A 53,233-nucleotide genomic window follows, 5' to 3' on the forward strand; every position below is an offset into this window, starting at 1 on the left:
CTGGCGGTTCGCGACCTGACTATGTGTTATGCGAACGGTCATACCGCGCTGCGCAGCCTGAACCTGTCAGTCAATGCCGGCGAGATGGTGGTGGTGCTCGGCAGTAACGGCAGCGGCAAGTCGACCTTCATGAAATGCGTGGTCGGATTGAACCGGCCGACCGGGGGCTCAGTGAAAGTCGGCGGTCGTGACCTGGCCGCGCTCTCAGGCGAAGCACTGCGGGAAGCGCGTTTGCCGCTCGCGCTTATTTCGCAGAACGCCAACCTCGTCAAACGGCGCAGCGTACTGGCGAACGTCTGCTGCGGCGCACTGGGCCGGCACCGCACGCTGATGAGCGCGTTCGGGCGCCTGCCGCGCGACGAAATTGAACCGGCAATGAGTTATCTGGACGAAGTCGGCTTGCTGCACCTCGCGCGCCAGCGGGCCGGCACGCTCTCGGGCGGACAGGCACAGCGCGTGGCGGTTGCGCGTGCGCTGGCGCAGCGTCCCGACGTCCTGCTTGCGGACGAGCCGGTTGCCAGCCTGGATCCCGAAGCCGCTGACGAGGTCATGCGATTGCTGCGCCGCCTCGCCACCGAGGACGGTCTCGCGGTGGTATGCGTGCTGCACCAGCCAGAGCTTGCCGCGCGTTATGCGGACCGGTTGGTCGGACTACGCAGCGGTCTGCTGGAATTCGACCGGCCTGCATCCGACGTTTCCAGTCAGCAGATCGCGGGTCTTTATCTCGCCGAGGCGTCATGAGCAAGGTTATGGAAATGCGTACCCCATCGGGTGCGCCGGGCGCACGCACGGTCTGGTACGTGCTTGGCGCCGTTGTCGTACTCGCGTTGTTTGTACAGGCATGGATCGTTGTTCAGGCAAGGCCGCAGGACCTGATTACCGGCGCGCATGGCATGGCTGACATCATGTCGCGCGCCATGCCGCCCGCGTTCGATCAGTTCGTCCCGAACCTGTGGCCGGTGCTGGAGACAATAGATCTCGCGATCTTCGGTACGGTGTTTGGTGTGTTGCTCGCGTTCCCGCTCTCGATTCTGGCCGCCTCGAACCTCACGCCGGCGCTGCCGCTTTACTACGCAGCGCGAGCAGTGATTGGCGTCACGCGGGCGGTGCCGGACCTGGTGTGGGCGTTGCTGTTCGTTACCGCGGTGGGACTTGGGCCGTTTCCGGGCGCACTCGCGCTGGCGGTCCATTCGGTCGGCATGCTTGGACGGCTGTTTGCAGAGGTGATCGAAGACATGGACATGGGTCCTGTCGAAGCGCTGACGCTGACCGGCGCCGGCCGCGTGCAGGTGCTGGCTCACGCGGTGGTGCCGGGCGTGTTGCCGTCGCTGCTGGGCATTGGTCTTTTCCGCTTCGACGAAAACCTGCGATCGTCCCTCGTGCTCGGTTTCGTGGGTGCTGGCGGGATCGGCTTCCAGTTGTTGACCGCGATGAACCTGTTCCAGTACCAGACCGTGTCGTTCCTGTTGATCGCCACCTTCGTGCTGGTCACCTGTGCCGAACGCGGGTCCGCTTATCTGCGCAAGCTTTTCCTGTGAGCGTGGGCTGATCACGGGCGTGGCCGTCCTCCCCGGGGGCTGCGCCAGCACTTCATTATTGAACTCCGGGATTTCGTCTTATGTTGATTAATCATGGGGTCGGCGTCGATCCCTGGACGCTTGGCCAGACCTTGTCGATAGAGCCCGAGATTCATCCGACAGCGCTGGTTCGCGCCAGCGACTTCGGCCGCTACACCTATCTCGGCCCGCGCAGCTACGTTGCCGCATCGGTGATCGGTGACTACGGCTACGCGATGGGCGACAACCAGATCGCCCATGCACACATCGGCAAGTTCGTGAACATCGCCACTGGCGTGCGTATCAATCCGCCTAACCACCCTTCGTGGCGCGCGACGCATCACCACTTTACCTATCGCTCACGCTCGTACGGTCTCTCGCTCGACGACGACACCGAGATATTCCAATGGCGCGCGCAGGACAGGGTAGAGATGGGTCACGATGTGTGGCTCGGCCATGACGCGATCGTTATGCCCGGCGTGAAGATCGGCACCGGTGCGGCTGTCGGCTCGGGAGCGGTCGTGACCAAGGACGTGCCGCCCTTTGCGATTGTTGTCGGCGTGCCCGCACGCGTGCTGCGCTTTCGCGTCGAGCCCCACATAGCGGAACGCCTGCAGCAGATCGCGTGGTGGGATTGGGATGCCGCGCAGATCGACGCGGCGTTAGCCGATTTCCGCTCGCTCAGCGCGGTGGAGTTCGCAGAGAAGTACGGCGGCTAGTGTTTGCAGGGTTCGTCAGGCGGGCGATCAACGCTACAGCACAATGAATCTGATGCGTCGTGTCCAATTGGACTCCGACGCGCAGCCTGCTAAGAGTGATCCATCGGGGGCACTTCGGCGCCCTTGATGTTGTGCCGTGCAAGCGACCCCGCGACAAAGCCTGAAGCCTTCATGCATTCGACAAAGCTCGTCAGATACGCCGCGGCGGCGTTACCGCGGTTTTTTGGAACCCCCATTGCCTGGCGAATCACCATGAAGCGCTGATCCAGAATCCGCAGCCCGCTGCTTTGACGCGCGTTCTCTTCGAGTTGTTGTTTGACGCCTGCGGCAACGGTCAGATTCTGGTCCAGAAATGCCCGTACCACGGCCGGCGAAGTGTTAATGCGAACGATCTTCGCATGATGCAGTTCACGCGTCAGGAACAGATCGTAGGCGCTGCCCTTACCGACGGCGACCGTATTGCCCTCCTGATCCACTTGCTCGTTCGACCTGATCGGCGAGCCGTCGCGAACCAGATAAAAACCTTCGATTTGAACATAGGGCTTGGTGAAGGCAATCTCCTCACCGCGTTTCGGATCGACTGCGAAAAAGCCGATATCGGCTTGATCATTGTCCACGTTGATCACCGACTGTCCGGCCGACTTGACGACGACCAACTCCAGCGGCACGCCTAGCTGGCGCGCAAATTCGTTCGCAAGGTCCACCGACACGCCAACGGCTTTTCCTGTGGACGGATCCAGGCTGGCCAGGACCGGATTGCCCAGATTGATAGAGGCGCGCAATGTTCCCGTCGGTGCAAACAGGGCGGCCATCGCCTTGTTCGCTTGCTGGTCTTTTGCCCCCGCGTCCGATGCTCCGGCCGCGCATGACAACGGAGTGTGAGCGGGCGTGTCCAGCGTCGCCGATGCTTGAGGGTATGCCGGTGCGGCGCGCAAAGCGAGGAGCGTCAGCAAGCACGCCGGCCAGACGAACTTCGCGAAAGTCCGGTGTGTCCGTGTCATCTGTCTGTTCCCTTTATGGTGAGGCTGATCGGACTTCAAGCCTACCATCGGAACGTTTTCGCGAGTTTCGCCAAGTTGACAAGGCCGGCGAAACCACTAGGCGGCGTAGTCACCGTCAGTGGCGACCGAACGCGGGCGCCAGCGGTCGAGTTCGCCTTGCATACCAGCGAGTTTCGCCTCTGCGGCATTCACGGCAACCGATCCTGCGATAAAACGCATTGGCGGTTCAGCGTCGTTCGCCAGTTCAACCATCGCTAGTGCAAGTTTCTCGGGGTCGCCCGGTTGCTGGCCATTACGTTGTTCGAAGGACGAGCGCAGCTGCTCGCGGCGGTCGTCGTAGTCGGCCACCACGTTGCCGCCAAAGCGAAGCGACTCGGGGGTGAGGAAGTCGGTGCGGAAAGGACCGGGCTCGACAATCGTCACGAAGAGGCCGAACGGAGCAATTTCCTTAGCCAGCGACTCCGAGAACCCTTCGAGCGCAAACTTGCTGGCGCAGTAAAGCGAGCACACTTCGAAGCCAAGGATGCCGGCAAGCGAGGAGATGTTGAAGATGCGTCCGCGGCGAGCGGAGCGCATGACCGGCAGCGCTGCCCACGTCACGTTGAAAACGCCGAACAGATTGGTGGCGAACTGGGCTTGCACGTCCTGGATCGTGTTCTCTTCGAAGAATCCAAGGTGGCCGTATCCCGCGTTGTTCACCAGCACATCGATCCCGCCGAAACGCGATACCGCGGCTCGAACAGCGGCGTTCGCCTGTGCTGCGTCGCTTACATCCAGTGCAACGCCAAGCAGTTGGTCGTTGTCCTGTCCCAGGCTCCTGACGATATCTTCGCGCTGGCGCCCGGTGGCGACAACCCGGTCACCGGCCTGAATCGCGGCCTTTGCGATAAGCGCACCAAGGCCGCGGCTTGCACCCGTAATAAACCATGTCTTCTGCATCATTGGCTCCTTTGTCGATTGAGCCTTTATGGAACCACGATGCACTGCCCGCACAATAGACCGATCCTCGCGCGTTCTTGCCTGAACGTGCAAAGCATAGGTCGGGGATGGATCAGGCTTCTTGCAGATGACGGAGATAAACCGTGCTCTTGATAAGCGCTATGGCCTTAGTCGTCGAGCTCGCTTGTGCAACCGATCAGCCTGGAAGGATTAGCGAGGAAGTCTTCAATGGTTCCCTCGTCCTCGAACAGCATCTTGAGGACGCATGCTTCGTCATCGGTCAGACCTGCTTCTGCTGACTCGCCGTCACGCCCGATGGTGTCGCAGTCCTCAAGGGTCAACTCCGCAATGACGGCAGAGGACAGTTTGACGGGCCATTTTTCACTGAAGGCGACAGTGACCACTTTCCGCGCTTCATCGTAGGCTCTGATCTCGACGCTGATGTAGGACATGGTGTCGATTTCTCCAGTGAACGTACCCAGGATGGCTCGCGCTGCAACCTGCCACGAAACCAAGTTTAGCAACACAGTTCCGGTTATGGCTAATGTCTTTAAACGATTTTGCGCGCGTTTCGCCGGCGATTGAACGTGCTTTTAAAATGCCGCTTTTAACCCTGCGTTTGCTTTGGCTTTTGTTCCTTCAAGTTGGAACGCTTGATGCATATCAAAACGGCTAGCCTTTTCATTCGACAGTTTTGCTGCCTGATTTGCTACTTAATCTGTTGCTAACGGAGCGCGCCCATGTCATCCGAAACGTTCGAACTTGCCACTCGCTTTTCGCATATCCGGCCACAAGACACCCCTTATGAGGATCAGGGGTTGCGCGATTTTTTTCTTTATCGTGATTTAGGCATTGCAGAGGCGACCGGCGGCAAGGTGATCGCTCAACTCGTCAAGGCGAACAATGCACCAGAGCAAGGCACGGGTTGGCACCGTCATGAGGCCGAATTCCACATTGTGATCATGCTCAAGGGCTGGGCGCGCTTCATGTATGGCGACAAGGAGACGCTCGTCGCCACCGGAGACTGCGTCCATCAGGCGCCGGGCATTGTGCATTACCTCTTCGACTACTCCGAGGACATGGAGTATCTGGAGGTAGTTGGTCCTGCCAACTTCACCACCCTCGAGGCAAAGGGGCCTTGCGACGTGCCCGCGTGCACTCCCTGGAAGAGCCAGCAACCCGCGTAAGGCTTCCGCGTAAGGCTTATTACGGCGCTTCGGGCTGCGCATTCACGTCAATGCGCACGTCCATGCGCGGTTTGACGGGGCGCGCGAGCGGCGCCAATGATTGCAAAGGCTGGGCGCGTGCGTTGATGACAATAGGGCTGGGTTCGTTGTCGTGGATCATCGCGCGCACGCGTGGATAGATGTGACGCTCCCAGCGTTTGCCGTTGAACACGCCATAGTGCCCCACGCCCGTTTGCACGTGATGGGTCTTCATGTAGGGGCGCAACTTGTTGCACAGTTCCTGCGCGGCCAGCGTCTGGCCGACCGCGCAGATATCGTCGCGCTCGCCTTCAACGGTGAGCAGGGCGGTTCGCCGGATCATCGACGGATCAATCCTGCGGCCACGCACTTCCAGCTCATGCAGCGGCAATGCGTGCCGTTGAAAGACGGTGTCGATAGTCTCGAGATAGAAATCGGCCGTCAAATCCATGGTCGCAAAGTATTCTTCATAGAATACGCGGATCGCCTCGGCCTTCGCCGGGTCGCCCTTCGCTCGCTGATACACCATGTCTTCGAATGCATCGAAATGACGCGCCGGGTTCATCGCCATGAACGCCATCAGTTGCGTGTGGCCCGGATAAACGCGCCGGCCCGCGCCCGCAAAACCCCACGGCACGGCGCTGATCAGGTTCCGCTCGAACCATTCAATCGGCTTGCTCTTCGCGAGCGCATTCACCGAAGTCGGGTTGATGCGCGTGTCGATAGGACCGGCCATCAGCGTCATGCTGGCGGGTTGCAGCGGATGATCGTCTGCTGCCATGAGCGAAACCGCCGCGAGGGCCGCCACGGTTGGCTGGCAGACAGCCAGCAAGTGTGTGTTGGGTCCCAGCGCCACGATAAAGTCGATGACATGCTGGACGTATTCATCAAAACCGAAGCGGCCCTGCATCAGCGGGACATCGCGAGGGTTGATCCAGTCCGTGATGTAGACGTCGTGGTCAGGCAGCAGGGTGCGCACCGTGCCGCGCAGGAGCGTGGCGAAGTGGCCGGACATGGGTGCGATCATCAGCACGCGCGGTTGTTTTGGCGCGCCTTCCTTCGCAAAATGCAGCAGCGAACAGAACGGCGTGGCGAGCGTGATCTCCTCGACGACGGGCACGCCTTTCCCTTCCAGCTCCACCGAGTCGATAGCGAACGGACGCCGGCTATGCGTAAGCGCCGAGAGTGCGAGCAGATCGCACGTGGCTCGCAGTGACCGGCCTCGAGGGGTATCGGCGAGAAACGGCCACGCATCGAGCGCGTGATTGATGAGTGCCGCGCCGTGGCGTACCGGCAGCGTGAGGTCCGCCATCGCCTGATAGCCGGAGTATGCGAATGGGTTCATCGCCTTTCGCTTGAGCGCGTAGTGTCGAGTCCGGCAAAATAACGCAATACATATGCCAAGCGCAGGTCAGCGCCGGCATCGGCATGAGGATGGTCGAAGTGATACATGAAGCGATACATGAGACTGGTGAATGAAAGTGGCACATCCCTTGCAGCATTCCTGAACACGCCCTGAACGTGCCGTCTTTTGGTGCGTGTGTGCACTGCGCCGTGCCGCGCACCCGGGCGAGCGTGTCTCGCCTGAACCGCCGAGGACCTTCAAATGACGAACGCCACGCTTACGATCAGCAGCAAGAACTATTCGTCGTGGTCGCTACGAGGCTGGCTGCTCACCAAATTCAGCGGGCTGCCGTTCGAAGAGTTCGTGATGCCGGTGGACGATCCCGGCGCGCGGGCAGAACTGTTGCTGCTGTCGCCGTCCATTCTCGTTCCGTGCCTGGTCCACGACGGCATCAAGGTATGGGACACGCTTGCGATTGCAGAGTACCTGAACGAGGTGCGCCCGAAAGCAGGGTTGTTGCCTGCCGACCGGCGCATGCGCGCGCACTGTCGTTCCATTTGCGGAGAAATGCATTCGGGTTTCGCTTCGTTGCGCTCGGCGTTGCCGATGAATATAAAGGCGCACTTCCCGAACTTCACGATCTGGGCACGCGCCCAGACGGATATCGAGCGCATTACGGCAATCTGGCTTGAATGCCTCAAGCAATACGACGGCCCTTATCTGTTCGGAGCGCTTAGTGCGGCCGACGCAATGTTCGCACCGGTCGTCACGCGCTTTGTCACCTACGACGTCAAGCTCGAGCCGGAGATTGTCGCCTATTCGCAGCGCATTCTCGCGTTGCCGGAGATGCAGCGATGGATAGCGGATGCGCAGCAGGAGGTCGAGGAGATCGACGAGCTTGACGCCGAGTTTTAGGGCTCCCTCAACTGGCCAGCTTCCTGAAGGTTTCCAGCACGGCTTCCCCTTTGAACGGCTTGACGATCCAGCCCTTGACGCCGGCGGCCTTGCCGCGCTCTTTCATGGCGGGGCTGCTTTCCGTGGTCAGCATGATGATGTTGACCGTGGTGTTCACGAGTTCGCCGCGGATTTTTTCGACCATGGTCAGGCCGTCCATGTTGGGCATGTTGACGTCGCTGATCACCAGCTTGATCCCGGGACTCGACTTCATCTTCGACAGGCCGTCTTTTCCATCGACGGCGGTATCCACATCCAGCCCGTTCTTTCTCAAGAAACCGGCGACCTCGTCGCGTACCGTGCTGGAGTCATCGACAACAAGAATTTTCGACATGATTTTTCCTCTAAGGAATCAGAACAGATCCAGTTCGCCCGCTTCAACCACGGCGCCGATATCTTTCGCGACTTCGCTGAAGTCCTCGGGCGACCAGCTCAGGTTGAAGATGAAGCGTTGATGGAGTTTTACCGTATGGCCCGACAGTTCGTCGGTCAGGTGATACATGAAACACAACTGCGGGTTCGCGGTGCCGAACGAGATGTACTTCTGCTTGTGATTGACCACCAGCGGCACTTGTACCTGACTGCGCGCGAGCGCGTCGGCGTCGCCCATGTAGCGGTTCTTGAATGAGCCCCAGATCAGGTTGGTGATCTCGCCCAGCAGGCTGTTGAGGTCGCGGAAGCCGGCGGGACCGTCGCACATCTCGTGCCGTTCAAGCAGGTCGAGGACAGGCTGCTCTTCGGCCTGCATCATCATGTAACCGCGGTACCAGGTGCTCTCGAGCGGAATCAGGCTGAACACTTCACCGAAGATGATCCGGTCCCGCACGATGCACGGCGTGTCCCAGGTGATGGTGACGTTCTTGAACAGGCTGCTCAGCATTGACTCCGTGATCTCCAGTATCCCGCGCACCAGCGCGTTCGGATAAGCCAGGCTGAAGATGTATTCGTCAATGACCTTGCGCAATGGCGCCATGTCCTCGGCCAGGTAGGCGGCGCACAAGACGCGGCGCAGGCCGTCCGGCAATCCGTCGAACGTCGGACTCGAATCGCGGCGGATGATGATGGGCAGTTCGGGCCGCACGGTGTTGATCTTGATCGCGATCTCGGCGCTCTCTTCCAGCGAGCCGCCGTAGCTTTCGGAGAAGAGGATGGCGCCCAGGTCTATGTTCGATCGCAGCACGGACAGCAAGCGATTCTTGCGTACCTTCAGGCCGACCAGATTGTGTTCGTCGCAGAAGCGCTTGATCGCATTCGCATGCACCGGGGAATCATCGAGGACCAGCACTTTGCTGACTGGCTTGTTCTCGTTCAAATCGCTTGTCATCATGGTGTTTGCGCCAAATTAGAACAACTCGAGCTCGCCGCTGGTTTCTTCGACGGCCGTCATGTCGGCCACGAAATCGATGGGCGCATGCGCGCACACACAGACTGTCGCGGCAAGCCGGACGGCTCCGTTGATGGTGATCGCGTACGACGAAAGATAGTCAGGCTCCAGGCCTTCAAGGTGGGGCAGGCAGCGGGCGCTGAGCACATATGGTGTCGACATGCCCAGATCCTGGAAATACCGCAGCAGGTCCTGATTCACCGCTCCGCAGCAAAGATTGCAGACTTCCAGAAGCACGTCCTGAAGTGACACGTCGCCGGTTTGCCTGGCGAAGTAATCGCGCGTGCTGGTGTCGTCGTCGAAATGAAAAACCAGCAGCAGCCGGAACAGGATGGACGAGATAGTCAGGATGATGACGTTGGCGTCGGGCCGCGTGCTGTCAGAGGCGTGCGTCAGCGGGACGATCTCGCACGTATCGTCCGGTTGTTGCGGGAGTCTCGAGCGCGCCGCTTTGAAGAGGATGCTTTCGATACCGGCTTGTGCGTTGCTACTGATCATTTCGATGCCTGGTGGAGCCTTGCCTGGAATTGATCGGCAAGCACCTCGACGCTGCCAAGCGACGCGGTGATCATCTTCCCGCCAGCCTGGATGTCCTGGAACGTCGCGGTTGTTGTCAGGTCATTGCGGTGCAGGCTGTCCCGGTAGCTCCTCGACAGTTCTTCCGAACGCGCCGCGAGTGCTCGCACTTCGCTGGCCACCACGGCAAATCCACGTCCCGCGTTGCCCGCACGTGCGGCTTCAATGGACGCGTTCAACGAAACAATCACCACATGCTTGACGATGGAAGACAGCTCGTGATTTTTCGCATGCATGTCCTGGTTCTGCGTCATCAGCGAAATCATCTGCTCGTGCCACCGTTCGAATGTAGCCGCGAGACTCTTGAGCCGCGATGCTTCGCCGGCAATCCGTTTCGCCTGGTCGAGCAGTTGCTCCTTGTCTTCAAGGGCCGCTGCCAGCGCCGCACGATCCTCGCCCGCACTCTTCGATTGCCGGGCAAGATCCTCGCTCAGCCGGGCAATTGAAGATTCCAGCTGCCGGGTCTTTTGCTCCGCCTCATTGATCGAGGCGCTTTGCCGCGCGTTGGTTTGCGTTAGCGTCCTGATCTTGCCGTGCGCTTCGGATTGCAGCCGGTCCAGGGTTCGTGCGTTATCCCACTTGTGCAAGAGCACGGCCAGGATGGCCGTCGCCACGGCCCCTGCCATTGCTGCCAACAGATACTGTTCCATCACAATCAATCCTTCCGGGGTTCAACCGATGCGCTTCTGCTTGGGTTCGTGGCGAGTGCTAGGCTGAAACTTCGTCGGCCTCGCGTTGTGCCCGCGCTCCGCTGCCGTCTACGGCGACGTTGTCCGGCAAGCAAACAACCGTTTCGAAGCGGCGGAATTCCGCACCCGCACGATCATCGGCAAAGCGCAGCTTGATGCTGCCGTCTTTGCGCTTGAGAAAGTCGCGGACCGCGTCCATGCCCACGCCACGGCCCGACACTTCCGTGACCTGCTCAGCCGTCGAGAAGCCCGGGCGGAAGATGAGGTCGGCAATCTCTTCGTCGCTGGTCTTGTCGTCGCTGCCAATCCAGCCGCGCTCGATTGCGATGGTGCGGATCCGCCCCAGGGCGAGGCCGCGGCCGTCGTCTTTCAGCGCAATGCGGACCGTGTCTTCCTCGAGACTCATGTCGATATCGATCGTGCCGACCGCTGTCTTTCCTTGCGCCACGCGTGCCCCGGCCGTCTCGATGCCGTGGTCCATCGAATTGCGCAGCAGATGCATGAACACGGTTTTCAACACACCGCTGGCGTGACTATGCAACCGGGTGTCGTTGTCGTGAATACGCACCACGGGCGCTTCCTTGCCCAGTTCCTTTGCGAGCGAGGGGAGCGAGTCGAGGACACCGGAGAGCACTTGACCAAGACTCTCGGTCCCGAGCAGGCGCAAGGTCTGATGCAACGCATCGCGCATCTCGATCAGGTCGCCGGGAGTGCCCACATTCATGGCTTCGAGCTGACGCAGGCTTTCCTGAATATGCTCGATATCGATTGTCAGGTACCGTTGTGCGTCACTGCCCTGGCCAGGTCCCTTGCGTCCCAGGCTGACCTCGTTGATCTCGGCGTAACTCTCGACCACTTGCCGTACGCGAGCCAGTTCCTGTGCAAGGCTTTCCTGATCCCAGGTCCGCTGTGCGTCGGGCTTGCGCAGTTCGTCGTAGCTTTGCTCGGTCTCGTGAACGATATCGGTCAGGTACTGGAGGCTGTAGGTGCGCGCGTTGCCCTTGATCGTGTGCATGTTGCGGAACAGTTCGGCAATGGCCGCGCCGTTCGCCTGGCGGTGCTCGCGAATGATCCGTTCGTTCTCGCTGATAAAGGTGGTTGAACTCTCGATGAAGTGGTGGAACTTCTCCTGGTTGATCGCGAGGATTTCACCGATCATTTCCAGCCTGCGTTTCTGCTCGGTCGTTTCCGCGGCCAGTGCGCGCAACTCGGTGACGTCGCGCACGCACAGCATCAGGCGCACGATAGTGCCGGTTTCGTCGGTGATGGCGGACCAGCTCAGGTCAAGAATTTTCACGCGGCCGTCGGGCATGCGCTTCGCGGTTTCATGCACCAGCAGGTGCTGATTGAACTCGAAGTTGATGCTGTCTTCGCCCAGGCATGCATGGCTGGCTGCATCTACTTGCGAGAGCACGTCGGCACCAAGATCGGTGTCCGAGAACACCAGGTCCATGAGGCTGCGGCCGGCAATGTCCTTCGTTTCGAAGATTGCTTCAAGATGCGCCGAGTACTCGGCATGGACAACGGCCCCGGACACGACCGTCAGGATGCCCTGCTGCATGTTTTGCAGCATGGCCTGGATGTCCGCGGTCTTCTGCTTCAGCAACGCCGAGTTCTCCTGGATCTTTTCGATCATTCCGTTGAACGCGACAATAGAGTGGCCGATCTCGTCCATCCGTCCCACCGGCACCCGGCGCGTGAAGTCCTGGCTGGAAGCAATCTCGCTCATCATGGCCTGCATGCGGCTAAGCGGTTGCGTGATCTGGCGATAGAGCAGGGAACCGATCAGGCTCAGCAGCACGATGGCGATACCCGTGACAATGGCGATAGCGGTCGTGGTTGTCGCGAGCGTGTGGTTCAACGCTGTGATTGCATCGTCCTTCTCGCGGTTCTTCTCAATGCGAAGCGTCTCGACAATGCCTTCCAGTTCGTCACGATACTGGGCTACGTTGGCAAACAAAAACGCTTGCGCGAGTTCGTTCTTGCCCGCAGCTTTCATCTTTGCCGTGTCATTGATAGCCGAGAAGTAATTCTCGAGGCTGTCGTTAGCCTGGCTTACCAATCCGGCTTGCGCGTGGCTGTGTGCGTTACTTGCCTGGAAGGCGAGTGCCTGCTGCAAGGACGCCTTCTTCGCTTTCAATGCATCCTGTGCCTGGGCGACGACGTTGCCGTCCGGCGCATACACAAGCGTCATGGTGGCAAGTTGCACGTCCTTGACCTGCGAAACCAGGTCGGCGGAAGCCAGCGCGCTGGGCACCACGCCTTCGGTGACTTGCTTGACCTCCGATGCGCTATGCCGCGTCTGGTAGACGGCGTAACCGCCTATCGCGGATAAAGCGACGAACATCAGGATGACCAATAGCGTAATGCGATGACGGATAGTCATTCGAGAAACCCCCGGGCGAAACTGGCGTGTCAAGGCCTGGCCAGGAACAGGCCGGTCTTGTGGAATTAGTGCTTCTTTAAGAGACTCGAATAGTGTTGATTTAATGTTACTAATACGTGACTGCTGAGGAAAAATAACGTTGTTTACCCTACCGGGTCTTACTGGGATTGGGGATTGGGTTATGCTTAATTCTGAAAAATAATTAATACAAAAATAGCTCTAAAGCTTTATAAAATATTGCCGTTAATAGAGGGTTCGCTCGCACTATTTGGCGGGGTCGGATTTAGTTGCGACAGATAAATCCTGGGCCGGCGCTTTGCCGGATACGCCAACGTGGATGCAATTTAAACCGCACATGAAATAGGCTCCGCGCTTGCGGCATCCCCGTGGAGCTATAAGTAAAAGGAATCGCCGCATCAGATATTTTCACTAGACGGGTATCGCTGGATTGAACAGACTTTGTCTCCAATCGCTTCGGCCAGTACACGAAGCCTGAGTACCTCACACAAGAAGCGTCTGAAGGCGCAACACTGGAGGAGACAATGTTCCATCGACCCAAGGTCAGCCGGTCAATCCTCGCGCTCATGTGCGCGATGTCGTTCATCATGTATCTGGACCGGGTGAATCTGTCGGCCGCTGCCGGCGTGATTCGCGATGACCTGCACCTGACCAACACCGACGTCGGCCTCGTCTTCGCCGCCTTTGCGTACACCTATGCGATCTGCCAGGTTATCGGCGGCTGGCTGAGCGATCGTTTCGGCGCGAAAACGACCCTGATCATCTGCGCGTCCATCTGGATCGTCGCCACCGTGGCCACTGGTTTTGCGGGCGGCGTGGTCACGTTGTTCTGTGCACGGATGTTGTTGGGCGTCGGCGAGGGCGCCGCGCTGCCGGCGCAGGCGCGTGCGTTGACGAACTGGTTCCCTGCCGGGAAGCGCGGGTTCGTGCAAGGGCTCACGCACTCGTTCTCGCGTCTCGGCAATGCGCTGACGCCGCCGTTGATCGCGTTGCTGGTGGCGTTCGCATCATGGCGTGCGTCGTTCATCCTGGTCGGCGTGCTGACCGCAATCTGGGTATGCGCCTACGCATGGTATTTCACGGATAACCCGCGCAAACACCGGCACATGACGGCCGAAGAAGCAGTTGGTTTGCCGCCCGAAGGCAAGGTCGTGGTTGAAAAAACTCACGCGCCGGTTCCGTGGCGGCGCTTGCTCAAGCGCATTGGCCCAACCATGATTGTCTACTTCTGCTACGGCTGGACCGGCTGGCTGTTCTTCACGTGGCTGCCAACGTTTTTCATGCATGGCCGTGGGCTCGACCTGAAGAGCTCCGCGCTGTTTTCAGCAGGCGTGTTCCTCTCGGGCGTGGTCGGCAATACGGCGGGCGGCGTGCTGAGCGACCGCATCCTGAAGCGCACGGGCAACGTGGTGGCGGCACGGCGTAACGTGATCATCGGCGCGTTTCTTGGCGCGCTCGTGTTCCTTGCGCCTGCGCTGTTCGTTAAGTCGCTGCCGGTCATGGCGGCGAGCATGAGCCTGTCGTTCTTCTTCCTCGAGATGACTATCGGACCCATCTGGGCCGTGCCGATGGACATTACGCCCAAGCACGTCGGCATTGCGAGCGGCCTGGTGAATGCGGGCTCCGCGGTAGCGGGTATCTTCTCGCCGATCGTATTTGGTTACGTCGTGGATCACACCGGAAGCTGGACGTTGCCGTTCGCCGGCTCGGTCGGCCTGCTCGCTATCGGCATTGTGATGACGTTCTTCATGCGCCCGGACATAGCGCTGGATAACAGCGCCGATCACGATGATGAAACCCGCCACGGACTCAAGCTGGCGGACCGCCTTGGTCACTGAGCGGCCGCGCCGCCGCTCCGGATCACATCGATCACGAGTTGGGTCGCCGGCCTGATCCGGCGGTTCTTTCGAAGAATCAGCCCGTACGGTGCGAGCCTTCCGCGCAATGGCGTTGGCAGCGAGGTCATGGTCTTCAGCGCGACGTAGTACTGCGCGACCGAACTGGGCAGCACCGCCAGCATGTCCGAGTCGCGCAACAACGAGAGCGTGGTGAGGATCGACGAGGTTTCTACCGTGCTGACAGGCGGCGCCACGCGCGACTCGCGAAAGGTCTGGTCAATGATCTGGCGCATCGGGCTGGGATGCGGCTGCACGATCCAAGGATACTGCGCCAGCTCCGCAAGCTTGGGCCGCGCGGTGGCGTTCGCGGCAGGATGACCGGGCCGCACGACAATCGATAGAGCCTCTTCCGACAAGGTCTCGAAACTCAGGTCGAGTGCAGGAAAACCATCGGGAATCCGCCCGATCATGATATCGAGCTGATCTTGCTGCAATGCCTGCACGAGCACATCGCTGGTATCGATCTGCACGGAAATCTGCAGGCGCGGATGCGCCTCTTTCAGCGTCACAATGGCGTGAGTCAGCAGTTCAGGCGCGGGCGCCATCACCGCGCCAATACGCACCTTGCCAATATCGCCGGCCTCGATCGCGGCCAGTTCGTCGCGCAATTCATCGAGGTCTTCAAACACCACGCGCGCATATCGCATCACCGCTTCGCCGAAGATGGTCGGCTCCATGCCGCGCGCGTGCCGTACGAACAGCGACACGCCCACGGTGTCCTCCAGCTCCTGCAGCGCCTTGGTTGCGGCGGGCTGGGTCATCGCGAGTTCGTCGGCGGCGCGCCGGAGCGATTCGGTTTCCGAGAGCGCCACCATGAGTTGCAGGTGGCGCAGACGCAAGCGTTTGCGGATGGTGGATGCGGGCGCGATCATGCGAGCGATAACTCCAGGGAATAGAGCGATGCGATTAATTCAATAGTCAGTTATCGCGTAGTTTCGCACACTAGCGCTATTCAACGACACGCACAAAAACCCTCGATTTAGCGGGCCGAATGAGCCGAATGAGCCGAGACCGAGCCGCGTGCCATAAAACTCAGGAGACGAATCAATGATCGCGACCCGCGATACGGCGCTCGACAGCGCCATTGGCCGAGCACGTTCGAGGCCGCTGTCATTCCGGGTTCTGATGTATGTCCTGGCCTTCATCGACCGTGCCAACCTCGGGTTCGTGAAGAGCGTCCTGCGGGCCGGCACGGGCCTGAGCGAGCCATTAAGTCATTAACTTGTTCAAGGAGAGTCAGACCATGAAAATCAAGCATATCCGTACGCGCGTCTTTGAATGGAAAGGCAAGGTCGTGCCGCCGCAGGCGCATTTCTGCACCAACGCCGTGGACATTCTCTACGAGCGCGGCGACGCGATGGGTTCGTTCCGCTTCCACGGCTGGCTCGTGGTGGAAGTGGAGTGTGACGACGGCACTATCGGCATTGGCAACTGTGCGCTCGCGCCACGCATTGCGAAGCAGATCGTCGATGAATATCTCGCCCCGATCGCCATTGGCGAAGACCCGTTCGACAACGAATACATCTGGCAGAAGATGTACCGCCGCACCCACGCGTGGGGCCGCAAGGGGATTGGCATGGCCGCGATCTCGGCGGTGGACATTGCACTGTGGGACATCATGGGCAAGGCCGTGAACAAGCCGGTATTCAAGCTGCTGGGCGGGCGCACGAAAGAGAAGATCTGGTGTTATGCATCAAAGCTCTATAACAACGACGACCACGATGTGTTCCTGGCCGAAGCACAGGGTTATCTCGACCAGGGTTTCACCGCGATGAAGATGCGCTTCGGCTACGGTCCGAAGGACGGACCCAAGGGCATGGCGAAGAATCTGGAGCAGGTACGGCTGCTGCGCGAACTGGCCGGTGACGACATTGACATCATGGTCGAATGCTACATGGGCTGGACGCTCGAATACGCGCGCCGTATGTTGCCGCGCCTGGTGGAATTCAATCCGCGCTGGATCGAGGAGCCGGTGATTGGCGACGACATGGAGGGATATCAGGAACTGAAGAAGATGAACATCATTCCTGTGTCCGGCGGCGAACATGAGTTCACGAGCTATGGCTTCAAGGACCTGCTGGAACGCCGCGCGGTGGACGTGATCCAGTACGACACCAATCGCGTGGGCGGCATCACTGCAGCGCGCAAGATCAATGCAATGGCGGAAGCGTGGTCGGTGCCGGTGATTCCGCACGCTGGCCAGATGCATAACTATCACCTGACCATGTCGAGCACGGCGAGCCCCATGTCCGAGTTTTTCCCGGTGTTCGACGTTGAAGTGGGCAACGAATTGTTCTACTACATCTTCGAAGGCGAGCCGCAACCGGAGAACGGTTTCCTGCAACTCTCGGACGAGACGCCAGGACTCGGCATTACCCTGAGCGACAAGTATCTCGACGACTTCAACATCATCGAGTGAAGCCATAATTACCATAAGACCCGGAGACAGCCATGCAAAGCCGTATCGAAGCGCGGGATCCACCGCGGGGAATGGCGCAGGCAGAGCGCGCAACCAGTGTGCGCTGGCGCATCTTCGGCGTGGTGTTCCTCATCACGCTGATCAACCTGGTGGACCGGATCTCGCTGTCCATCGCGATGCCGACCATAGCGAAGGAATTCGCGCTGTCGCCGGCCATGCAGGGGCTGATCCTCTCCAGCTTCTTCTGGTCGTATGCGCTGCTGCAGATTCCCGGCGGCTGGCTTATCGACCGCTTCGGGCCGCGTCGCGTGGTGGCAGCCGCCACCTTGTTATGGGGTGCGTTCCAGACCCTGCTAGGGGTGGCGTCAGGCGGCCTCTCGATGCTGTTGTTGCGGGTCGGCCTCGGCGCGGCTGAAGCGCCGCTCTTCCCGGCCGGCGGCAAGCTCAACGCGCTGTGGTTGTCGCGTCATGAACGGGCGCGCGGCGCGGTACTGATGGATGCAGGATCGCCGCTTGGCGCAGCCATTGGCGGCCTTGCGATCTCGAACTTGATCCTCGTATTCGGGTCGTGGCGCATGGCGTTCATCGTGGCGGGGCTGGTGACCGTCGGCTGCGGCTGGCTCGCGTGGCACTATCTCCGCGATGATCCGGCGAAGCATCCCGGCGTGAACGCCACCGAACTCGAGCACATCAGCGGCGGTGCCGTTCCACTTGCGAAGGTCGCGTTCGGCGCCGCCGATGAACTGCCGTTTCCGGCACGCTCGGCAGTGGCCATGTGCGTCGGACGCCTGAGCTGGGCGATGATCTTCTTCGGGCTTCTCACGTGGGGACCGAGCTATCTCGCGCAGGCGCGCGGGCTGAGTCTTCAGCAGATCGGCACGTCGACGTTCTTCATCTTCCTGTCGGGCGCACTGGGCTCGCTCTCGGGAGGTTTTCTCTGCGACGCGCTGGCACCCGCGGCCTGGCGCGTGGCAAAGTAGTGAAGGGCATGATCGCGTTGTCGGGCTTGACGACGCTCGGCGTGCTGGCCGCGTTGCCTTCGATCTCATCGGCACCGGAGGCAGTCGTGGTGCTATGCGTGGCCGCATTTTTCCTGATGTGGGGGAGCCTCTACTGGAGCTTGCTGTCGCTGCTCGCCAGTCCCCGGCGGGTGGGTTTGCTGGGCGCGTTGATGAATTGCGCGGGCAGTGCAGGCGGTATTTCGATTCCGCTGATCACCGGCTTCATCCTGCAGCGCACGGGTTCGTTCGACATTGTCCTGCAGTTCTACAGCGCCTGTGCGCTGGTTTATATCATCGGCTCGATCGCTATCGATCTGCGCCGCACTCATTGAACATACGGTGAAACGCATGACACCTCGTATTGCAGTATTGCTTGGCGACCCTGCCGGAATTGGCCCCGAACTTATCGCGCGCTTGCTCGCCAAACCCGAGAACCGGGCGCGGGCCGACCTGCTCATCATTGGCGACCGGCGTGAGTTCGAGACCGGCATGGAGATAGCGGGGCAGCGTTTCGACTACACCGTCGTGGACAACGAACAGGCCGCCGCGACAGGGACAGGCAAACCCTCGCTGATCGACTTTCGCTTGCCCGGCGACGCTCCGTACGAGCGTGCCGTCTCGACGGAGCGGGGTGGGCGTTACAGCCTCGAAGCATTCAAGCAGGCGCTGGTGCTGACAAAAGCGAACCGTACGCAGGGCATGCTGTTCGCGCCGGTCAACAAGACCTCGCTGCATATGGCCGGCATGCAGACCGGCGACGAGATGGAGTGGTTCGCGCAGCAGCTTGGCTACACCGGCGCGTTCTGCGAGTTCAACGTGCTCGACGAACTGTGGACCTCGCGCGTGACCTCGCATATCGCGCTCAAGGACGTGAGCGCGAAGCTTTCGGCCGAGCGGATCATCGGCGCGGTGCGGCTGATTCACGACGGCCTCAAGCGTGCGGGCAACCCGGCGCCGCGTATTGCGGTGTGCGGTTTCAATCCGCATAACGGCGACAACGGCGCGTTCGGCCGCGAGGAGATCGACGTGATCGCGCCGGCCGTGGACGAAGCGCGCAAGCTCGGGTATGACGCTCAGGGACCGTTCCCGGCCGACACCATCTTCGTGCGTGCACGGGACCAGAAAGCGTTCGATGGCGTGGTCACCATGTATCACGACCAAGGCCAGATCGCGATGAAGCTGATGGGCTTCTGGCGCGGCGTCACGGTGCATGGCGGCCTGCCGGTGCCGATCGCGACCCCGGCGCACGGCACGGCTTTCGATATCCACGGCAAGGGCCGCGCGGACGCAGGCGCAACGCAGAAGGCGTTCGATATCGTCACGCAAATGGCGCTCGCCCGCATGGGTGACGAAAATGTCCACGGCCATTGATTTGATGGGCGAGCGCTTCCTGCAAAGCGGCGACAACGCCGACTTGCCGATTGTCGATGCGCATCATCACTTCTGGGACCTCCAGCGCAACTATCATCCGTGGCTGCGTGATCTCCCGCGCATTCCGTTTCGCTATGGCGACTACGAAGCGATCTGCCGCGACTTCCTGCCGGAGGATTATTTCGCGCTGGACGCGCCGCATCACGTAGTGAAGACCGTCATGATGGAAGGCGAGTGGGACCCGCGTGATCCGGTTGGCGAAGCACACTGGGCAACTACGCTGAACGCACGCTGCGGTTTTCCGAATGCGATGGCCGGGCAGGTCTGGCTCGACCGCGACGACGTGGCAGACGTGCTCCACGAATACAAGTCGATGCCGCTGGTGCGCAGCGTGCGGCACAAGCCCGTGGCGGTGCCGCGCAGCGAGCATACGGCGACGTTCGCCGCGCCCGGGTCCATGCGTTGCGACCGATGGCGCGCAGGGTATGCGCTACTCGCGGCCAGCGGGCTCATGTTCGAACTGCAGACGCCATGGTGGCACTTCACAGAAGCCGTGGAACTCGCGCGGGATTTCCCCGGCGTGACGATCATCGTGAACCATACGGGGTTGCCCGCGGACCGGAGCGTTGAAGGCTTGCGAGCGTGGCGGACCGCGCTTGCAGAGCTTGCCGGGTGCGCAAACGTCAGGCTCAAGATATCCGGAATCGGCGAGCGAGGCGTGCGTTGGAGTGTCGAACGGAATGGTCCTGTGGTGTGGGACGCGATCGAAATCTTCGGCGTTGAACGATGTATGTTCGCGAGCAATTTCCCTGTGGACAGCGTAGTGGTGAAACTGGATACACTGTTCGCCGGTTTCAAGTCGATGGTCGCAGACTTGAAGCCGCTCCAGCGCCTGGCTCTGTTTCACGACAACGCCACCACGTTGTACGGGCTATGAAGTTCTCGATATCGCTAGCCGAGGAGATTGCTAGCGGATAACAAGCGCTGTCACTGTGCTCAGGCAGCGCTTGCAGTCAAACGATTCATACAGAGGAAGCGTTGACGTCGGCATGCACGTTCATTTCCAAGAAGCTGACGAGGAAGCACTACGGCACTACCTACGCTCGAAGAGCGCGTGGCCGCTTGGGTGTATTCGTTGTGCTCTCTGTGGAATCCGGCATCTGGACACGATGAGGACCGTCCGACGTGCGAACGATCAGTTCCGGCGCCCAGATCTCTTGGAGGTCCCGGGGTGACTTGCCCGCAAGACGCGCGAGCAGCATTTCCGCCATCCGCTTGCCGGCGCGGTGCGTCTCAGCAGAAAAGGTTGTCAACGCAGGCTGTACGTAACGCCCGATTGGATGATTGTCTCCTCCAATCACACCCACATCACGCCCCGCCATTTTTCCCGTCTCCGCAATACCGCGCATCACGCCCAATGCGATCAAGTCGTGACCACATACAACGGCTGTAGGAGGGTCCGGGAGTTGCAGCAGCAGACGAGCGGCTTCTGCTCCGCCTTCCTCGGATATCGCGGCTTCGACACAGAGGGTCTTGTCGAATTTAATGCCTGCGGCGCGCAATGCTTCCGCATAGCCCAAGTGTTCGAGGTGGCTGAACATCAGGTATTCGGGGGCATGGACGAGGGCAATTCGACGATGACCCAGTGCGATAAATCGTGCACACCCCGAGCGGCCCACGACCTGATGATCGATATCGACATAGGAGTATTCGTCAGACGTCTCGCTTCTGCCGAACGCGACAAACGGAATGTCGTTCTCCAGAAGGTAAGCGATGCGCTCGTCTTGCCGCCGTGTGCGGCCGAAGAGCAGTGCATCAACGCGCTGGCGTTCTATGAGGCGCTTGAATACGTCAATCTCGGTTTCCACGCTTCGCGCGGAAGCGACGATAACCTGTAAGCCGCTGTTATCCATCGCATCATTCACACCCATCAACATGTCCAGGAAGAATGGGTGAGCGAATGAGGTTTGCGGGGCCGATACGACGAACGCGATGGTGTCGGCCGATTGCCGGCGCAAGCGGCGCGCGGAGGGATCCGGAGAGAAACCGTGCAGCTCGGCTGCTTCCAGCACGCGCTTGCGCGTAGCCGGGCTGACGTCTTCCCGGCCGTTCAGCGCCTTCGACACAGTGCTGATGGAGAGATTGAGCGTGGCCGCAAATTCCTGAATATTCATTCCGTTTCTTCTTTAAGTCCGCGGTGATCGAGGCATCGAAAACGATTTTCGTCATTCTACGCGATAGGTCATTGGCATCAAGAACCCTGGGCCCGATCCGGCAAATAACGATTTCGGTCACCGCGTCTCCATTGTTCACACGAACTCCTTGGGTCGGTGTTTACCCCTGTGCGACTCCGACGAAATTGTCGCCGCCGTAGATCCTTTCTGGGCCGAAAGCTTGAGGGAGGCGGCTGTCAGGTAGAAGGGAATTGAAATATCCGACAAAAAACGATTTCGGAAATATTTTTGACGTTGCTTGAATTTGCGAAATTGGGCTGCTATCTTTCAATCGAAATCGTTTTCGGTAAAATCAACGAAGACTTCCGAATGCCAGGAAATGGGGTTGCCGCGAGGATGCACCGGGCGCAACAGGCTGACTCCGGTTTCGTGCAGTGGGTCAGGTTGTTTCTTCCGTGTGATCGCCTGAAAGCTTCCGGCGAACGCATGACGGGCACGATAAACGCCGTCCACGTTCATTTGGCGGTGGGCAAAGAGAGATTAATTAGTATATCTATTTAACGGTGAAAATTTTGATCGAATCTATCTTGACCCCGAAAGCACCTTTGCCACGTGGGCACTATGCCCAGGCAACCAAGGCAAATGGTTTTGTTTTCGTGTCGGGGCAGCTGCCCCTGACAACCGATGACAACGTCGTCCTTGCGCAAGGACTGGAAGCGCAGGTTTACCAGGCGCTTGCCAACGTGCGCGAGGTACTTCTGGCAGCGGGAACCGACGTAGGAAGTCTTGTGAGCGTACAGATATATGTTTCCGACATTGAGATCTGGCCGCGCGTGAACGAGCTTTACAAGCAGTTCATTGGGGATCCGGCACCGGCTAGAACCGTCGTGCAATGTGGGCAGTTGCACTACGGCGCGCAGGTGGAAATTAGTGCGGTTGCTCTTTGCGGCGACGCTCGCTAAAGCAGATTGAATCAAGAGCGAATGGCTGGTGCTGTCCCCAAGATGCCGCTGTTAGAAATGGCTCTGTGCATGAGGACTGTCTCATCCAGGGTATTCCAGAGAGGAGCTAAAAATGAAGGTGTTTGATTGGTATCGAGCAGCCGCCCCGGCAGAACGGCGGACGTTCTGGGGATGCTTTTCCGGCTGGACCCTGGATAGCTTTGACAATCAGGTGTTGGCGTTTCTTTTGCCCACCCTGATGGCGGCGTGGCATTTTTCCAGGACCGAGGCTGGTCTGATTGCAACTTCGTCTTTGCTCGCCGCCGCGATTGGCGGATGGGTCTCGGGCATCCTGAGCGATCGCCACGGGCGGGTACGCGTGCTAACCGGGTCCATCATCTGGTTTACGGCTTTCAGCATCTTTGCCGGTCTGGCAAACTCATATCACCAGTTGCTGGTCGTGCGAGCGCTGCAGGGTTTGGGGTTCGGCGCAGAGTGGGCGGTCGGGGCCGCCCTGATGGCGGAGGTGATCAACCCGGCGCATCGGGGCAAAGCGCTCGGTCTGGTCCAGAGCGGATTCTCTGTTGGCTGGGCGCTTGCCGCCGTCATTACCGGCGTGCTTGTGGCGTATCTTCCTTCATCGATTGCGTGGAGGTCGGCCTTCTGGGTCGGCGTTATTCCCGCGCTTGTCGTACTGCTGATCCGGCGATATATCCCGGAACCCGAGTTGTTCCGCGAGATGAAAAAGGCGACGGGCGGTGCGACGGTGGCGACCTGGCGCTCATCGCTTCGCAAAGACGTCCGGCGTTCGAGTCTTCTCGCCGCGCTCCTCGTGACAGGGCTGCAAGGCAGCAGCTACGCCATCATGATCTGGTTGCCTACAATGCTGGTTCAGGTTCGCCACTTGCCAGCGTCGTCTGTAGCGGTGATGGCGGCAATGATGAGCGTTGGCTCGTTCATCGGCCAGGTAAGCTTCGCTTACCTCAACGACTCGCTTGGGCGCCGGATCACCGCAATAGCGTTTTGTCTCTGCTCGGTGTTCCTCACCGGTCTTTATCTCCTCATCCCCATGGACGCGTGGCTGCTGGCAATCCTGGGACTCCCTGTTGGCATAAGCATCAATGGTTCATTTGCGGGAATTGGACCCATGTTGTCGGAGTTGTTCCCGACTCAGATACGAACGACCTGCATGGGGTTTTCGTACAACGTTGGCAAGTCGCTTGGCGCGCTGAGCGTTGCGCTGGTCGGCGCAGTGGCCGAGCATATAGGCCTGTTGGGGTCGATCGCGCTGTTCTGCTTCGTTGGCTATTTCTGTGCGCTGCTTGCGTTGGCGTTCTTGCCGGAGACGGGCGGTCGCGATCTCGCGAGTATCCCGTCCAGCGAGGATCCCTATGATCCAGAGGATTTTCTGAAGCAGGCTAGTCCTATCCGGAGATAGCGTCCTGAGTCGTTAGTCTCGTTCCAGGGACTGCATATATTGATTCGGGTAACTAATTACATGGAAAGCGGCTTTACCAGTTTATGCCGGTTTTACATTTGTGCACGTTGAAACATTGGAGGCACGCATGAGTAGTGAATCAGGGGGCGATGTACTGGATTGCGGCCCGGCTGTCGATTTTTACGATCCCTCTGAAGGTCACGGCCTGCCACACGATCCGTTCAAGGCGATTGTGGCGCCGCGCCTGATCGGCTGGATATCGACATGCTCGTCAAGCGGGCGGTTGAATCTCGCGCCTTACAGCTTCTTCGGCGCATTTGCGGCGTTCCCGCCGATCATCGGTTTTTGCAGCGAAGGCCGCAAGGACAGCCTTCGCAACATCGAGGAAACGCGCGAATTCGTCTGGAATCTTGCGACGCATCCGCTTGCCGAACAGATGAACCGTACGTCGGCGCCAGTTCCGCCGGATGTCGACGAGTTTCAACTGACGGGCCTTACGCCTGTGGCGGGGCGCAATGTATTGGTGCCGCGTGTTGGCGAGTCACCTGCGGCGCTTGAGTGCAAGCTGCTGCAGGTCGTGCATCTGCACGACCTGCACGGCAAGCCAACGGACAACTGGCTCGCGCTTGGTCAGGTAGTGGGCGTGCACATCCAGAAGGCGTATCTGAAGGACGGTCTCTTTGATACGCACGCCGCCCAGCCGATCATGCGTGCGGGCTATCGCGGCGACTACGCGGAGATAGGCGAGATATTTGAAATGATTCGCCCGGCATCCTGAACTTCGATTGACCAGGGTCCGCCAGGCCCGGATGAGCGCTTAAAGATTACTCGCCGATTCGATCAAATTCCCGATTGCTTGTAAAACACCGAAAACGTTTTAGTAAAGGTATCTTCCAACTTGACTTAGATATACGTTTACGCAAACATAGTTTAACGAAATCGTTTTCGATACAGTGAGAACACCATGACCCAAATCGATAGTGAAGTGTCCATGATCCGAGAAACCGCCCGTCGCTTCGTGCGCAATCGGCTCGGTCCTCTTGAGCAGCAAATCGAAACAGATGACGACGTAAGCACGGAGTTGCTTGCGCAACTGCGCTCGGAGGTAGCAGCACTGGGCTTATACGGGTTCAACCTTCCTGAAAGTATTGGTGGGCCCGGTCTCTCGGCCGCTGCGAAGGTGGCCATTCTCGAGGAGCTCACACATACGTCGGTACCGCTGAGCGAGGTATTCGGTCATCTGCCGCTTCAACTGGCCCAGACCAATGATCGCCAGCGAGCCGAGCTTTTGCCGGACATTTTGTCGGGTAAGAAGATTGTCACGTATGCGTTGACCGAGCCTAACGCGGGATCCGATCTCAGCGGACTTCGCGCGAGGGCGGAGAGAGTGGCGGGGGGATGGTTACTCAACGGAAGCAAGCACTTCATCTCGCACGCGGAGACGGCCGACTACATTATCGTGCTCGCTGTCACCGCCCCGTCGGCAGTGCTGAAGCACAAGCTCACTACGTTTATTGTTCGCCGTGGCAATCCGGGTGTCGTCAGCATGACCCGGTATCGGAAGATGGGGTGGCGTGGATATCACCTTAACGGGTTCACGCTTGAAGACTGCTTCGTCCCTGACGAAGACCTGCTTGGCGAGCCTGACGCGGGTTTTCTTGGAATGATGCAGTCGATCAATCAGGACCGGCTGCTGTCTGCCAGCCGCTCGCTCGGCCTCTCTGCGCGCGCCCAGTCAATGGCTTGCGAGTACGCGCTCGAGCGCAAGGCATTTGGAGCGAACCTTGCGCAACACCAGGGGATCCAGTTCATGATCGCCGACAACGATGTGGAAATCGAAGCAGCGCGAATGCTGATCCGCGTGGCGGCGGAGATGATTGAAGGCGGGGATCCGCAGGCGCACGTCGCGGCATGCCGTGCGAAGCTTTATGCGAGCGAGATGGGCTGCCGCGTAACGGATCGCGTGCTCCAGATATTCGGGGGAATGGGCTACATGACGGAACTCCCCATCGAACGATTTTATCGTGATGCAAGGGCATTCCGGATTGGTGAAGGCACGTCGGAAATGCAGCGTATTCAAATCGCACGCGCTGCCTTTGCTGTGACCGGAGGTCGTCATGGCCTTTGATTTGCTCGAATCGGGCGACCCTGATCTTGTCGCGGTGCATCATGGCGAAAGAACATTCACCCGCGGCGAATTGCGGATCGCGTCGCGACGGGCCGCTTCTTTTCTTCATGCGCTTGGCATCAGACGAGGCGACACCATCGCCGTATGGTTGCCGGACGGAGGCGTATGGCTGCAGCTTTTCTTCGCGGCGGCGCAGCTCGGCGTGTTGATGGTGCCGGTCAGTACGCGATTCAAGCTGCAGGAAGCCCGGCACGTTCTCGACACTGCGAAACCACGCGTACTTGTGGTGCCGCAAAGCTTTCTGGATTTCGACTACGCGGGCGCGGGCCTTGAGATCCAGGCGTCGAGCGATGCATTGCAGCACGTTATTGAGGTGTCGCAATTCGATGGTTTCGAGTGGGGTGAGTTCGAGCCTTATGTGCACTGGCACGGCCAGGACACCGATCTGTTGTGCACCTTTACGACGTCTGGAACAACCGGCCGTCCCAAGCTTGCTGTTCACACGGCAGACGGGATTGCACGGCATGCGCGCAACGTCGGGCGAATCAACGACATGCGCGTGGGCGACGTAGCGCTCTGCGCACTTCCCCTTTATGGTGTGCTTGGATTTGTTCAGGCAATCGCGGCGCTCGCCTCAGGGGCCGCTTGCGTGTTGTTGCCGGTCTTCAAGGCAGATGCCGCGGCCGCAGCCATCGAGCGGCATCGCGTGACGCACTTTTTTGGGTCGGACGCCATGATGGAGATGGTGCTCAATGCCGGAGACTACTCGTTGGCCACGTGGCGACGCGGCGCCTTCGCGGAATATGCAAATCTCGGCCAAAGCGTCATTTCCAAGGCGTGGGCAGCTTGGGGGGTACGCCTGACCGGCCTGTACGGCATGTCCGAATGTTTCGCGATGACCGCGATTCGCGACCCCGAGGGAGATGAACAGCAGAGGGGGTTGCCGGGAGGGTCCCCCGTTTCTTCCGAGATCTCGTTTCGCATTGTCGATCCCGCCAGCGGAGCCATATTGCCTGACGGGCAGCAGGGGGAATTGCAGTTGCGTGGCTATAACGTGATGGCAGGCTACCTGAACAATCCTTCAGCGACCGCAGAAGCCCTGACCGCGGAGGGCTGGTTCCGGACCGGGGACCTCGCCTATGCCGAGGGCGGCACGTTTTGCTACTCGGCCAGGATACGAGACAGCTTGCGTCTGCGAGGCTACCTGGTCGACCCGGTCGAGATAGAGACTTTCCTCGTGCAACATCCGGGTGTTCAGGCAGCGCAGGTGGTAGGGGTTCATCTCGACGGTGAAGGCGACGTGGCCGTTGCTTTTGTGTGCCGCTCAACAACGGCTGTTACGGAACACGAACTAATTGCCTACTGCAAGCAGGGCATCGCCGGCTTCAAGGTGCCGCGCCGCATCCTGCCGGTGGAATCATTTCCGCAGCAGGAAGGTCCGAACGGAGTCAAGATCCTGAAGAACGTGTTGCGGGACGTGGCCTCGCAGTGCCTTGGTCCTGTTCAAACCGTATCGGTAACCCGGGAGATTAATCATGAAGCAAGCTGAAATCCGCTCAGACATCGCTTGGGCCACACCAACAAAGGTGGTCGTTCACGGTCTGGACCTGTGCGAAGACATTGTGGGCAAGATCGACTTTGGTCAGATGGCGTTTCTGCAATTGTTCGCCCGACTGCCCGACGAGCGCGAATTGCGAATGTTCAACGCAATGATGGTCATTCTTGTCGAACACGGCATTACGCCCTCGTCGCTGGCAACGCGCATGACCTATGCCGGTGCACCCGAAGCGGTTCAGGCGGCGGTGGCGGCGGGCTTGTTGGGACTGGGATCGGTATTCGTCGGGTCGCTCGACAACGCAGCGCGGCTGTTGCAGGAGTCACTGCCCGACCCCGGGAACGTGCCGGACATCGACGCACTTGCCCGGGAGATCGTTGACGACTATCGCGCGCGCAAGGAGATTGTGCCGGGAATAGGGCATCCGTTTCACAAGCCGATCGATCCCCGTGCGCCTGCACTGTTCAAGGTCGCGCAAGAGACTGGATATGACGGACCCTACATTCGCCTGATGACGGCGATCGGAAATGAAGCCGAGCGGCAGCTCAAGCGTTCTTTGCCGGTGAACGTCACAGGGGCAATGGCCGCAGTCGCGTCCGAAATGGGTATTGGCTGGCAGATTTGCCGGGGACTGGCGGTCGCCGCACGTTCGGTTGGGCTGGTGGGGCACATCCTGGAGGAAATGCGTCAGCCAATTGCCACGAAGCTCTATTTGCGCACCGAACAAGAAGCCAGTGCGCATCTGATCCCAAAGGAGCATCAGGAGGGCCTATGAGCGCATCCGAGCCGGGCGGGATGCCGTCAACAGAACGCGTGATAGCGCCATGCGGTGACTATCGATTCTGGACTGAAGAGAAGTTGAGGAATGCCGATACCGATCAGTTCAGGCACATCAACAACGCCGTCATCGCGACGTTTTTCGAGGCGGCGCGCATGGAGATCCTTGCGCCGCCCTCAATTCGCAAGCTGATGGGCGGGGCGAACCTGGCGGTAGTCAAGCTGCTGATCGAGTTCAGTGCCGAGTTGCATTTTCCGGGACGCGTGCGGGTGGGAAGCACGATTGTCGAGGTAGGAAACACATCGTTCAGGGCACGGCAAGGTTTGTTTGCGGGAGTGGATAAGAACTTTTGTGCGAAGGCAGAAGCCGTGTGCGTCCTGGTTCATGCCGAGACTGGACGTCCGCATCCGATCACACCGGAATTGAGAGCGTATCTTTTGAACGATAACGGTAAGGATACCTTCACATGAATGAGAGTAAGGTTTTGTACGAGCGGCGGGGAAATCTCGCGCTCCTGACACTGAATGACCCGGGTCGCCGCAATGCGCTGTCACGGGAGATTGTCCGCGGACTGTCCGGCGCGTTGGACAAGGCGTCGAACGAAGGCGTACGCGCGGTCGTGATTGCCGGGTCCGGACCTGCATTTTGTGCCGGCGCCAATATCGACGATCTTCGGGACGGATGGATGGAAAGTCCGCATCCGGATGAAGATCCGGCGGTCATGTTCAAGCGTATCGCCGAGTTTGATCGACCTGTGGTGGCTGCGGTTCATGGCGCCGCGGTGGGCGGCGGGATGGAACTTACGCTTGCGTGCGATCTCGTCGTGGCAGCCGAATCGGCGTGGTTTTTCATGCCCGAGCTGGGTCACGGCGTGATTCCGAATACCGGCCTCGCGTTGCTCTCTCGCGTGGTTGGCCTTCGCCGGGCATCGGAATTGATATTGACCCGACGGCGCGTGTCCGCGGAGGAATCGCTGGACATCGGACTTGTTAACCGCGTTGTGCACGGGGACAAAGTGGTCGACGCGGCGCTATCCCTGGCTGAACAAATTGTGGAGTCCGTGCCGCCGGGGGCGCTGAAGGCCGCCAAGCTTAATCTGCACGCGCACGCGGCCATTGACTGGAACCGCGTGCTGAAGTCGCCACTGGATGTTCCAAAGCAAGAGTGGAAGGAGGGGCTCACCGCCTTCAATGAAAAGAGAGCGCCCGAGTACGGGCGCTTTTGGGAAGACACCAAACACCAGATCAAAGGAGCAAACCTTGATAGTTGACCTTCATGCTCACGCGCTCGATGAGCAGTTCATTCACGACCTCTCGAAGACACCTGTAGCCGGGCTTCGCGCTGAACACGGAGACGACGGCTATTGGGTGATTCGCCGGCAAGGCGATGACAGGAAGAGTTCGATCGATCCGAACCTGCACGACCTTCCCAAGCGGCTCGAGAGCCTGCGCAAACGCGATGTGGGGCTCCAGTTGTTTGCGCCCCCGCCGTTCATGCTGGCGTGGCCCGGCGGTGCTTCAGGCGTGGAACTGGTTCGTGCGTTGAACATCGCGAGTCATCGCATTGCGGCGCAATCCGGCGGCCGGATGGAGATGCTGGCCGTATTGGCCCTTGGGGAGCCCGAGGTTGCCGCGCAGGAACTGCAGCGCGCGGTGGATGAGCACGGAGTACGCGGCGTCATGATGCCGAGCTCCGCCGGAGGGAAGCCTCTCGATGATCCGGAGTTCGCGCCTTTGTTCACGCTGATCGAGAAACTCGGCCTTGTTATTTTCATGCATCCGACTTCCGCGGTTACATCGGAACGGTTTGGAATGTACGGGGTGCACGTGCTTATCGGCTGGCCGTTTGAAACCACGCTGGCCGTGACTCGCATGATTTTCGAAGGACAGCTTGAGCGTCATCCGACGCTCAAGCTGGTGCTTGCACACGGTGGCGGGAACCTGATGTTCTTGCGAGGCCGTCTGGACTCGGCCTATGAGGCGACTGGCTGGGAGGCCGATCCGTATTTTCGCAAGAACATTACCCGGCGGCCGAGCGAATACCTTGACCGTCTTTACTACGATACCTGCGCACTAAGCGAAGACAGTAACCGCTTCACGATCCAGGCAATGGGCGCGGAGCGGGTGGTGTTCGGTTCAGATTATCCGTTCGATATTGGCGATCCCGAGGGCCGGCGTACGGTACCCGTGGTCGATGCGCTGCCTGAGGCGCAACGGCAGATGATCTACAGCGGCAACGCGCTACGGTTGCTCGAAGGCGCAGGCCGCGGCTAAGTCAATGCGGCATTTGAAGGAGAGTAAACGTGAAGGTGCTGGTTGCAGTGAAACGATCGGTAGACGCCAACGTGAAGGTCAGTGTGAAGCGGGACAAAACGGGCGTCGACCTTGCGAATGTAAAGATGTCGATGAACCCGTTCGACGAGATCGCCATGGAGGAAGCCGTGCGCTTGCGGGAAGCGGGCGTCGCCACCGAGGTGATCGCCGTGTCGGCAGGTGTCGCGCAATGTCAGGAAACGCTGCGCACGGCGCTGGCTATTGGCGCGGACCGCGCAATCCTCATCGAGTCGAATGAGGACCTGCAGCCGCTGGCTGTAACGAAACTGCTCAAGGCGGTGGTCGACCGCGAACAGCCGCAGTTGATCATCCTGGGCAAGCAGGCGATTGATGACGACTCGAACCAGACGGGCCAGATGCTGGCGGCACTCGCAAGGGTGCCGCAGGCGACGTTTGCTTCAAGGCTCACGATTGCCGACAGCCGGGCAACGGTTACGCGCGAGGTGGACGGCGGCGCGGAGACGCTCGCGCTGACGCTACCGGCGGTGGTGACAACGGATCTTCGTCTGAACGAGCCGCGCTACGTGACGCTGCCCAACATCATGAAGGCCAGGAAAAAGCCATTGGAAACCCTGAAGCCCGAAGACCTGGGCGTTGATGTCACGCCGCGCCTGAAGACGCTGCAGGTCAGCGAGCCGCCCAGGCGATCCGCTGGCGTGAAGGTGGCGGACGTGAAGACGCTGGTCGAGAAGCTGAAAACCGAAGCGAAGGTGCTTTGATTAACGGATACGCGGAGACGAATGACATGCCGGTTCTGGTAATTGCTGAACATGACGGTGCATCGCTTAAGGCGGCAACCTTGAATACGATTGGGGCGGCCGCCGTCATAGCGACATTCACCAATCAACCGATTCACGTGCTTGTTGCTGGATACGGTGCGCTCGCTGCGGCAGAGGCGGCGGGGAGGGTTGCAGGTGTCGGAAAGGTGCTGCTCGCTGACGCCGCGCAATTGGCCGACGGTCTCGCGGAGAACGTCGAAGCGACCGTGCTGAACATTGCAATGGACTACTCGCATATCCTTTTACCCGCTACTGCCTACGGCAAGAACATCGCACCGCGCATTGCGGCGCGACTCGACGTGGCACAGATCAGCGACATCATCTCGGTCGTTGCGCCCGACACGTTCGAGCGGCCGATTTATGCGGGCAATGCCGTGGCGCGGGTGCAGTCAAACGACCCGGTGAAAGTGGTCACGGTTCGTGCGACGGGTTTTGATCTGGCCGCATCGGTTGGCGGCAGTGCGTCGGTGGAGGAAATTGAGGCAACCGTTGATGCGGGCCTCTCGCAATTCGTGAGCCGCGAAGTGACGAAGCTGGACCGTCCGGAATTGACGTCGGCGGCCGTTATTGTGTCGGGAGGCCGGGGTCTCGGCAGCGGCGAGAACTACAAGGCAGTGCTGGAACCGCTGGCGGACCGACTCGGCGCGGCAATGGGTGCGTCACGCGCCGCTGTCGACGCGGGCTATGCACCCAACGATTCCCAGGTCGGTCAGACGGGCAAGATCGTCGCGCCGGAGTTGTACGTAGCGGTAGGCATCTCCGGTGCGATCCAGCATTTGGCCGGTATGAAAGACTCCAAGGTCATTGTCGCGATCAACAAGGATGCAGAGGCGCCAATTTTCAGCGTCGCGGACTATGGTCTGGTTGGTGACCTGTTTGATTGCGTTCCTTCGCTAGTCCGCGAATTGAACGCATAGGTCAGGTTAGACGGCCCTGAAAAACGGTAATGAGCTATCAGGGCATGCACGCAACGGGTTCGACCGGTGCACAACTCACGGCCGCGATACAGCATGCATGCCGGACGGATCAGATGCAGTGCAGCGCGCTCAGCGTGGTCTTGACCGCCTCGTCCCAGGGCGTGTGCGGTTCCTCGCCAAGCGTAGTCACCAGCGAAGCATTCTCCATGCGTATGGGCTCCTTCCACAAATAGCGCATCTCCCGCATTTCGCGAAACATCTCGGAGAATGGCGACATGAGCGGAAGGATCCACCACGGGAACGCGCGCACCTTCACTGCGGGCTGGCCGACCGAGCGTTTGATTGCGCCGATCATCCGCGTGCCGTCTGCGTCCCAATGCCCCTGCATGTGAAACGCCGCGAACACGGGTAGTCTGTCTTCCTGCTCGATCAGGCGCACCATGGTTCGCGCTACGTCGGGCACATAGGCCCACTGATGTCCAACGCCGGACTTGCCCGGGTAGAACATGGCGCGAACGGGTTTGCCCGGTTTGACGAGGCCCGCTGAAAACCAGCTATTGCCGGTACTGCCAGGGCCGAAAAAATCACCTGCCCGGACAACGAGACTGCGTATGCCCTTCGAGCTTGCTGCCTGCAGGCGGCGCTCCAACTCGGCGCGGATTGCGCCCTTATGCGTGAGCGGTTCCTGAGGCGACGATTCGCGTAACACAGGGAATGCGTTCGGGCCATAGTTATAGACTGTGCCGGGCAGCACGATCCTCGCGCCTGATGCCTGCGCCGCGGTGATGGTGTTGTCGATCATGGGGAGCACGAGTTCGGCCCAGTTGCGATATCCCGGTGGATTGACCGCGTGGAGAATGAACTGCACGCCGTCCGCGGCTTCAATCACGTCCTGACGATTCATCGCGTCGCCCTTGATCCATTCGAATCGATCGTCGCGGTTAGTCAGCGCCATGGGGTTACGATGCAACGCGCGTACCTTCCAGCCACGCGCAGCAAGTTGCCGCGCCACTTCGCCACCTATGCCGCCGGTCGCTCCCAAAACCAATGCCGTGCGAATGTCTGTCATGTTTGCCTCCTGATGTCATGGCGATTATTCTTGCGCAGGCGGCAGTTAAATGAAATTATCGATACAAATGGAGCTGATATACATTTTTGTATGACTGACACTGAACCTGGCTGGGACCTCTACCGGACTTTCCTGGGCGTCGTGCGCGAGGGTTCGCTCTCGGGGGCGGCGCGTGCGCTGGGACTGACTCAGCCTACGGTAGGGCGTCATGTGGACGCGCTTGAGCAAATCATGGGTTATGCGCTTTTTATCCGTACGCAACAGGGCCTTAGCCCTACGCAGGAAGCACTGGCATTGAAGCCGTTTGCCGAAGCGCTGGAATCGAACAGTGCTGCGCTATTGCGGGCCGCATCGAGTCAGGGTGTGGGAGTCCGCGGCACCATCCGCATCACTGCCAGCGACGTCATTAGCGTGGAAGTGCTGCCGCCTATCATCACTGCGCTGCACGCCGCTTACCCTGAACTGGTCATTGAACTGATGCCGTCCAACCGCATTGAAGACCTGCTGCAGCGCGAAGCGGATATAGCGGTCCGGATGCAGCGGCCCAGCCAGGGCGTGTTGATTGCACGCCGGATAGGTGACGTCGAGCTTGGGCTCCACGCGCACAAGCGTTATCTGGAACGACGTGGCAAGCCGGAGAATATTGACGACCTTGCTAACCATGCGCTGATCGGTTTCGACAAGGAAACCGCGTTTATTCGCAGCATGAAACCCCAGCTACCGGAGATTCGCCGGGAAATGATGGCGTTACGCACGGACAGTGATCTGGCTTCGCTGGCAATGTTGCGGGCGGGTTTTGGTGTTGGCATGTGTCAGGTGGGGCTTGCACGCCGGGACCCTGATCTGATTCGTCTTTTCCCCAAGAAGATATCGCTTCGGCTGGATACCTGGCTTGCCATGCATGAAGACTTGCGCGACAACCCGAGTTGTAAGGCCGCGTTTGCCGCCCTGGCTAAGGGACTGGATGAATATGTTCACTCGGCCTAGGGAAAACGCATATTTCTTGACCAAGTCCCTAAGTCCCTAAGTCCCTAAGCCGCGAACTTTTTCCCAGCGGTCAGCCGACGGTTTCCAACTCGCGTTCGGCGGCGCTGGCGTCGAGAGAATGCGGCGCTTGCCGATATCCTCCCGTTGTCGCATCCCCATGCTGATTTTTCTTAAGGAAGTCGCCCGCTGTCGGACCTTAGCTGATGCCTTTCAACAGAAGCCTGGCTTCCAGGCCACCGTCGGGCCGGTTATGCAATGACAAGGCCGCGTCCATCGCCAAAGCGAGTTGCCGCGCAATCGCAAGGCCTAGCCCGGTGCCGCCGGTTCCCCGATTGCGCGATCCTTCCAGCCGATAGAACGGTTCGAACACCGCTTCCAGCGACTCAGCCGGAATACCCGGCCCGCGATCGAGCACTGAGACCGTCACGTGCCCATCCTGCGAGGCGGCGACCCTGATCTCGGCTGCGCCACCAAACTTCAACGCGTTATCCACCAGGTTGCCCACGATTCGGCGCAACGCCTGAGGGCGCGTCACCAGCGCAGTGTCAATTCGCCCTTGCAGCGAGACTTCCTTGCCGGCATCGACATAGTCGAACACGAGGCTGTCGAACAGCGCGTCCGGATCGATCCGGAGGGGCGCCTCACTGGCGCCGTGCATGGTGCGTGCGTACGTGACGCCTTCCTTGACCATCGTCTCCATCTCCTGCAGGTCCTGCTGCAGCTTTGCTCCCTCCGGGCTGTCGTCCATCACGTCGAGGCGCAGCCGCATGCGGGTAATCGGCGTTTGCAGGTCGTGCGAAATCGCCGCGAGGATCTGCAGGCGCTCGGTCATGTATAGCCTGATTCGATCCTGCATGGCGTTGAACGCCCGCGCCGCGCGCGCCACTTCGTCCGGTCCGTCTTCGGGCAGGCGCTCCGCCTTCAGGTCGGGGCCCAGGGTATCGGCCGCTCGCGCCAAGTGACTCAGTGGGCGTGTCGCCAGCCGTACCGCCAGCCAGCAGCAGGCGGCCAGCACTACCAGTTGCAGGATGAGCAGCCACGACAACCACGGCGACAGTGGCGCGCCCGGCATGGGGCGGTAGTCGATTGTCAGGGGTGTGCCGTCACTCAGCTGCAGATGGACTTGCAGGCGCTCGGGTTCACCCGGGACGGCATTGACCGTTAGCGGATAGCGCTTGCCAATGCCGTCTGCGATGGATTGAGCCACCCTCGCTGATAGCTGTGCGTTCGGGGCGGCACCGGGAATGCCCGGGCCGAGAATGAAGCTATAGGTGCGCCGTGCCAGCCTTGGCAGCCATTCAGCACGTTCGTTGGCCGGCAGATGATCAAGGAGCGCGACGGAGCTGGTGACCTCGCGTTCGATGTAACCCACCATCACGTTGGTCATGGTCTGGTCCCGTTCCGTCACGGTGAGCCAGACCGAAAGCGTTTGCACCAGCGCAAGGCTGACAAAGAGAATCAGGGCGAGCCGCGCGAACAGCGTGCGCGGCCAGCGCAGCAACGCATTCAGTTTCATGGGTTGCCTTCGATCATGACCACGGCCGCTGAAAATACGTAACCTTCGCTGCGCAGCGTCTTGATGTAGCGCGGCTCGCGCGCTGTGTCCTGCAGGCGCTGCCGCAAGCGGCTGACCAGCAGATCGATCGAGCGGTCGAACGGATCGGCCTGGCGTCCCTGGGTCAGGTTGAGCAATTGATCCCGGGTGAGCACGCGCTGGGGATGATCGAGGAAGACGCGCAGCAAGCGATACTCCGCGCCGCTCAGGGCCACCATGGTGCCCTCGGCATCGAGCAGATGGCGTGCTGTAGTGTCGAGCCGCCAGTCGCCGAAGCGGATCATCGGTGCGGTTTCCGTCACCTGCATGCCGGGCGGCAGCATACGGGTGCGGCGCAACACGGAGCGGATGCGCGCCAGCAGTTCGCGCACTGCAAACGGCTTGGCCAGGTAATCGTCGGCGCCCATTTCCAGCCCGACAATGCGATCCGCCTCCTCGCTGCGGGCTGTCAGCATCAATACCGGCACCGCGCAAAACTTGCCGGCACGCAATTCCCGGCACAGCACGAGGCCGTCTTCGCCGGGCATCATCAGGTCAAGCACGATCAGATCAGGCGCACCTTGCTCAAGGACTGCGCGCATCTGGCGGCCGTTGGCGGCCAGTGAAACGCGCATGCCGTTCTTCTCGAGATAGGTGGCAAGCAGTTCGCGGATACCGCGATCGTCGTCGACGATCAGCACATGGTCGGTGTTTTCCATCAATGGATCAATCCCTCCGACGGTTGATGCGCACCTGGTTCACGTTGACAAGCGAGCAGCGTACCGGGTGCACCAGCTCTGCTGCCAACCCGCCCGCCAGGAAGGCGAGAATTGCCATGAGTCGTCTCATGCCTCCTCCACCAAGGACAGGCTGGCGCCATTCGCGACGCCGGCTTCCAGCGTATACGGGTCGATACCGTCCAGGCAACCCACGTTGACACGCCACAGCCGCGGATCCGTACGCGTCTTGTGGAACGGGTAAATGCCGCAATGCTTGCAGAAGTAATGCTTCGCCGTGCGCGTATTGAACTGGTAGAGCGTTAGCGCTTCCTCACCCTGCAGGATCATCAGTTCGGCCGCGGCGAACGCCGGCGTCATCAGCGCGCCCTTGCGCCGGCACAGGCTGCAATTGCAACGCGCAGCAGGGACGACGGCAGTACGGACTTCAAATTTCACGGTCCCGCAATGACAGGATCCGCGCAGCAGTTCGGTATTCATGTGGCTCTCCGCAATAGGCATGGCTGCTTTATAGCCCCTGCTTTATAGCCCAATAAACGCGACGCTTTGTATCGCAATGTATCTGGACGGTCTCCTGACATACAACATTGCACCCAAGCCGCCTTGGCGACACAAACGGGATACATCCGCGCAGTCCAATACGCTCATGCCAAGCGTTATCGCCAATCGGAGATTTTATGTCGGACAACACCGTTCGCCAATCGTCGTCTCGCCGTCGTTTTGTCAGTGTCGCCGCGGCGACCGTTGCCGCCGGCTCATTGAGTCAGCTCGCCTTTGCAGAACCTGACCAGGCAGTCACCGAGGTTGCCCAATCGACGAGCGGCGACAAGACCGCCATTCGTCCACTTCGTGTCCACGTGCCGGAGTCGCAACTGATCGATTTGCGAAGACACATCAAAGCGACCAGGTGGCCTGAGAACTATCAGGCACCGCGGAGTTGGACGGAGCGGGCGTATCACAACCGTATCTATTACAACCGGGTGGATAAAGGCGGGCACTTCGCCGCATGGGAACAGCCGCAGTTATTTGCAGAGGAGGTTCGGGCGGGCTTGAGACCACTGCGCACATGACGAACCATATGCCCGTTGCCGGCCGACCGTTCACCTCAGCGTGATGGGCGCAACAATCTATCGGCCCCTGCCAAATGATTTGACCGATGCAGGAGGACGACGGGACAAACCGGCATCCGGTGCGTTGTAGGCAACGAACAACCGGCACACGGCCTGTGCGTCGGAACAAGCATGGAGCTGCTCCCGGAAGTGGTGGTCGCAGAAGCGCTGCGCTACATCGGCCAGCAGATGCAGATGCGTGCTGTTTGCCGATTCCGGGACCAATAGCACGACGAGCTCGCTGACCGGATTTCCGTCGGGCGCATCAAACGGAATCGGTGCCGCCGGACGGACATACAATGCCATGGCCCGACGCAGCCCCTTGATCTGGCCGTGCGGAACGGCGACCCCCTGACCCAGCGCGGTCGAGCCTAACGATTCGCGTGCCTCAAGGCCCGCAACCACGGTCGCCGCAGGCAACCCGAATTGTTGTTCACAGAAATGGCCAAGGTCCGCGAAAAGCGACTCGCGGCTAGTGGCCCCCAGACCGAGCAGGACATGATCCCGGGTGAGCAGTTGCGCGAGGGCGTTTCCAGGAGTCGTATCGTCTGATTGACCGGTCGGGCCGACACTCGGAGGAGACACGGGATGCATCAAATCCCGCCAGGCCACGGTGGGAGTTTGAGGGATCTCAAACAGTTGCCCCAGTTCGGCATCCGGCGCCAGATGCGCGACTCGCTGGATCGCTCCGCTCACAGCCTCCCTCGGGAGATAGAGCGACAGACGGACGCGGTCCGTTCCGTACAAAGGCACAAGGCGAATGGTCCACGGCTGCCCGGCGCAATCACGGATCAGAGCCTGACGCAGCGGTGTGGCGTGTTGCGCGTCAAGCGTGATGTGCATCATCACATTGCGGCCGGGTGCGCGAGGTGGCCGGTGCTGGACCGGAGCCTTGCCCGATGAGAGTAGCGCCCGCAGGGCCGCCAATGTGTGCGTCATACCGCCCCCGTTTTTCGTTGCCTGTTTCAAGGCTAGCAAAACCGGCGTTAAGGTTTCGTAAAAAATTCCGAAAAAAGTCGCTGTCTCAACAATCGAAATCAACCTTGCGGAAGGGGGCAGACCCTACAGGCCGACCAGAGCCGGATTCAGTTCTATGTAAAGAACCACGAGCCATCGTTTGGGACAGCTGGCCGCGATATGCGGTGCCCGGTTTGCAGCGTCGACGCGTGCTATGTAGCCTCTGTCGCGAGCGAAAAGATACGCTCGCCGGGCATCTGCCTGAAACCAGAAGCCCACCATTGCACACGTCGTGAAGCTGAATACGGTAGCCGTGACAGGCGGCAAGCCGGGATTGATCTGTTGCGCGACATACATGAACACGGAGTTCAGGAGTTCATTGATAGCGCCGGCGATCAGAATGACTTTGACCGCTCCCCTCATGCGCATGACCCACTTCGTGGGCACCATTGTTCTTTCGAACAGGCCCGACGGTCCTTGATTGTGCTGTTTTACGGTTGCGTCATGCCGTCCCTGGCCTTTAGTTGCTGTGCGCTGCTTGGACATGAAATCTCCGGCGTCGTCGGTCCATTGAAGTATAGGATTCCTTCTTTATAGCAGGAAAAAATCCGTCGCTACCCGACGTTTACGCCGAATGTACGCAAACCCCATCGGCTTTTACACCGTTTTTATTCGCGACGTCCCGCGCCTCGAAACGCGCTCGGAAACCCTGCGTTCTATACGCGCGAATTGTGTTTTTTAACAGGACATTTACGCCCGATCCTATAGGCTTCGTTTGATGCAATCGAATGGAACTCGAAGCAAATCATCATGACGTTAGAAGATGTCTCAACAATCATTCACGTCGGGCAAGCCGCGCGCCCGCCAGAGGTTTCAAACGCGGTGAACCCATTGACTACTTCGCGCGCAGCCGGTCGCCGCGCGCAGCGGAGTTGATCATGGTGTCCGGAATATGGTTGCCTGTTGTCACGCCGTTCAAGGATGGACAAGTCGACGTCGATGCGCTCCAGCGCCTTGCGGAGCGTTACCTGAGCCAGGAGATCAACGGGTTCGTCGCACTGGGAACGACCGGAGAAGCGGCGCTGCTCGATCACAGCGAACGGCATAAAGTCCTGCGCTCCCTGTTCGAGGTGATCGGGACGCGCCTGACGGTGGTGGTGGGTGTCGGCGGCATGAATACGCGCGACATGGTGCAGGAAATCCGCGAACTGGAACGCTGGGATATCGGCGGGTACCTGGTCTCTGCGCCAGCCTATATCTGCCCGGATCAAAACGGCATTCGCTGGCACTTCGACGAGGTGGCGAACGTCACCGAACGGCCCATCATTTTGTACGACGTGCCACATCGAACCGGCGTTTCGATCGAGACAAGCACGGTTGAGCGTCTTGTCGAACGTGCCAATATCGTCGCCATCAAGGCGTGCGTGCCGGCGACTTTCCAAAAACTTGGCCAACTGCCGATCAGCTTGCTGTGCGGCAACGACGACGCCTATCTCGACTGCCTGATCGCCGGCGGATCGGGCGGCATCCTGACGAGCGCCCATCTTTTCGCCGATGTTCTTGCCGAGATCCATGAACGGGTTCTATCGGAGAGAACCGACGATGCCGTTGCGTTTTTCGAAGCGCTCAAGCCGGTCATCAAGCTCCTGTTCAGTGCGCCCAATCCAGCCGGCGTGAAGGCGGCGCTGGCACTGGACGGCCTGATTGGAAGCGAGACTCGCCTGCCGATCATGGAAGCGTCAGTCACGCTCAAAGAGCAACTCCGGATCGCACTCGATGCCTGCACCCGGCAGCTTGCGGTCATGGCCTGAACGCGGCCTTTCTCCCTTTTAAATATCCGGTTTCTGTTTGCGCCCGGTCGAAGCTTCGACCGGGAGGCAAGCGGCTTTAAGCGCGCTCAGCGCCGCAATACATGGAGTTGTCAATATGAATAAATCCCTGAATACGTCTTTCCTGGCCGCTGCTTTATCCGCGGGTTGTGTGGTTTCAGCCCATGCACAAAGCAGTGTGACGCTGTATGGCGTAATCGATGCCGGCCTTATCTACACGAACAACCAGGGCGGCCACAGCGCCTGGCAGGAAACGAGTTCCGCAACTGAAAACACCGTCTTCGGACTTAAAGGCGCAGAAGACCTGGGCGGCGGCCTTCAGGCTGTATTCAAGCTCGAGAACGGTTTCAACCTGAACAACGGTACGCAGTTCAACAGCGGTGATGCCTTCGGTGAACAAGCGTACGTGGGCTTGCAAAGCAGTCAGTTCGGCACCGTGCTGCTCGGCCGTCAGTTCGATTCGGTGAATGACTATCTCGGCCCGTTATCGGCGGCAGGCAGCGGTTATGGCGGCAATCTTTCGGCGCATCCATTCAACAACGATAACCTCGCGGCGGACTCGCTGAGCCTGAACAACACAGTCAAGTACGTCAGTACGTCCTATGCGGGTGTCACGTTCGGCGGCGCGTATTCGTTCAGCAACAATGCAAACAGTTTCTCGAACAATCGTGCCTATGGTTTTGGTGCGACCTATGCGCATGGTCCGTTCAACGTGGCAGCAGCCTATCTGCAGATGAACAATGCGGGCGGCGGTGTGTTGGGCACGAATCCCAATGGCGCGGTGTCACTAGCCGATGGCAGCGCGGATTTCGTCGCAGCGCGTCAGCGGATCTGGGGCGTGGGCGGTAACTATGCCTTTGGCCCGGCGACTGTCGGTTTGCTGTGGACGCATTCGCAGATCGACAATATGGCTAGCGTATTTGCCGGTAGCGCGGGAAATGTGGCGCTGAACGGTGGCTTGCGCTTGAACAACTACGAGGTCAATGCGCGTTATGCGTTGACCCCTGCCTTGAGCCTGGCAGGCGCCTATACCTTCACTGACGGCGCATACAGCACGGGTGGCACGTCGTCATCGCCGAGGTGGCATGAGGTGACGCTGCAGACAGATTACTCGCTCAGCAAGCGTACCGACTTGTATGCGGAAGGCGTCTATCAGCACGTTAGTGGCGGTGCTGCCGGCTCGGTGCTTGACAGCGCCACCATCAACACGCTGTCGCCTTCGTCGACAAACAGTCAGGTCGCTGTCACTGTCGGCGTCAAGCACACGTTCTGAGACTGCGTGATGACGTTGAAGGACCGCTGTTCATCGGGGGAGTGCAACTCTCCCGATGAACAGCGCTTTTTTGCAGGTTCGCCGCTGCCGCTGGAACAGCACGTTTAGTCGCCGAGCAGTTTTACGACCCGGCCATTTGAACATTCCTATAGACGTTGTTTCAATACGCCCGGATATCCGGACGCCGGCGGATGGCGCACATCTTCAGTGTTGAGTTGCGTTGGCCGAAATGACATTTGCGGCCGAGTTGTCGAGGAGTTTGAACTTCGCCAGTACCTTTGCGTAGGTACCGTCCGTCACCGCATCACGAAGCGCCGCGGCAACCTGATCACGCAACTCGTCCGCTCCTTTCGGAAACCCGATTGCGATCCGGGAAGACGGCAGCGGCTGGCCGATCCGCACGTAGGTTCCCGGTTGAAGATCCATGGTGTACGGTACGGACTCGCTGCTCTGAACGATGGCGTCCACTCGCCCCTGTTGCAATTCCAGCCTCGCGGCCTGCGTGCCATCGGTCTCCTCCACCGCGACAGGAGGCCGGCTGGCGGCAACACAATGAGTGTCGCTCCAGCTTCGCATGATCTGTCCGAAACCGTTGCGCCGATTGGCGCCGAGCTTCTGACCGCACAGGTCAGTCAGTGTTTTGATCGGCTTATGGCCTGCAAGCGTATAAGCCTGAATGCCGGAAAGAAGATAGTCGACATAGTCGAGTTGACTCCGTGAGCCCGGCTCATCCAGCAAGCTAAACGCCAGATCGACTCGCCTGGTTACCAGTGCGGGAATAGCCTGCTCGTAAGACACGTCTTGCCATATAACCGGACGGTGCAGTTTTTTCGCGACGTAGTTTGCCAGGTCGACATCCACGCCGACGAGCTCCCCGGTTTCCGGAACGCGATACGCTATTGGCGGGAACGATGCGAACAGCGCTATCCGCAGAGGGGGTGCTGTCTGAGCCATGACCGCGACCGGCAGCAAGGTGAGGCAGATTGCCAGCGCGTGCTTCAGGGTTTTCCGCCAGATACCCTGAACTTTCATAAGACGATGCCGGGTTGCCATTGCCGTCGCTGTCGTCAACGCAGTATGCACACGCGTTCGTGCTTCTTCTAAAACAAACGTCATGCCCGATCCCTACAAAGCGAATGAATTGTCAGAAGGGCCAACGCGAGGCGGCCCCGGCCCCTCTCATGCATGAACCAAAAACGATTTCCGGCCGTTGAGTTCGCTCTACTGTACGCATCCAGTTTTTCTTCTTGTAGCGAGAATTAAATTCAGTTCAGGTGAAATTTCTCTCAGCATCTCTTTGCAACTCTTCAGAAACCGTCCATTTCCGCCACGTATCCGTGCGGAATTTTCTATCAGAAACACAATCCTATGATGAGAATTTTTCCGCGCTGCACACCTCTAAGGTGTTCCAAGCGGAATATGTAAATGGACTACGCATCGATACAACCTGCGTTGACCATCCTGTTGCGCAACCGCCCGCCCGGCACCACTGCCGACATCAACAACCGGACGGTTGCCTACTGGGACGGCCATGAGATCAGGGCCATTCACTTACGGCATGACAAAAGCGGCCGGCTGGACGAAGATTTCGACTTCGACGAGCGCACAATCAACCAACTGCATGCAGATCTGGTCGAGTGGATGGCCGCACCTCGTTATACGGTACGCCCTGAACTCGCGGACTGGCTAAAGGCCGCGCCTACGTTCAACGTGGGCGGCCCGGCAGCAACGGGCACCGGCTCGCGCAGCGCGTCCTCGTCTGCTCGCTGATACGCTTGGGGTCTGTGCATCGAGTTCATTGCGTTGCGGGAATCCGGCCTCGTGAGGTCGCAGATGGAACACCAGGTAGATACGCTTGTGATAGGCGCCGGGCCTGCGGGCCTTGCGGTTGCTGCGTGCCTGAAGAAGCGGGGAGCGTCCTGCATCATTGTGGATCGGGCGGCCGAGGTCGGTTCGAGCTGGCGCCATCACTATGACCGGCTGCACCTTCACTCCGACCGCGACCGTTCGACCCTGCCTTATCTTTCATTTCCGGCTGGCACCCCACGTTATCCGTCGCGCGAGCAGGTGATTGAGTATCTCGAACGGTATGCGCGGCATTTCGAGCTTGTACCGCATTTCAACGAAGAGGTCAGGACTGTACGGCCACACGACTCCGGGTGGATCACGACCACACCGGCCAGCGTCTACCATTCGCGGCGGGTGGTCGTGGCCACCGGCTATAACGCCGTTCCCTACCTGCCACGGTGGCGCGGGCAGGAGCGCTTCGATGGCCCCATGTTGCACAGCAGCGAATATCGCAACGGCGAATCATTCCGCGGCCAGAGCGTTCTGGTCGTCGGCTTCGGCAACAGTGGCGGAGAGATAGCGATCGATCTCCACGAACACGGGGCGCGAGTGGCAATAGCGGTGCGCGGGCCGGTGAACGTTGTCCCTCGCGAGATCTTCGGTATCCCCATACTCGCAATCTCCATCGTGTTGAGCCGCCTTCCCGCCCGGCTCGCCGACGCGCTGGCGGCCCCACTTGTGCGGCTCAGCATTGGAGACATCGCCCGGCTGGGTTTCCGCAAGCTCCCGATGGGTCCGTTTACGCAAATCAAGACCACGAGAAGAATCCCGCTCCTCGACATTGGTACAGTTAAACTGATCCGCGAGGGCCATATCGAGGTGTTCGGAGACATCCGGGAAATGGGGGAGACCCAGGTGACGTTTGATGACGGGCGTTCGCGGGACTTTGACGCAGTCGTTGCCGCGACCGGGTTTCACCCACGAAGCGATTATTTCCTGGCGCCGCAGGGCGATATCCTCGATGTTGAGCAAGCGCGGCAGCCAGGCAGCGGCGAGAAAAAATCCGGGCTGCATTACTGTGGGTTTATCGTCTCGGCGACCGGTATGCTGCGCGAAATCGGTATTGAGGCACAACGGGTTGCAGACGAAATAACACGTATCGAGCACCACTCAGGGGAGACGCGATGAGCAACGACATGTACGAAGAGGGATTGAATAAAACCGCTGCCAACTTCGCAGCCCTGACGCCCTTGAGCTTCATCGAACGCGCGGCCGCGGTTTATCCGAACATGCCGGCCATTTCGCACGGCGCGGTGCGACGTGACTGGGCGCAGACCTATGCACGCACACGGCGTCTGGCCTCCGCGTTGAGCACCAGGGGCATTGGCGTTGGCGATACGGTCGCTGCCATGCTGCCTAACATTCCCGAGATGGTCGAGGCTCATTTCGGTATCCCGATGATTGGCGCGGTCCTTAATACGCTCAACACACGACTCGATGCAACTACGCTCGCGTTCATGCTGAATCATGGCGAAGCAAAAGCGGTGCTGGTCGACCGCGAATTCTCCGCCGTGATGCGCGAGGCGATCGCGAATGTGGACCGGCCGATTCTGGTGATCGATGTCGACGATTCGGAATATGCCGGACCGGGCGAGCGGATTGGCGAACTCGACTACGAAGCGCTGCTGGCAAGCGGCGATCCTGAATTCGAATGGGCGCCGCCATCCGATGAGTGGAATGCGATCTGCCTGAACTACACATCCGGGACAACAGGATCTCCGAAGGGCGTCGTGTATCACCATCGCGGGGCCTACACCAACGCGGTCAGCAATATCCTTGAATGGGACATGCCGAAGCACGCGGTGTACCTGTGGACGCTGCCAATGTTCCATTGCAACGGCTGGTGTTTTCCGTGGACCGTGGCCGCGCGGGCGGGCGTCAACGTGTGCTTGCGCAAGGTCGATGCGAAAACGATCTTCGACCTGATTCGCCGCGAGCGGGTGACGCATTATTGCGGCGCACCGATCGTACATGGCCTGCTGGTCAATGCTTCCGATGAATTGAAAGCCGGGATCGGGCACCGTGTCCACGCCATGGTCGCCGGCGCGGCGCCGCCTGCGTCAATGATCGAAGGAATGGAGCGGCTCGGCTTCGATCTGACGCATGTGTACGGCTTGACCGAGGTTTATGGCCCGGCGACCGTGTGCGCGCAGCAAGCGCAATGGAGTACGCTCGACATAGGTGAACGCGCGCGCCTGAATGCGCGGCAGGGCGTGCGTTATCACTTGCAGGACGCCGTGACGGTCCGCGATCCTGACACACTGCAGGCAGTGCCGGCGGATGGGGAGACAATCGGCGAGATCATGTTTCGCGGCAACATCATGATGAAGGGTTACCTGAAGAACCCGGCCGCCACGCAGGAAGCGTTTCGCGGCGGCTGGTTTCATACCGGGGACCTGGCGGTCGCCAGTCGGGATGGCTACGTGCGGATCAAGGACCGCAGCAAGGACATCATCATTTCAGGCGGCGAGAATATTTCAAGCATCGAGATTGAAGATGTGCTGTATCGCCATCCAGCGGTACTCGCGGCCGCCGTCGTTGCCAAGCCGGACCCGCGTTGGGGTGAGACGCCTTGCGCTTTCGTCGAGTTGAAGGCGGGTGCAACGACAAGCGCCGCGGAATTGGTCGCGCATTGCAGAGCCCATCTCGCCAGTTTCAAAGTGCCGCGTTCGGTGGAGTTCTGCGAGTTGCCGAAGACATCGACCGGCAAGATACAGAAGTTCGAACTGCGCAAGCGCGCCGGGTCGGTCGCGGCCATCGACGTATGACGGAGGCGAAGATGAACGAAAGGGCAGGTCGGGAACCGCTGGTGGTCATCGAGCAGGATGTCTACGGCGTACCCGGTGCAGTGCGGATAACGCTGAACCGGCCCGACGCATTTAACGCGTTGTCCGAAGCATTGATCGACGCGCTGCAAAGCAGCCTGGACGAAGTGGCTGAATCGGATGCGTGCGTGGTTGTGCTTGCCGGCGCGGGCAGGGCATTTTGCGCGGGCCATGATCTGAAAGAGATGCGCGCCGAACCGTCGTTCGAGTATTACCAGGCCCTGTTTGCTCGCTGCTCGCAGATGATGTTGACCATCCAGCGCATGCCGCAGCCCGTGATCGCACGCGTGCATGGAGTCGCGACAGCGGCGGGCTGCCAACTGGTCGCAATGTGCGATCTGGCGGTGGCTGCAAGCGATGCCCGCTTCGCCGTGTCCGGGGTCAACCTGGGATTGTTCTGTTCGACCCCCAGTGTGCCGCTCTCGCGCAATCTGTCTCGCAAGGCTGCATTCGAAATGCTTGTGACCGGTGACTATATCGATGCACAAACCGCCTGTGAGCGCGGCCTTGTGAACCGCGTCGCCACGCCTGAACGGCTGGACGATGCGATTCGTGCATTTGTGGTGAGTATCAGTGAGAAGCCGCGTGTGGCGATCGCCGCCGGCAAGCGTCTCTTCTACCGGCAACTGGAGGCTGGCATCGACACAGCGTACCAACTGGCCGGAGACACCATGGCGCGCAACATGCTGGACGAAGCAGCGCTCGAGGGAACCGAGGCGTTCATTCAGAAACGCCCGCCGCGGTGGCGCGAGACGGGGTGACTTTGAAAACTTTCGCGGCCGCTCACCAGGGAACGACTCTTCCAAGATAGTCCAGGTAATGCAGTCCGGACCGCCCTTCGTAAGCCTCGATCGTGCTCACCAGGTTCGGAATACTTTCGTCGATACTCAAACGTGCGCCAGGACCGCCCATGTCTGTCTTGACCCATCCAGGCGCCATCAATAGCACGGTTTTCGCGTCGCTTTGGTGGCGTGCCGCAAAGCTGCGCATGAACATGTTGAGAGCAGCCTTGCTGCCCCGGTAGACCTCGTAATTGCCGTTCGTGTTGTTGGTGAGGCTACCTTGCCCGGATGACATGACACCGATTGTTCCAGCCGGCCGAACGAGGTGTTGAAACGCCTCGATGACTCTCATCGGACTCAGCGAGTTAGTCACCATGACGCGTACAAATTCCTCGGTCGAGACGTCGGCGATTGTTTGCCAGTCGTCGTTCTTGACGCCGGCATTCACGAAAAGTACGTCCAGTTGCCGATCCTTGAGGCGACCGTATAACGCGGTGACCTGATCGGGAATCGTGATATCGACTGCTTCAACTTCAAGCGAACCCCCGGTGCTTTGCGAGAGTTGGCTCAGCTTTTCCGTTGAGCCTTCTCTTCCGGTGGCGATCACTCGCCAGCCACGCTTGAGGTATTCCTCGACCATGGCAAACCCGAGGCCGCGGGATGCACCGATGAGGAGGATGGTTTTCTGCGGCGATGTGTCTTGCATGGATAGCTCCTTGTAAACGAGATCCTGTGGAACCTGGCTTTGAGGTGCCACGCGTCCGGTCATGAGTCAGTACATGGAATATATCGATGCGACAGGCATGGCGGAAGACGCAGCAGTTGCACTTATAACGTGCGTCAAACGCCATGTCTGAACAGTTGGTGCTACGATCAGGCATGCCCGAACCCGACCTGAATTTACTCATTGCGCTCGACGTATTGCTTGCGGACGGCAGCGTGGTTGGTGCTGCGCGTCGACTCGGATTGAGTGCTTCGGCAATGAGCCGAACCTTGACCCGGCTTCGCGAGGTGACCGGTGATCCGCTATTGGTTCGGGCGGGGCGCGGTATGGTATTGACGCCTCATGCGGAGGCACTGCGTCAACGCACTCGGAATGCGGTTCATGAGGCACGTGCGGTACTTCGTCCCTCAACCACGGAACCGGATTTTTCAACGTTGCAGCGGACCTTTACCATTCGCGCCAACGACGGTTTTGTGGACGCCCTCGGTGCTTCACTGATCGCGGCGGTGACCGCCGTTGCGCCACTCTTGCGGTTGCATTTTGCGCCCAAGCTTGAGAAGACGGCGGCGTACTTGCGAGACGGCTCCGCTGATCTAGAGATCGGTGTTCTAAGCGAAATGGGGCCGGAAGTGCGCGTGCAGGCATTATTCCGGGATCGCTTTCTCGGTGTGGTCCGGCAGGGCCATCCTCTCGCCATGGAGCGCGAGGTGACAGCCGGGCGGTACACCGCTTTCGGCCATGTCGTCGCTTCACGACACGGTCGCACAAGCGGACCAGTTGATGAAGCGCTGGCCGCTTTAGGGCTGGAACGAACGGTTGTTGCCGTCGTTCCGAGTTTTCCCGCTGCGCTCGCTGTGGCGCGAGGCTCGGACTTGATAGCGCTCGTGCCCGCGTCTCTTCTGAGCGCATCCCCATCCGCCACAGCCACCACTTACGCCTTCGAGCTGCCTGTAAAGACGGGGGAGATCACGGTGTCGCAGATGTGGCATCCTCGTTTAGAAGTCGATCCTGTTCATCGCTGGCTTCGGCAACTGATGCTAGCTGTATGTCGGGAACGGCTGCCCCTGTGAAACGGTAGTCATAGCGTTTGCCACTGTCGGCAGCAATGCATGGTGGAGACCGGCCATCCATGTCGTGCGCAACCCGGACAAGCTGAAGCATCTGCGCCGGGCCCCCTAGCCGACTCAACAGCGACACGCTCATCCCCCTCGGCGGACTAGTCAGCAGGCCAGGTCCAGCAGCACGTCAAGCACATGCTGCGTCGCGCGTTCCACGTGCCTGGAGTGTGCGATGCCGAGTCGTCGCCACAATGCCGGGCGTAGCGGCCGTACGGTCGTGCCCGCATCCTGTCCGGGAATCATGCTGTCCTCGTGAGGCAGCACCGCAGCTCCATAGCCCGCTGCGACCAGCCTTCTGATGGCGTCGTTGTAGTTGAGTTCGATTCGGGCGACCGGCTGTTGTCCGCCCGCTGCGAACCATTTAGTGGTCAGGTGTGAAAGCCGTGTAGTCGAGTCATTGAGAATGAGCGGCTTGCTGGCGAGCCACCTGGGTGTTACGCGGGCTGGGCATTGCCACTGGACCGGCATGAAGGCCATGACAGGATCCCGGCGCCATGGCTTGATCACAAGGCCGGCAATCGTGGGTTGCGGCAGCGCGACCAGCCCGACATCCAGCGACCCTTGCGCCAGGCGAGCAAGCGTGTCCTTCGACGTCAGCACCGTAATCTGCACGTCGATGGCAGGATGTTGCCGCCCCAGCACTTCGAGGGCCCGCGGCAGCAGGTGTGCGATTGCGCCGGTCGACGCGCCAAGCCGTACACGTCCCTCCAGTCCTTGTACCTGCCGGCGAGCATCGTCCAGCGCTTGCCCGGCATCGTCCAGAAGCTGCCGTGCCTTTGCCAGAAGCGTTTCCCCGATTGCTGTCGGCTGAACGTGTCCCCGCTTGCGGGACAACAGCGGAGCACCGATGCGCTCCTCCAGTTCCTGAATGTGAAGGCTGACGGTGGGCGCAGCCAGATGCAGGACACGTGCGGCCTCCGCAAAGGAACGATGGTCTGCGATCGTCACCAACGTGCGCAGGCGGTCCAGGCTAATCTCTCTCATACCAGCACCAGATTAAGAAAAACTGAACGTCGGTTTCAGGATATTCAACTTTTCATATTCTATCCCTGGAACGAAGATCGGAGTTCTCAGGCTTCGGGGGTAGAAGATGATTGATATAAGGGCAAGCGGCGAGGGCGCTGAAGCCAGGCAGTTACCGGGTGACGATGTGGAGGCGAAACGACGGGTCTCTGCACTGACGCTCACCGGATTGCCGATGATCATTCTGGCCATCGCCGGACTGTATGTCGCGATGACTCCACGTAACGTGGATCAGGCGTGTTTCCAGAAGAAGATGAACGACGAGCACACACTCATGGAAGCTTTTTTCCAGGCTCCGGCGGGGCAGGATGCAGTCGTCGAGGCAATGCGCGCCTGTTCGCACTGACGCAATGCAAGCGGGACCAGGCTGCGAAACGCCCGGGATCGGGGAAAGCCGGCATGGACCCATTCGAAGCCCGGAATAAAGGTCATTGTCGAGTGAGACGTCATTGGACATGAATTAGGCGCAGGTTCGAGGGTGTCATCGTCGTCAACACGACCTCGGCATGCTGCAAGATCGTTCAATACTTTTGGCCTGAATCTACCTAGCATTCTCTCCACCGCTTACTTTTCCGGAGAGAAGCCTTGTTATTACAAAACGAACCAGGCGGCACTAACGTCATTGAGGCTCCGCCCGAGCCGGAGCGTTGCGTCATCGTCGTGGACGAAGCACTCTCGCCCGGCAAAGCCTCGAACGCCGCTGCAGTGGTGGCGTTCACCCTCGGGCAGCGCCACAGCCATCTGGTCGGAGCACCCTTGCGAGAGCAGGACGGCACGGCGCACCCGGGTCTCATTCCCATTGGCATCCCGGTTCTCAAAGCCACGGCTGAGCAACTGGATGCGCTGCGGCAGAAATCGCTGGCGCACTGCGACGTGGTCGACTTTCCTGTTCAAGGACAGGCCACCGTGGACTACGACGCCTTTCTGCACGTGGTGCGTGTGATGCCGGGCGAGTCCCTACAGTACTTGGCGGTCGGACTGGTCGGCCCCAAGAAGAAGGTCGGCAAACTGGTCGGCGGTTTCGCCCTGTTCGCATGATGAGTGCAAACCTCGCCTTACTGTTCTCACGCTCAGCGAGTCGACACGCTCAAGCGTTGGGGCGGCTTCATCGTCTGCCTCAGCGAGCAGCCGCGCATGCCGATGCCGCGGCTGGAGGAATATGATGAGATATTCCAGCCACTTCCCGGGGCAGCCTTACCATGAACACCACTGGGCCGACGAAGTCGATCAAGCTCTGGCACGCACCAGACGTCATGGACGCCGTCATGCTCAAGGGCCAGTTCGTCGGCCACCGCTATCCGCCGCACGCGCACGACACGCATTGCCTTGCAGTGATTACGGGCGGGGCGCTGGCGGTCGAGGTTCAGGACCAGCGGCGCGTGTGCCGCCGGGGCGACGTGATTGTCATCGATGCCGACGTGGTGCACGCCGGTTCAGCCGCCGGCGATGGGCAATGGAAGATGCGCGTGGCCCATGTGCAACCCGCCGCGCTTGCCGCCTATTGCGAGGGGCTCGGCATTCCCCGACGCGAACGCTTCGACATGCCGGTTCCGTTCGTTGTCGACGCTGAACTATCACAGCAGCTCTACGGCGTGAACTGGTGCTCCGAGGTCGACGAGGACTCCTTCAAGCGCAGTGAAACGCTGGCTCGCGCTGTCATCGGCTTGCATGCCCGGCACGCGGGGCGGGGTGTCGCCATGCCCCTGGTGCGCAGCGAGCCGGCGCTGATGCGCGCGGTTAAGTCCCGCCTGCGCGACGACCTTCACACACACCTGACCTTGTCGACGCTTGCATGCGAGTTTGGCTTGACGCCTTTCGTGCTGTTGCGTGCCTTTGTACGCGACGCGGGATTGAGCCCGCATGCCTTCCAGCAGCAGGAGCGCATACGCGGTGCGATGCCGTTGCTGCGAGCCGGCAAGCCCATTGCGGAGGTGAGCGCGCGAATGGGCTTTGCCGACCAGCCGCACTTCACACGCGTGTTCAAGCAGCAGACCGGCGTGACGCCGAAGGTCTATCAGGCCGCCTTCTCGTGATGCTGCGGGTCTGCTGCCGTTCGCGGCCCGCTGGCTACTCTGCCAGCTTCCAGGACCCCAGCGGGCGTACGGTCGCACATGCGGGGCCACCGTCCTTGGCCCTGCCTGGGAGGAGGGCCTCCAACACGCTGCCGGCAAGCGCTTTCTCCAGCAGCTCGGCCGGGAGATCGTGGATATCAATCTTGGCGCGCCGGTCCCATGGCGACGAGGGATCTCCGGCTTGTTGACCTATGGCGATGTACACGAAGCGCCGCGCGGGCCCGTCGCGGCGCACTAACTCGCCCAGAAACCGGGGGCCCGGCGCGACCTCCACTTGCACATCGAACGACAGCGGCTGGTCTCCGGCGATGACCATGCCCAGGGGCTCACTCTTCTTGTTTTGCAGTGAATACGCCACCCCAGGCACGGGCTCTCCAATCGTGAGCCGCAGTGTGATCTGTTGACCTGCTGCCATTGTGTTCCTCGATGTTGTAACGCCCGTTCACATCCTGGTGGGCCGCATCGCGCTCGGTCCGGGCCCGCGTCAATCGTTTGTCCGGTTCCGCCGCAGCCTTCGCAACCGTCTTACGCTGTTCGGCATTTGTCTGCGCGTTGCGTTCGGCAAGTCCCGTGCGCAATGCCTCGATTTTGTCCGCCGCGCTTGGCAAAGGCAACCACCAGACCGTCGCTGAACCTGAAGGCGCTGTCCACTCAGCGACCCGATATCGCACTTCACCCCCGCGCAAGCAGACATCCGCTATTCATAGGGGGCATCCGATTCGTCAACGGGCTGGTGTGACGCTCTCGCTAAGAGACGGTTTCAAAAAGGCTGAACAGATCGCTTGAGAGCACTCCAACAGATGAGGCAAACGGCGAACTTCAGGAAGGCTTCATGGATCTTG

General features: G+C 59.9%; 56 protein-coding genes and 3 pseudogenes (1 of these 59 running past the window's edge). 36 read left to right on the forward strand and 23 right to left on the reverse strand.

Annotation, left to right across the window (positions count from 1 at the left end):
• The 3 genes from ABH944_RS29950 to ABH944_RS29960 all read left to right on the forward strand — a co-directional run.
• On the forward strand, positions 1-741 hold the 3' portion of the coding sequence (locus ABH944_RS29950; protein ID WP_404610890.1) for a phosphonate ABC transporter ATP-binding protein. 90 nt of this gene lie to the left of the window's left edge; the window shows 741 of its 831 coding nt (coding positions 91-831); its start codon lies beyond the left edge, outside the window; the stop codon is at positions 739-741.
• Positions 738-1,538 carry a phosphonate ABC transporter, permease protein PhnE gene (gene phnE, locus ABH944_RS29955; RefSeq protein WP_404610891.1) on the forward strand — a complete coding sequence of 267 codons (801 nt, stop codon included), beginning with the start codon at positions 738-740 and terminating at the stop codon, positions 1,536-1,538. Before ABH944_RS29950 ends, phnE begins: the two co-directional genes overlap by 4 nt.
• 80 nt (positions 1,539-1,618) lie before the next feature.
• Positions 1,619-2,275, forward strand: coding sequence for an LbetaH domain-containing protein (locus ABH944_RS29960; RefSeq protein WP_404610892.1), 657 nt, complete (start codon positions 1,619-1,621; stop codon positions 2,273-2,275).
• An 89-nt stretch (positions 2,276-2,364) separates the two neighbouring features.
• Here the strand turns inward: ABH944_RS29960 and ABH944_RS29965 are convergent, their stop codons facing one another.
• The 3 genes from ABH944_RS29965 to ABH944_RS29975 form a co-directional block, all read right to left on the reverse strand.
• The gene (locus tag ABH944_RS29965; RefSeq protein ID WP_404610945.1) at positions 2,365-3,087 is read right to left on the reverse strand and encodes an ABC transporter substrate-binding protein; all 723 of its coding nucleotides are present in this window, start codon (positions 3,085-3,087) and stop codon (positions 2,365-2,367) included.
• A gap of 285 nt (positions 3,088-3,372) precedes the next feature.
• Entirely contained in the window at positions 3,373-4,218 is an 846-nt protein-coding gene (locus ABH944_RS29970; protein ID WP_404610893.1) for an oxidoreductase, read from the reverse strand.
• Between the two features lie 164 nt (positions 4,219-4,382).
• Entirely contained in the window at positions 4,383-4,667 is a 285-nt protein-coding gene (locus ABH944_RS29975) for a hypothetical protein (protein WP_097273200.1), read from the reverse strand.
• 288 nt (positions 4,668-4,955) lie between these two features.
• Between ABH944_RS29975 and ABH944_RS29980 the strand changes: the two genes are divergently transcribed.
• Positions 4,956-5,402 (forward strand): cupin domain-containing protein, encoded by a 447-nt coding sequence (locus ABH944_RS29980; protein WP_097273202.1) that lies wholly within the window; start codon positions 4,956-4,958, stop codon positions 5,400-5,402.
• Positions 5,403-5,421: 19 nt separating this feature from the next.
• On the opposite strand, the gene ABH944_RS29985 is transcribed toward ABH944_RS29980, so the two are convergent.
• The gene (locus ABH944_RS29985) at positions 5,422-6,765 is read right to left on the reverse strand and encodes a polyhydroxyalkanoate depolymerase (RefSeq protein WP_404610894.1); all 1,344 of its coding nucleotides are present in this window, start codon (positions 6,763-6,765) and stop codon (positions 5,422-5,424) included.
• Between the two features lie 261 nt (positions 6,766-7,026).
• Here ABH944_RS29985 and ABH944_RS29990 point away from each other — a divergent pair, with 261 nt between their 5' ends.
• A complete protein-coding gene (locus ABH944_RS29990) occupies positions 7,027-7,680 on the forward strand; it encodes a glutathione S-transferase family protein (RefSeq protein ID WP_404610895.1) in 654 nt (217 codons plus the stop codon).
• Between the two features lie 7 nt (positions 7,681-7,687).
• Here ABH944_RS29990 and ABH944_RS29995 read toward each other — a convergent pair whose 3' ends face one another.
• The 5 genes from ABH944_RS29995 to ABH944_RS30015 are packed head-to-tail and all read right to left on the reverse strand — an operon-like array spanning position 7,688 to position 12,754.
• Positions 7,688-8,053 carry a response regulator gene (locus ABH944_RS29995; protein ID WP_404610896.1) on the reverse strand — a complete coding sequence of 122 codons (366 nt, stop codon included), beginning with the start codon at positions 8,051-8,053 and terminating at the stop codon, positions 7,688-7,690.
• 18 nt (positions 8,054-8,071) lie between these two features.
• Entirely contained in the window at positions 8,072-9,031 is a 960-nt protein-coding gene (locus tag ABH944_RS30000) for a chemotaxis protein CheX (RefSeq protein WP_404610946.1), read from the reverse strand.
• Positions 9,032-9,061: 30 nt separating this feature from the next.
• Positions 9,062-9,601 (reverse strand): hypothetical protein, encoded by a 540-nt coding sequence (locus ABH944_RS30005; RefSeq protein ID WP_404610897.1) that lies wholly within the window; start codon positions 9,599-9,601, stop codon positions 9,062-9,064.
• On the reverse strand, positions 9,598-10,332 hold the full coding sequence (locus ABH944_RS30010; RefSeq protein ID WP_404610898.1) for a methyl-accepting chemotaxis protein: 735 nt from the start codon (positions 10,330-10,332) through the stop codon (positions 9,598-9,600). The genes ABH944_RS30005 and ABH944_RS30010 overlap by 4 nt, the downstream gene beginning before the upstream one ends.
• A 55-nt stretch (positions 10,333-10,387) precedes the next feature.
• The gene (locus ABH944_RS30015) at positions 10,388-12,754 is read right to left on the reverse strand and encodes a HAMP domain-containing protein (protein WP_404610899.1); all 2,367 of its coding nucleotides are present in this window, start codon (positions 12,752-12,754) and stop codon (positions 10,388-10,390) included.
• Positions 12,755-13,281: 527 nt separating this feature from the next.
• Here ABH944_RS30015 and ABH944_RS30020 point away from each other — a divergent pair.
• Positions 13,282-14,610 (forward strand): annotated as a pseudogene (locus tag ABH944_RS30020) (MFS transporter); the annotation flags it as partial.
• Here the strand turns inward: ABH944_RS30020 and ABH944_RS30025 are convergent.
• Positions 14,604-15,542 carry a LysR family transcriptional regulator gene (locus ABH944_RS30025; RefSeq protein WP_404610900.1) on the reverse strand — a complete coding sequence of 313 codons (939 nt, stop codon included), beginning with the start codon at positions 15,540-15,542 and terminating at the stop codon, positions 14,604-14,606. The pseudogene ABH944_RS30020 and the gene ABH944_RS30025 overlap by 7 nt on opposite strands.
• Before the next feature lie 175 nt (positions 15,543-15,717).
• Between ABH944_RS30025 and ABH944_RS30030 the strand changes: the two genes are divergently transcribed.
• From ABH944_RS30030 to ABH944_RS30055, 6 genes are read left to right on the forward strand one after another with little or no spacing between them, the layout of a single operon-like run.
• Positions 15,718-15,891: a hypothetical protein gene (locus ABH944_RS30030; protein WP_404610901.1), complete on the forward strand. Its 174-nt coding sequence runs from the start codon at positions 15,718-15,720 to the stop codon at positions 15,889-15,891.
• 22 nt (positions 15,892-15,913) lie between these two features.
• The gene (locus ABH944_RS30035) at positions 15,914-17,089 is read left to right on the forward strand and encodes an L-rhamnonate dehydratase (protein WP_404610902.1); all 1,176 of its coding nucleotides are present in this window, start codon (positions 15,914-15,916) and stop codon (positions 17,087-17,089) included.
• A gap of 32 nt (positions 17,090-17,121) precedes the next feature.
• A complete protein-coding gene (locus ABH944_RS30040) occupies positions 17,122-18,069 on the forward strand; it encodes an MFS transporter (RefSeq protein WP_404610903.1) in 948 nt (315 codons plus the stop codon).
• Positions 18,069-18,422 (forward strand): MFS transporter, encoded by a 354-nt coding sequence (locus ABH944_RS30045; RefSeq protein ID WP_404610904.1) that lies wholly within the window; start codon positions 18,069-18,071, stop codon positions 18,420-18,422. The genes ABH944_RS30040 and ABH944_RS30045 overlap by 1 nt, the downstream gene beginning before the upstream one ends.
• 16 nt (positions 18,423-18,438) lie before the next feature.
• A complete protein-coding gene (locus ABH944_RS30050; RefSeq protein WP_404610905.1) occupies positions 18,439-19,461 on the forward strand; it encodes a 4-hydroxythreonine-4-phosphate dehydrogenase PdxA in 1,023 nt (340 codons plus the stop codon).
• Complete coding sequence (locus ABH944_RS30055; protein ID WP_404610906.1) at positions 19,445-20,398, forward strand: amidohydrolase family protein; 954 nt, start codon at positions 19,445-19,447, stop codon at positions 20,396-20,398. Before ABH944_RS30050 ends, ABH944_RS30055 begins: the two co-directional genes overlap by 17 nt.
• 160 nt (positions 20,399-20,558) lie before the next feature.
• Here the strand turns inward: ABH944_RS30055 and ABH944_RS30060 are convergent, their stop codons facing one another.
• Together ABH944_RS30060 and ABH944_RS30065 are read right to left on the reverse strand one after the other, a co-directional pair.
• A complete protein-coding gene (locus ABH944_RS30060) occupies positions 20,559-21,635 on the reverse strand; it encodes a substrate-binding domain-containing protein (protein WP_404610907.1) in 1,077 nt (358 codons plus the stop codon).
• A 327-nt stretch (positions 21,636-21,962) separates the two neighbouring features.
• The gene (locus ABH944_RS30065; RefSeq protein ID WP_404610908.1) at positions 21,963-22,154 is read right to left on the reverse strand and encodes a hypothetical protein; all 192 of its coding nucleotides are present in this window, start codon (positions 22,152-22,154) and stop codon (positions 21,963-21,965) included.
• Positions 22,155-22,198: 44 nt separating this feature from the next.
• Between ABH944_RS30065 and ABH944_RS30070 the strand changes: the two genes are divergently transcribed.
• From ABH944_RS30070 to ABH944_RS30120, 11 genes are all read left to right on the forward strand, one after another.
• Positions 22,199-22,597: a RidA family protein gene (locus tag ABH944_RS30070; protein WP_404610909.1), complete on the forward strand. Its 399-nt coding sequence runs from the start codon at positions 22,199-22,201 to the stop codon at positions 22,595-22,597.
• A 112-nt stretch (positions 22,598-22,709) separates the two neighbouring features.
• Positions 22,710-24,014: an MFS transporter gene (locus tag ABH944_RS30075; protein ID WP_404610910.1), complete on the forward strand. Its 1,305-nt coding sequence runs from the start codon at positions 22,710-22,712 to the stop codon at positions 24,012-24,014.
• A 127-nt stretch (positions 24,015-24,141) separates the two neighbouring features.
• A complete protein-coding gene (locus ABH944_RS30080; RefSeq protein ID WP_404610911.1) occupies positions 24,142-24,792 on the forward strand; it encodes a flavin reductase family protein in 651 nt (216 codons plus the stop codon).
• 186 nt (positions 24,793-24,978) lie between these two features.
• Positions 24,979-26,142 (forward strand): acyl-CoA dehydrogenase family protein, encoded by a 1,164-nt coding sequence (locus tag ABH944_RS30085; protein WP_404610912.1) that lies wholly within the window; start codon positions 24,979-24,981, stop codon positions 26,140-26,142.
• Positions 26,132-27,691: an AMP-binding protein gene (locus ABH944_RS30090; RefSeq protein ID WP_404610913.1), complete on the forward strand. Its 1,560-nt coding sequence runs from the start codon at positions 26,132-26,134 to the stop codon at positions 27,689-27,691. The genes ABH944_RS30085 and ABH944_RS30090 overlap by 11 nt, the downstream gene beginning before the upstream one ends.
• Entirely contained in the window at positions 27,678-28,472 is a 795-nt protein-coding gene (locus ABH944_RS30095) for a citryl-CoA lyase (RefSeq protein ID WP_404610915.1), read from the forward strand. Before ABH944_RS30090 ends, ABH944_RS30095 begins: the two co-directional genes overlap by 14 nt.
• Positions 28,469-28,945, forward strand: a complete 477-nt coding sequence (locus tag ABH944_RS30100; protein ID WP_404610916.1) for an acyl-CoA thioesterase — start codon at positions 28,469-28,471, stop codon at positions 28,943-28,945. Before ABH944_RS30095 ends, ABH944_RS30100 begins: the two co-directional genes overlap by 4 nt.
• Positions 28,942-29,745 carry an enoyl-CoA hydratase/isomerase family protein gene (locus tag ABH944_RS30105; protein WP_404610917.1) on the forward strand — a complete coding sequence of 268 codons (804 nt, stop codon included), beginning with the start codon at positions 28,942-28,944 and terminating at the stop codon, positions 29,743-29,745. Before ABH944_RS30100 ends, ABH944_RS30105 begins: the two co-directional genes overlap by 4 nt.
• Positions 29,735-30,748, forward strand: a complete 1,014-nt coding sequence (locus tag ABH944_RS30110) for an amidohydrolase family protein (protein ID WP_404610918.1) — start codon at positions 29,735-29,737, stop codon at positions 30,746-30,748. The genes ABH944_RS30105 and ABH944_RS30110 overlap by 11 nt, the downstream gene beginning before the upstream one ends.
• Positions 30,749-30,777: 29 nt before the next feature.
• Complete coding sequence (locus ABH944_RS30115; RefSeq protein ID WP_404610919.1) at positions 30,778-31,527, forward strand: electron transfer flavoprotein subunit beta/FixA family protein; 750 nt, start codon at positions 30,778-30,780, stop codon at positions 31,525-31,527.
• Positions 31,528-31,553: 26 nt separating this feature from the next.
• Positions 31,554-32,504, forward strand: coding sequence for an electron transfer flavoprotein subunit alpha/FixB family protein (locus ABH944_RS30120; RefSeq protein WP_404610920.1), 951 nt, complete (start codon positions 31,554-31,556; stop codon positions 32,502-32,504).
• A 109-nt stretch (positions 32,505-32,613) separates the two neighbouring features.
• Here ABH944_RS30120 and ABH944_RS30125 read toward each other — a convergent pair whose 3' ends face one another.
• Entirely contained in the window at positions 32,614-33,573 is a 960-nt protein-coding gene (locus tag ABH944_RS30125) for an SDR family oxidoreductase (RefSeq protein WP_404610921.1), read from the reverse strand.
• 90 nt (positions 33,574-33,663) lie between these two features.
• Here ABH944_RS30125 and ABH944_RS30130 point away from each other — a divergent pair, with 90 nt between their 5' ends.
• Positions 33,664-34,560 (forward strand): LysR family transcriptional regulator, encoded by an 897-nt coding sequence (locus tag ABH944_RS30130; protein WP_404610922.1) that lies wholly within the window; start codon positions 33,664-33,666, stop codon positions 34,558-34,560.
• Between the two features lie 196 nt (positions 34,561-34,756).
• Here ABH944_RS30130 and ABH944_RS30135 read toward each other — a convergent pair whose 3' ends face one another.
• From ABH944_RS30135 to ABH944_RS30150, 4 genes are read right to left on the reverse strand one after another with little or no spacing between them, the layout of a single operon-like run.
• The gene (locus ABH944_RS30135) at positions 34,757-36,076 is read right to left on the reverse strand and encodes an ATP-binding protein (protein WP_404610923.1); all 1,320 of its coding nucleotides are present in this window, start codon (positions 36,074-36,076) and stop codon (positions 34,757-34,759) included.
• The gene (locus ABH944_RS30140) at positions 36,073-36,813 is read right to left on the reverse strand and encodes a response regulator (RefSeq protein WP_404610924.1); all 741 of its coding nucleotides are present in this window, start codon (positions 36,811-36,813) and stop codon (positions 36,073-36,075) included. Before ABH944_RS30140 ends, ABH944_RS30135 begins: the two co-directional genes overlap by 4 nt.
• 7 nt (positions 36,814-36,820) lie before the next feature.
• Entirely contained in the window at positions 36,821-36,943 is a 123-nt protein-coding gene (locus ABH944_RS30145; RefSeq protein ID WP_404659578.1) for a hypothetical protein, read from the reverse strand.
• Positions 36,940-37,311 carry a GFA family protein gene (locus ABH944_RS30150; RefSeq protein WP_404610925.1) on the reverse strand — a complete coding sequence of 124 codons (372 nt, stop codon included), beginning with the start codon at positions 37,309-37,311 and terminating at the stop codon, positions 36,940-36,942. The genes ABH944_RS30145 and ABH944_RS30150 overlap by 4 nt, the downstream gene beginning before the upstream one ends.
• A gap of 197 nt (positions 37,312-37,508) precedes the next feature.
• Here ABH944_RS30150 and ABH944_RS30155 point away from each other — a divergent pair.
• Both ABH944_RS30155 and ABH944_RS30160 read left to right on the forward strand, forming a co-directional pair.
• Positions 37,509-37,748 (forward strand): annotated as a pseudogene (locus ABH944_RS30155) (epoxide hydrolase); the annotation flags it as partial.
• Positions 37,740-37,901, forward strand: a pseudogene (locus ABH944_RS30160) (epoxide hydrolase); the annotation flags it as partial. The pseudogenes ABH944_RS30155 and ABH944_RS30160, both read left to right, overlap by 9 nt.
• 57 nt (positions 37,902-37,958) lie before the next feature.
• Here the strand turns inward: ABH944_RS30160 and ABH944_RS30165 are convergent.
• Together ABH944_RS30165 and ABH944_RS30170 are read right to left on the reverse strand one after the other, a co-directional pair.
• Positions 37,959-38,879: a PTS sugar transporter subunit IIA gene (locus ABH944_RS30165; protein ID WP_404610926.1), complete on the reverse strand. Its 921-nt coding sequence runs from the start codon at positions 38,877-38,879 to the stop codon at positions 37,959-37,961.
• Positions 38,880-39,002: 123 nt separating this feature from the next.
• Positions 39,003-39,443, reverse strand: coding sequence for a hypothetical protein (locus ABH944_RS30170; protein WP_404610927.1), 441 nt, complete (start codon positions 39,441-39,443; stop codon positions 39,003-39,005).
• 392 nt (positions 39,444-39,835) lie between these two features.
• On the opposite strand from ABH944_RS30170, the gene dapA reads away from it, so the two are divergent.
• Both dapA and ABH944_RS30180 read left to right on the forward strand, forming a co-directional pair.
• Positions 39,836-40,708: a 4-hydroxy-tetrahydrodipicolinate synthase gene (gene dapA, locus ABH944_RS30175; RefSeq protein WP_404610928.1), complete on the forward strand. Its 873-nt coding sequence runs from the start codon at positions 39,836-39,838 to the stop codon at positions 40,706-40,708.
• 115 nt (positions 40,709-40,823) lie between these two features.
• Entirely contained in the window at positions 40,824-41,999 is a 1,176-nt protein-coding gene (locus ABH944_RS30180; RefSeq protein WP_404610929.1) for a porin, read from the forward strand.
• Positions 42,000-42,203: 204 nt separating this feature from the next.
• Here ABH944_RS30180 and ABH944_RS30185 read toward each other — a convergent pair whose 3' ends face one another.
• Positions 42,204-43,115, reverse strand: a complete 912-nt coding sequence (locus ABH944_RS30185) for a transporter substrate-binding domain-containing protein (RefSeq protein WP_404610930.1) — start codon at positions 43,113-43,115, stop codon at positions 42,204-42,206.
• Positions 43,116-43,424: 309 nt separating this feature from the next.
• Between ABH944_RS30185 and ABH944_RS30190 the strand changes: the two genes are divergently transcribed.
• The 4 genes from ABH944_RS30190 (at position 43,425) to ABH944_RS30205 (ending at position 47,433) form a co-directional block, all read left to right on the forward strand.
• Positions 43,425-43,769: a hypothetical protein gene (locus ABH944_RS30190; protein ID WP_404610931.1), complete on the forward strand. Its 345-nt coding sequence runs from the start codon at positions 43,425-43,427 to the stop codon at positions 43,767-43,769.
• A 63-nt stretch (positions 43,770-43,832) separates the two neighbouring features.
• On the forward strand, positions 43,833-44,975 hold the full coding sequence (locus ABH944_RS30195) for a flavin-containing monooxygenase (RefSeq protein WP_404610932.1): 1,143 nt from the start codon (positions 43,833-43,835) through the stop codon (positions 44,973-44,975).
• Positions 44,972-46,615: an acyl-CoA synthetase gene (locus ABH944_RS30200; protein WP_404610933.1), complete on the forward strand. Its 1,644-nt coding sequence runs from the start codon at positions 44,972-44,974 to the stop codon at positions 46,613-46,615. The genes ABH944_RS30195 and ABH944_RS30200 overlap by 4 nt, the downstream gene beginning before the upstream one ends.
• Positions 46,616-46,626: 11 nt before the next feature.
• Positions 46,627-47,433 (forward strand): enoyl-CoA hydratase, encoded by an 807-nt coding sequence (locus tag ABH944_RS30205; RefSeq protein WP_404610934.1) that lies wholly within the window; start codon positions 46,627-46,629, stop codon positions 47,431-47,433.
• A gap of 22 nt (positions 47,434-47,455) precedes the next feature.
• On the opposite strand, the gene ABH944_RS30210 is transcribed toward ABH944_RS30205, so the two are convergent.
• On the reverse strand, positions 47,456-48,160 hold the full coding sequence (locus tag ABH944_RS30210) for an SDR family NAD(P)-dependent oxidoreductase (protein ID WP_404610935.1): 705 nt from the start codon (positions 48,158-48,160) through the stop codon (positions 47,456-47,458).
• A 173-nt stretch (positions 48,161-48,333) separates the two neighbouring features.
• On the opposite strand from ABH944_RS30210, the gene ABH944_RS30215 reads away from it, so the two are divergent.
• Positions 48,334-49,248: a LysR family transcriptional regulator gene (locus ABH944_RS30215; protein WP_404610936.1), complete on the forward strand. Its 915-nt coding sequence runs from the start codon at positions 48,334-48,336 to the stop codon at positions 49,246-49,248.
• 150 nt (positions 49,249-49,398) lie between these two features.
• Here ABH944_RS30215 and ABH944_RS30220 read toward each other — a convergent pair whose 3' ends face one another.
• On the reverse strand, positions 49,399-50,280 hold the full coding sequence (locus ABH944_RS30220; protein ID WP_404610937.1) for a LysR family transcriptional regulator: 882 nt from the start codon (positions 50,278-50,280) through the stop codon (positions 49,399-49,401).
• Between the two features lie 106 nt (positions 50,281-50,386).
• Between ABH944_RS30220 and ABH944_RS30225 the strand changes: the two genes are divergently transcribed.
• The 3 genes from ABH944_RS30225 to ABH944_RS30235 all read left to right on the forward strand — a co-directional run bounded on the left by ABH944_RS30225 (position 50,387) and on the right by ABH944_RS30235 (position 52,352).
• Positions 50,387-50,665, forward strand: a complete 279-nt coding sequence (locus tag ABH944_RS30225; protein ID WP_404610938.1) for a hypothetical protein — start codon at positions 50,387-50,389, stop codon at positions 50,663-50,665.
• A 239-nt stretch (positions 50,666-50,904) separates the two neighbouring features.
• A complete protein-coding gene (locus ABH944_RS30230; protein WP_404610939.1) occupies positions 50,905-51,357 on the forward strand; it encodes a DUF2000 domain-containing protein in 453 nt (150 codons plus the stop codon).
• Between the two features lie 161 nt (positions 51,358-51,518).
• The gene (locus ABH944_RS30235) at positions 51,519-52,352 is read left to right on the forward strand and encodes an AraC family ligand binding domain-containing protein (RefSeq protein WP_404610940.1); all 834 of its coding nucleotides are present in this window, start codon (positions 51,519-51,521) and stop codon (positions 52,350-52,352) included.
• A gap of 34 nt (positions 52,353-52,386) precedes the next feature.
• Here ABH944_RS30235 and ABH944_RS30240 read toward each other — a convergent pair whose 3' ends face one another.
• Positions 52,387-52,806, reverse strand: coding sequence for a DUF5990 family protein (locus tag ABH944_RS30240; protein ID WP_404610941.1), 420 nt, complete (start codon positions 52,804-52,806; stop codon positions 52,387-52,389).
• Positions 52,807-53,233: the final 427 nt, after the last annotated feature.

This window comes from Caballeronia udeis (assembly GCF_044909315.1).
Classification (GTDB): domain Bacteria; phylum Pseudomonadota; class Gammaproteobacteria; order Burkholderiales; family Burkholderiaceae; genus Caballeronia; species Caballeronia udeis_A.

Coding starts and splice junctions, on each gene's coding strand:
- phnE (WP_404610891.1), top strand. CDS start 738: ATGAGCAAGGTTATGGAAATGCGTACCCCATCGGGTGCGCCGGGCGCA.
- ABH944_RS29960 (WP_404610892.1), top strand. CDS start 1,619: ATGTTGATTAATCATGGGGTCGGCGTCGATCCCTGGACGCTTGGCCAG.
- ABH944_RS29965 (WP_404610945.1), bottom strand. CDS start 3,087: ATGGCCGCCCTGTTTGCACCGACGGGAACATTGCGCGCCTCTATCAAT.
- ABH944_RS29970 (WP_404610893.1), bottom strand. CDS start 4,218: ATGATGCAGAAGACATGGTTTATTACGGGTGCAAGCCGCGGCCTTGGT.
- ABH944_RS29975 (WP_097273200.1), bottom strand. CDS start 4,667: ATGTCCTACATCAGCGTCGAGATCAGAGCCTACGATGAAGCGCGGAAA.
- ABH944_RS29980 (WP_097273202.1), top strand. CDS start 4,956: ATGTCATCCGAAACGTTCGAACTTGCCACTCGCTTTTCGCATATCCGG.
- ABH944_RS29985 (WP_404610894.1), bottom strand. CDS start 6,765: ATGAACCCATTCGCATACTCCGGCTATCAGGCGATGGCGGACCTCACG.
- ABH944_RS29990 (WP_404610895.1), top strand. CDS start 7,027: ATGACGAACGCCACGCTTACGATCAGCAGCAAGAACTATTCGTCGTGG.
- ABH944_RS29995 (WP_404610896.1), bottom strand. CDS start 8,053: ATGTCGAAAATTCTTGTTGTCGATGACTCCAGCACGGTACGCGACGAG.
- ABH944_RS30005 (WP_404610897.1), bottom strand. CDS start 9,601: ATGATCAGTAGCAACGCACAAGCCGGTATCGAAAGCATCCTCTTCAAA.
- ABH944_RS30015 (WP_404610899.1), bottom strand. CDS start 12,754: ATGACTATCCGTCATCGCATTACGCTATTGGTCATCCTGATGTTCGTC.
- ABH944_RS30025 (WP_404610900.1), bottom strand. CDS start 15,542: ATGATCGCGCCCGCATCCACCATCCGCAAACGCTTGCGTCTGCGCCAC.
- ABH944_RS30030 (WP_404610901.1), top strand. CDS start 15,718: ATGATCGCGACCCGCGATACGGCGCTCGACAGCGCCATTGGCCGAGCA.
- ABH944_RS30035 (WP_404610902.1), top strand. CDS start 15,914: ATGAAAATCAAGCATATCCGTACGCGCGTCTTTGAATGGAAAGGCAAG.
- ABH944_RS30040 (WP_404610903.1), top strand. CDS start 17,122: ATGCAAAGCCGTATCGAAGCGCGGGATCCACCGCGGGGAATGGCGCAG.
- ABH944_RS30050 (WP_404610905.1), top strand. CDS start 18,439: ATGACACCTCGTATTGCAGTATTGCTTGGCGACCCTGCCGGAATTGGC.
- ABH944_RS30055 (WP_404610906.1), top strand. CDS start 19,445: ATGTCCACGGCCATTGATTTGATGGGCGAGCGCTTCCTGCAAAGCGGC.
- ABH944_RS30060 (WP_404610907.1), bottom strand. CDS start 21,635: ATGAATATTCAGGAATTTGCGGCCACGCTCAATCTCTCCATCAGCACT.
- ABH944_RS30065 (WP_404610908.1), bottom strand. CDS start 22,154: ATGAACGTGGACGGCGTTTATCGTGCCCGTCATGCGTTCGCCGGAAGC.
- ABH944_RS30075 (WP_404610910.1), top strand. CDS start 22,710: ATGAAGGTGTTTGATTGGTATCGAGCAGCCGCCCCGGCAGAACGGCGG.
- ABH944_RS30080 (WP_404610911.1), top strand. CDS start 24,142: ATGAGTAGTGAATCAGGGGGCGATGTACTGGATTGCGGCCCGGCTGTC.
- ABH944_RS30085 (WP_404610912.1), top strand. CDS start 24,979: ATGACCCAAATCGATAGTGAAGTGTCCATGATCCGAGAAACCGCCCGT.
- ABH944_RS30090 (WP_404610913.1), top strand. CDS start 26,132: ATGGCCTTTGATTTGCTCGAATCGGGCGACCCTGATCTTGTCGCGGTG.
- ABH944_RS30095 (WP_404610915.1), top strand. CDS start 27,678: ATGAAGCAAGCTGAAATCCGCTCAGACATCGCTTGGGCCACACCAACA.
- ABH944_RS30100 (WP_404610916.1), top strand. CDS start 28,469: ATGAGCGCATCCGAGCCGGGCGGGATGCCGTCAACAGAACGCGTGATA.
- ABH944_RS30105 (WP_404610917.1), top strand. CDS start 28,942: ATGAATGAGAGTAAGGTTTTGTACGAGCGGCGGGGAAATCTCGCGCTC.
- ABH944_RS30120 (WP_404610920.1), top strand. CDS start 31,554: ATGCCGGTTCTGGTAATTGCTGAACATGACGGTGCATCGCTTAAGGCG.
- ABH944_RS30125 (WP_404610921.1), bottom strand. CDS start 33,573: ATGACAGACATTCGCACGGCATTGGTTTTGGGAGCGACCGGCGGCATA.
- ABH944_RS30130 (WP_404610922.1), top strand. CDS start 33,664: ATGACTGACACTGAACCTGGCTGGGACCTCTACCGGACTTTCCTGGGC.
- ABH944_RS30135 (WP_404610923.1), bottom strand. CDS start 36,076: ATGAAACTGAATGCGTTGCTGCGCTGGCCGCGCACGCTGTTCGCGCGG.
- ABH944_RS30140 (WP_404610924.1), bottom strand. CDS start 36,813: ATGGAAAACACCGACCATGTGCTGATCGTCGACGACGATCGCGGTATC.
- ABH944_RS30145 (WP_404659578.1), bottom strand. CDS start 36,943: ATGAGACGACTCATGGCAATTCTCGCCTTCCTGGCGGGCGGGTTGGCA.
- ABH944_RS30150 (WP_404610925.1), bottom strand. CDS start 37,311: ATGAATACCGAACTGCTGCGCGGATCCTGTCATTGCGGGACCGTGAAA.
- ABH944_RS30165 (WP_404610926.1), bottom strand. CDS start 38,879: ATGACGCACACATTGGCGGCCCTGCGGGCGCTACTCTCATCGGGCAAG.
- ABH944_RS30170 (WP_404610927.1), bottom strand. CDS start 39,443: ATGTCCAAGCAGCGCACAGCAACTAAAGGCCAGGGACGGCATGACGCA.
- dapA (WP_404610928.1), top strand. CDS start 39,836: ATGGTGTCCGGAATATGGTTGCCTGTTGTCACGCCGTTCAAGGATGGA.
- ABH944_RS30180 (WP_404610929.1), top strand. CDS start 40,824: ATGAATAAATCCCTGAATACGTCTTTCCTGGCCGCTGCTTTATCCGCG.
- ABH944_RS30185 (WP_404610930.1), bottom strand. CDS start 43,115: ATGACGTTTGTTTTAGAAGAAGCACGAACGCGTGTGCATACTGCGTTG.
- ABH944_RS30190 (WP_404610931.1), top strand. CDS start 43,425: ATGGACTACGCATCGATACAACCTGCGTTGACCATCCTGTTGCGCAAC.
- ABH944_RS30195 (WP_404610932.1), top strand. CDS start 43,833: ATGGAACACCAGGTAGATACGCTTGTGATAGGCGCCGGGCCTGCGGGC.
- ABH944_RS30200 (WP_404610933.1), top strand. CDS start 44,972: ATGAGCAACGACATGTACGAAGAGGGATTGAATAAAACCGCTGCCAAC.
- ABH944_RS30205 (WP_404610934.1), top strand. CDS start 46,627: ATGAACGAAAGGGCAGGTCGGGAACCGCTGGTGGTCATCGAGCAGGAT.
- ABH944_RS30210 (WP_404610935.1), bottom strand. CDS start 48,160: ATGCAAGACACATCGCCGCAGAAAACCATCCTCCTCATCGGTGCATCC.
- ABH944_RS30215 (WP_404610936.1), top strand. CDS start 48,334: ATGCCCGAACCCGACCTGAATTTACTCATTGCGCTCGACGTATTGCTT.
- ABH944_RS30220 (WP_404610937.1), bottom strand. CDS start 50,280: ATGAGAGAGATTAGCCTGGACCGCCTGCGCACGTTGGTGACGATCGCA.
- ABH944_RS30225 (WP_404610938.1), top strand. CDS start 50,387: ATGATTGATATAAGGGCAAGCGGCGAGGGCGCTGAAGCCAGGCAGTTA.
- ABH944_RS30235 (WP_404610940.1), top strand. CDS start 51,519: ATGAACACCACTGGGCCGACGAAGTCGATCAAGCTCTGGCACGCACCA.
- ABH944_RS30240 (WP_404610941.1), bottom strand. CDS start 52,806: ATGGCAGCAGGTCAACAGATCACACTGCGGCTCACGATTGGAGAGCCC.